Source organism: Vibrio sp. 10N.247.311.51, from assembly GCF_041467855.1.
GTDB classification, from domain to species: Bacteria; Pseudomonadota; Gammaproteobacteria; order Enterobacterales; family Vibrionaceae; genus Vibrio; species Vibrio coralliirubri.
In genome coordinates this window covers 57,672-115,342 of sequence record NZ_JBFSVK010000007.1, presented here as the reverse complement: position 1 = coordinate 115,342, position 57,671 = coordinate 57,672, and the positions used below count along the sequence as shown (strand labels likewise).

The 57,671-nt window shown below is 43.7% G+C and carries 48 protein-coding genes (1 of these 48 only partly in view); 22 read left to right on the top strand and 26 right to left on the bottom strand.

Annotated features, from left to right (window positions below; translation table 11 throughout):
* Positions 1-215, top strand: the 3' end of a protein-coding gene (locus AB6E85_RS08855) for a hypothetical protein (protein ID WP_372142311.1). It extends 505 nt beyond the left edge of the window; 215 of the gene's 720 nt are visible here — the last part of the coding sequence; its start codon lies beyond the left edge, outside the window; the stop codon is at positions 213-215.
* A complete protein-coding gene (locus AB6E85_RS08850; protein ID WP_372142310.1) occupies positions 202-1,578 on the top strand; it encodes a BatD family protein in 1,377 nt (458 codons plus the stop codon). The genes AB6E85_RS08855 and AB6E85_RS08850 overlap by 14 nt, the downstream gene beginning before the upstream one ends.
* Before the next feature lie 44 nt (positions 1,579-1,622).
* On the opposite strand, the gene AB6E85_RS08845 is transcribed toward AB6E85_RS08850, so the two are convergent.
* Entirely contained in the window at positions 1,623-2,573 is a 951-nt protein-coding gene (locus AB6E85_RS08845) for a LysR family transcriptional regulator (RefSeq protein ID WP_372142309.1), read from the bottom strand.
* Between the two features lie 148 nt (positions 2,574-2,721).
* Positions 2,722-3,609, bottom strand: a complete 888-nt coding sequence (locus AB6E85_RS08840) for a LysR family transcriptional regulator (RefSeq protein WP_372142307.1) — start codon at positions 3,607-3,609, stop codon at positions 2,722-2,724.
* Positions 3,610-3,762: 153 nt separating this feature from the next.
* On the opposite strand from AB6E85_RS08840, the gene AB6E85_RS08835 reads away from it, so the two are divergent.
* Entirely contained in the window at positions 3,763-4,368 is a 606-nt protein-coding gene (locus AB6E85_RS08835; RefSeq protein ID WP_048608466.1) for a short chain dehydrogenase, read from the top strand.
* A gap of 76 nt (positions 4,369-4,444) precedes the next feature.
* On the opposite strand, the gene AB6E85_RS08830 is transcribed toward AB6E85_RS08835, so the two are convergent.
* The 4 genes from AB6E85_RS08830 to AB6E85_RS08815 form a co-directional block, all read right to left on the bottom strand.
* Complete coding sequence (locus AB6E85_RS08830; RefSeq protein WP_372142305.1) at positions 4,445-5,071, bottom strand: LysE family translocator; 627 nt, start codon at positions 5,069-5,071, stop codon at positions 4,445-4,447.
* Between the two features lie 109 nt (positions 5,072-5,180).
* Entirely contained in the window at positions 5,181-5,822 is a 642-nt protein-coding gene (locus AB6E85_RS08825) for a trimeric intracellular cation channel family protein (RefSeq protein WP_372142303.1), read from the bottom strand.
* A 112-nt stretch (positions 5,823-5,934) separates the two neighbouring features.
* Positions 5,935-7,503 carry an amidohydrolase family protein gene (locus tag AB6E85_RS08820; RefSeq protein WP_372142301.1) on the bottom strand — a complete coding sequence of 523 codons (1,569 nt, stop codon included), beginning with the start codon at positions 7,501-7,503 and terminating at the stop codon, positions 5,935-5,937.
* A gap of 319 nt (positions 7,504-7,822) precedes the next feature.
* Positions 7,823-8,587 carry a hypothetical protein gene (locus AB6E85_RS08815; RefSeq protein ID WP_372142300.1) on the bottom strand — a complete coding sequence of 255 codons (765 nt, stop codon included), beginning with the start codon at positions 8,585-8,587 and terminating at the stop codon, positions 7,823-7,825.
* A 287-nt stretch (positions 8,588-8,874) separates the two neighbouring features.
* On the opposite strand from AB6E85_RS08815, the gene AB6E85_RS08810 reads away from it, so the two are divergent.
* Complete coding sequence (locus AB6E85_RS08810; RefSeq protein ID WP_248642470.1) at positions 8,875-9,360, top strand: DUF3299 domain-containing protein; 486 nt, start codon at positions 8,875-8,877, stop codon at positions 9,358-9,360.
* A gap of 147 nt (positions 9,361-9,507) precedes the next feature.
* On the top strand, positions 9,508-10,425 hold the full coding sequence (locus tag AB6E85_RS08805; RefSeq protein ID WP_048612554.1) for a LysR family transcriptional regulator: 918 nt from the start codon (positions 9,508-9,510) through the stop codon (positions 10,423-10,425).
* Positions 10,426-10,550: 125 nt separating this feature from the next.
* Here the strand turns inward: AB6E85_RS08805 and AB6E85_RS08800 are convergent, their stop codons facing one another.
* From AB6E85_RS08800 to AB6E85_RS08785, 4 genes are all read right to left on the bottom strand, one after another.
* On the bottom strand, positions 10,551-12,617 hold the full coding sequence (locus AB6E85_RS08800; RefSeq protein WP_372142297.1) for a carboxylesterase family protein: 2,067 nt from the start codon (positions 12,615-12,617) through the stop codon (positions 10,551-10,553).
* A 197-nt stretch (positions 12,618-12,814) separates the two neighbouring features.
* Entirely contained in the window at positions 12,815-14,449 is a 1,635-nt protein-coding gene (locus AB6E85_RS08795; RefSeq protein WP_372142295.1) for a hypothetical protein, read from the bottom strand.
* 294 nt (positions 14,450-14,743) lie between these two features.
* A complete protein-coding gene (locus AB6E85_RS08790) occupies positions 14,744-15,931 on the bottom strand; it encodes a BamA/TamA family outer membrane protein (protein ID WP_372142293.1) in 1,188 nt (395 codons plus the stop codon).
* Between the two features lie 203 nt (positions 15,932-16,134).
* Positions 16,135-17,316, bottom strand: coding sequence for a C45 family autoproteolytic acyltransferase/hydolase (locus tag AB6E85_RS08785; protein ID WP_372142292.1), 1,182 nt, complete (start codon positions 17,314-17,316; stop codon positions 16,135-16,137).
* A gap of 688 nt (positions 17,317-18,004) precedes the next feature.
* Between AB6E85_RS08785 and AB6E85_RS08780 the strand changes: the two genes are divergently transcribed.
* On the top strand, positions 18,005-18,295 hold the full coding sequence (locus AB6E85_RS08780) for a putative quinol monooxygenase (protein ID WP_372142291.1): 291 nt from the start codon (positions 18,005-18,007) through the stop codon (positions 18,293-18,295).
* Between the two features lie 230 nt (positions 18,296-18,525).
* Here AB6E85_RS08780 and manA read toward each other — a convergent pair whose 3' ends face one another.
* From manA to mngA, 4 genes are all read right to left on the bottom strand, one after another.
* Positions 18,526-19,713: a mannose-6-phosphate isomerase, class I gene (gene manA / locus AB6E85_RS08775; RefSeq protein WP_372142289.1), complete on the bottom strand. Its 1,188-nt coding sequence runs from the start codon at positions 19,711-19,713 to the stop codon at positions 18,526-18,528.
* 2 nt (positions 19,714-19,715) lie between these two features.
* Positions 19,716-20,882, bottom strand: coding sequence for a glycerate kinase (locus AB6E85_RS08770; protein WP_372142288.1), 1,167 nt, complete (start codon positions 20,880-20,882; stop codon positions 19,716-19,718).
* 45 nt (positions 20,883-20,927) lie between these two features.
* Positions 20,928-23,582, bottom strand: coding sequence for a mannosylglycerate hydrolase (mngB, locus tag AB6E85_RS08765; RefSeq protein WP_372142286.1), 2,655 nt, complete (start codon positions 23,580-23,582; stop codon positions 20,928-20,930).
* Positions 23,583-23,818: 236 nt separating this feature from the next.
* Complete coding sequence (gene mngA / locus AB6E85_RS08760; RefSeq protein ID WP_061030865.1) at positions 23,819-25,753, bottom strand: PTS 2-O-a-mannosyl-D-glycerate transporter subunit IIABC; 1,935 nt, start codon at positions 25,751-25,753, stop codon at positions 23,819-23,821.
* A 317-nt stretch (positions 25,754-26,070) separates the two neighbouring features.
* Here mngA and AB6E85_RS08755 point away from each other — a divergent pair, with 317 nt between their 5' ends.
* The 4 genes from AB6E85_RS08755 to AB6E85_RS08740 all read left to right on the top strand — a co-directional run bounded on the left by AB6E85_RS08755 (position 26,071) and on the right by AB6E85_RS08740 (position 30,007).
* Complete coding sequence (locus tag AB6E85_RS08755) at positions 26,071-26,787, top strand: GntR family transcriptional regulator (protein ID WP_050651687.1); 717 nt, start codon at positions 26,071-26,073, stop codon at positions 26,785-26,787.
* 232 nt (positions 26,788-27,019) lie between these two features.
* Positions 27,020-27,916, top strand: coding sequence for a hypothetical protein (locus tag AB6E85_RS08750; protein WP_372142284.1), 897 nt, complete (start codon positions 27,020-27,022; stop codon positions 27,914-27,916).
* Positions 27,917-28,107: 191 nt separating this feature from the next.
* The gene (locus tag AB6E85_RS08745; protein ID WP_333912743.1) at positions 28,108-28,860 is read left to right on the top strand and encodes a DUF481 domain-containing protein; all 753 of its coding nucleotides are present in this window, start codon (positions 28,108-28,110) and stop codon (positions 28,858-28,860) included.
* A gap of 235 nt (positions 28,861-29,095) precedes the next feature.
* Positions 29,096-30,007 (top strand): 2OG-Fe(II) oxygenase, encoded by a 912-nt coding sequence (locus AB6E85_RS08740; RefSeq protein WP_372142282.1) that lies wholly within the window; start codon positions 29,096-29,098, stop codon positions 30,005-30,007.
* A 96-nt stretch (positions 30,008-30,103) separates the two neighbouring features.
* Here AB6E85_RS08740 and AB6E85_RS08735 read toward each other — a convergent pair whose 3' ends face one another.
* The 4 genes from AB6E85_RS08735 to AB6E85_RS08720 form a co-directional block, all read right to left on the bottom strand.
* Complete coding sequence (locus AB6E85_RS08735; protein ID WP_372142280.1) at positions 30,104-33,181, bottom strand: efflux RND transporter permease subunit; 3,078 nt, start codon at positions 33,179-33,181, stop codon at positions 30,104-30,106.
* Positions 33,168-34,505: an efflux RND transporter periplasmic adaptor subunit gene (locus AB6E85_RS08730; protein ID WP_372142278.1), complete on the bottom strand. Its 1,338-nt coding sequence runs from the start codon at positions 34,503-34,505 to the stop codon at positions 33,168-33,170. Before AB6E85_RS08730 ends, AB6E85_RS08735 begins: the two co-directional genes overlap by 14 nt.
* Positions 34,506-34,699: 194 nt before the next feature.
* Positions 34,700-35,893: an outer membrane protein transport protein gene (locus AB6E85_RS08725; protein ID WP_372142277.1), complete on the bottom strand. Its 1,194-nt coding sequence runs from the start codon at positions 35,891-35,893 to the stop codon at positions 34,700-34,702.
* Positions 35,883-38,141 carry a lipase gene (locus AB6E85_RS08720; protein WP_372142275.1) on the bottom strand — a complete coding sequence of 753 codons (2,259 nt, stop codon included), beginning with the start codon at positions 38,139-38,141 and terminating at the stop codon, positions 35,883-35,885. Before AB6E85_RS08720 ends, AB6E85_RS08725 begins: the two co-directional genes overlap by 11 nt.
* Positions 38,142-38,499: 358 nt before the next feature.
* Here AB6E85_RS08720 and AB6E85_RS08715 point away from each other — a divergent pair, with 358 nt between their 5' ends.
* The 3 genes from AB6E85_RS08715 to dcuC all read left to right on the top strand — a co-directional run bounded on the left by AB6E85_RS08715 (position 38,500) and on the right by dcuC (position 41,533).
* Entirely contained in the window at positions 38,500-39,204 is a 705-nt protein-coding gene (locus AB6E85_RS08715; protein WP_372142273.1) for a transcriptional regulator, read from the top strand.
* A complete protein-coding gene (locus tag AB6E85_RS08710) occupies positions 39,197-39,703 on the top strand; it encodes a hypothetical protein (RefSeq protein WP_372142271.1) in 507 nt (168 codons plus the stop codon). The genes AB6E85_RS08715 and AB6E85_RS08710 overlap by 8 nt, the downstream gene beginning before the upstream one ends.
* Positions 39,704-40,165: 462 nt before the next feature.
* The gene (gene dcuC / locus AB6E85_RS08705; RefSeq protein WP_029405584.1) at positions 40,166-41,533 is read left to right on the top strand and encodes an anaerobic C4-dicarboxylate transporter DcuC; all 1,368 of its coding nucleotides are present in this window, start codon (positions 40,166-40,168) and stop codon (positions 41,531-41,533) included.
* A 193-nt stretch (positions 41,534-41,726) separates the two neighbouring features.
* Here the strand turns inward: dcuC and AB6E85_RS08700 are convergent, their stop codons facing one another.
* Both AB6E85_RS08700 and narQ read right to left on the bottom strand, forming a co-directional pair.
* Positions 41,727-42,359: a response regulator gene (locus AB6E85_RS08700; protein WP_008219279.1), complete on the bottom strand. Its 633-nt coding sequence runs from the start codon at positions 42,357-42,359 to the stop codon at positions 41,727-41,729.
* A complete protein-coding gene (gene narQ, locus AB6E85_RS08695; RefSeq protein ID WP_048613535.1) occupies positions 42,346-44,076 on the bottom strand; it encodes a nitrate/nitrite two-component system sensor histidine kinase NarQ in 1,731 nt (576 codons plus the stop codon). Before narQ ends, AB6E85_RS08700 begins: the two co-directional genes overlap by 14 nt.
* Positions 44,077-44,329: 253 nt before the next feature.
* Between narQ and napF the strand changes: the two genes are divergently transcribed.
* The 6 genes from napF to AB6E85_RS08665 all read left to right on the top strand — a co-directional run bounded on the left by napF (position 44,330) and on the right by AB6E85_RS08665 (position 48,971).
* Positions 44,330-44,809, top strand: a complete 480-nt coding sequence (gene napF, locus AB6E85_RS08690) for a ferredoxin-type protein NapF (protein ID WP_372142269.1) — start codon at positions 44,330-44,332, stop codon at positions 44,807-44,809.
* Positions 44,810-44,832: 23 nt separating this feature from the next.
* Positions 44,833-45,138 (top strand): chaperone NapD, encoded by a 306-nt coding sequence (locus tag AB6E85_RS08685; protein WP_019824440.1) that lies wholly within the window; start codon positions 44,833-44,835, stop codon positions 45,136-45,138.
* Positions 45,135-47,624 (top strand): periplasmic nitrate reductase subunit alpha, encoded by a 2,490-nt coding sequence (gene napA, locus AB6E85_RS08680; protein WP_172378946.1) that lies wholly within the window; start codon positions 45,135-45,137, stop codon positions 47,622-47,624. Before AB6E85_RS08685 ends, napA begins: the two co-directional genes overlap by 4 nt.
* 125 nt (positions 47,625-47,749) lie before the next feature.
* The gene (locus AB6E85_RS08675) at positions 47,750-48,211 is read left to right on the top strand and encodes a nitrate reductase cytochrome c-type subunit (protein ID WP_017062614.1); all 462 of its coding nucleotides are present in this window, start codon (positions 47,750-47,752) and stop codon (positions 48,209-48,211) included.
* A 29-nt stretch (positions 48,212-48,240) separates the two neighbouring features.
* Entirely contained in the window at positions 48,241-48,822 is a 582-nt protein-coding gene (locus tag AB6E85_RS08670; RefSeq protein ID WP_009845456.1) for a NapC/NirT family cytochrome c, read from the top strand.
* 11 nt (positions 48,823-48,833) lie between these two features.
* Entirely contained in the window at positions 48,834-48,971 is a 138-nt protein-coding gene (locus AB6E85_RS08665; protein WP_065675419.1) for a TIGR02808 family protein, read from the top strand.
* Between the two features lie 127 nt (positions 48,972-49,098).
* Here the strand turns inward: AB6E85_RS08665 and phaC are convergent, their stop codons facing one another.
* The 5 genes from phaC to AB6E85_RS08640 form a co-directional block, all read right to left on the bottom strand.
* Complete coding sequence (gene phaC, locus AB6E85_RS08660) at positions 49,099-50,925, bottom strand: class I poly(R)-hydroxyalkanoic acid synthase (protein WP_372142266.1); 1,827 nt, start codon at positions 50,923-50,925, stop codon at positions 49,099-49,101.
* A gap of 75 nt (positions 50,926-51,000) precedes the next feature.
* Positions 51,001-51,348, bottom strand: coding sequence for a phasin family protein (locus AB6E85_RS08655; RefSeq protein ID WP_017062616.1), 348 nt, complete (start codon positions 51,346-51,348; stop codon positions 51,001-51,003).
* 130 nt (positions 51,349-51,478) lie between these two features.
* Positions 51,479-52,690 (bottom strand): acetyl-CoA C-acetyltransferase, encoded by a 1,212-nt coding sequence (locus tag AB6E85_RS08650; RefSeq protein ID WP_048606361.1) that lies wholly within the window; start codon positions 52,688-52,690, stop codon positions 51,479-51,481.
* A gap of 26 nt (positions 52,691-52,716) precedes the next feature.
* Positions 52,717-53,457, bottom strand: a complete 741-nt coding sequence (locus tag AB6E85_RS08645; protein ID WP_048606360.1) for an SDR family oxidoreductase — start codon at positions 53,455-53,457, stop codon at positions 52,717-52,719.
* Between the two features lie 586 nt (positions 53,458-54,043).
* Positions 54,044-54,724: an SH3 domain-containing protein gene (locus AB6E85_RS08640; RefSeq protein WP_372142264.1), complete on the bottom strand. Its 681-nt coding sequence runs from the start codon at positions 54,722-54,724 to the stop codon at positions 54,044-54,046.
* Positions 54,725-54,820: 96 nt separating this feature from the next.
* Here AB6E85_RS08640 and AB6E85_RS08635 point away from each other — a divergent pair, with 96 nt between their 5' ends.
* On the top strand, positions 54,821-55,396 hold the full coding sequence (locus AB6E85_RS08635; protein WP_372142263.1) for a hypothetical protein: 576 nt from the start codon (positions 54,821-54,823) through the stop codon (positions 55,394-55,396).
* 269 nt (positions 55,397-55,665) lie between these two features.
* Positions 55,666-55,908, top strand: coding sequence for a hypothetical protein (locus AB6E85_RS08630; RefSeq protein ID WP_017062621.1), 243 nt, complete (start codon positions 55,666-55,668; stop codon positions 55,906-55,908).
* Between the two features lie 169 nt (positions 55,909-56,077).
* Here AB6E85_RS08630 and AB6E85_RS08625 read toward each other — a convergent pair whose 3' ends face one another.
* Entirely contained in the window at positions 56,078-56,536 is a 459-nt protein-coding gene (locus tag AB6E85_RS08625) for an Lrp/AsnC family transcriptional regulator (RefSeq protein WP_017062622.1), read from the bottom strand.
* A 149-nt stretch (positions 56,537-56,685) separates the two neighbouring features.
* On the opposite strand from AB6E85_RS08625, the gene AB6E85_RS08620 reads away from it, so the two are divergent.
* Positions 56,686-57,615 carry a DMT family transporter gene (locus AB6E85_RS08620; RefSeq protein ID WP_372142385.1) on the top strand — a complete coding sequence of 310 codons (930 nt, stop codon included), beginning with the start codon at positions 56,686-56,688 and terminating at the stop codon, positions 57,613-57,615.
* The last annotated feature ends 56 nt before the right edge of the window (positions 57,616-57,671 follow it).

Below are 57,671 nucleotides of genomic sequence, written 5' to 3'. Positions count from 1 at the left end.
AAGCTGCGATAGAGAAAATCAAGAACACACCACCGACAAAACAAGATTCAGAAAAAGTCATTGATGATAGGAAATTGGTCGACGACGAACCAAAAGAAGGGAGTCAGAAGGAGCTCGTGATCTCTGACCAAGTCTGGCTAAAACAGGTCAGACAGAATCCATCTAAGTTTCTAAGACAAAAATTTCAGCAGGAATACAGCAATGAACAAAACTAAATCGACAGTCCGAGCATTCGACCTTCTGAAATATTGGTTTGTTGTCTTATCAGTGATGATGCTTTTAATTTCAATGCCTGCCAGTGCTACTAACCTAGACCAGCTCGTCAGTGACGGTGAGTTGAAGCTGAATGTTGAAATTAAAGCTCAAGATGTCGCAGTGAAACAGCAAGTCGCACTCGACGTTGAAGTATTGAGTACCCGCCCCTTTAAAGAAGAGTTGGCATTACCTTACTTAGATATACCCAACACGGTAGTAAAGAAAGATGAGCAGAAAGTCGCGCGTTCAGCACGCACAATTGAAGGCACTAAGTGGTTTACCCAAAAAGCACGCTACTACTTATACCCAATGCAAGCTGGCGAGTTTACTGTTCCTGAATTGAGCATCCCTGTTAGTGTAGAGCTTGCCAGCGAAACAGTTGTTGAGGGCGTGATCCAATCGCAACCCATTAACTTTACATCCAAAATGCCCGTGAGCAACATTGATACAGACGCGTTGATTGTGAGCCCAAATGCTGAGCTTTCAATATCAACCGATCGTCCGTTAACCGACGAATTCGAAGTTGGCCACGCTGTCACTGCAACGTATACATTGAGCGTGGCAAACTCACACATGATGTTGCTGCCGGAGATCAACATACCAGACATATCTGGCGTTGAGTTGTATCGCAAACCAGCAGTCAAAGAAAACGTATTTAATCGCCTGAATAAAAGCAATACCGCGACACTCAAACAACAGGTAACGTTAATTCTTCAAGAACAAGGGAAAGTCGTCTTACCAAAACAGACCATGACATGGTGGAACACAAAGACCAATCAGCTGGAATCGTTAACTGTAGAGCAGCAAACGCTTCAAGTCGGTGACGCAAAGTTATTAGACTCACTAAGCAACACTTTAGGATCGAGCTACGGGGCTCAAACCTTATCGAATTGGCTAAACCAATATTGGTATTACTTGGTCATTGCGGGAATATTCCTTTCTGCGATTGCTCGCCTAGTCGGAAAGCATTTTATTGATTTAAAACGTTATTTTGTCGCACGCCAGCAATTGAATACCAAAAAGTTGAGTATTCAATTTTGTCGACACGTTGAAGAAAAGCAGTACAGCAAAGCGGTGCAAACTGTCTATGAGATTACGGGGCGAAAAACCTTGTCGAAAGGTACGCTTCACCTGCCTCTAGACTCTGAATCAAACGACATTTGGAAGAAGTTATTGAAGCTTGGCTACGCAAAAAATACTGAAGGGCCAGTTTCAGCTTCCCTCTCAGTTTCACTAGCAGAAGCCAAAACACTGTTAAAAGCCATCAATGAATCGCCCAAAACCCGAAGAACACCGTTTAGGTTTAATTGGAATCTGAACTAAGCGGTGAACTTAACTTAAGCTACGGTGTTAGCAAAGACGTTGGCTCAACTATCACAAACAACGTCTTCAATCACGGACACGACTAAGTTCTTGAACCATTGATGGGCTGGGCTGGTAACGGTTCTTTTATGCTCAATCAAAAACAGTTCGAACATTAACTCGGGTACATTATCTAGAGAGAATATCGGCACTATCTTGTCGCCTATTCCCTCTAGTTCCGTCAATTTGTGGGTCGCAACCAAAATTGTATTCGAACTCTGCATCACTTCCACCAGCGTAAGAAGCTGTCCGCTTTTAAATGCAATATCTCTCTGCATTCCATTCTTAACTAAGTAAGTGTCTACAGGGTGTTGCAGCCCGTAATTCGAGCGAATATCGAGCGTGAGGTCGACAAAACGAGATTCGAGACACTGCTCAAGCGTGACATTTTTAGTTTTCGCTAAAGGGTGATGTTCAGAAACGTATAATACCGGATAGATCTGCCCAAGACTCACATATGGGAATTCGATTGGATTGCTCGGAGCTTCGATGTGAATGGTAAAATCTACATCTCGTGATAACAGTTGGCTAGTAGGCGTTTTTGCAATCGGATATTCGATAAGACTGGCGTTTGGTGCATCGTGCATGAACCTTTCAGCTAGGGGCACAGAAAGCATCCGACTCATTAATGGCGGTACAGAAACAACAAAGGTTTGAACACATTCAGCAGGATCAAACGCAGATTTCGTTACTAGGCTTCGCATAGCCAATAGCAACTCTTCTAAAGGTGCTTGCAGCTCTAACGCTTTTTGCGTCGGCACTAAGCCATTAGACTCTCGATAGAACAGTGGATCATCAAACAACTCTCGCAAGCGACTTAAGGTACGACTCATCGCAGGCTGAGACAGATACAAGGTATTGGCAGCTCGCGTTACGTTCCTCTCTTTGATTAAAACACTTAACGACACCAATAAGTTTAGATCCAGCCGAGAAAGCTGTTGTTCGATAGTCATCATAAGACATGCATCCGAGTAATATCACTCGTTAAATAATTGCACCATTGTGACTAACAAACAAGTAGTGATGATAACTGGCTTAACGTTTCGTTTAATAATGCGAGCTATTCAGTCGATGCGCCCTACTTTACTGTCATTTCACTACCCACTATTCCTCAATCTTGAGCAAGGATGTGACCCATTTTTGTAGTGGGTCTTCGTTATATCTCGGATGCCAAGCAGCCACCACATCAAAGCTTTCTGGGGAGTGCTCCATTGGGATCGTCACCAAATTGAACCCTTCAATAGCTCTGGATGGCAAGAACGCAATAGAATCTGTGGTGTTTAAATACATGGGTACAATGGAGAAACACGGTGCGGAGACCACGACATTGCGCTTTAACCCAAACTGACTGAACCATTCATCAATCGATCCTTTGAAGTTTGGACGCGATGGTGATGCAATAATGGTGGGATAAGTCGCCACTTCCTCTAATGAAGGTGTGGTTTGTGCTATTGAAGAATGAGGTGATGCAACACACACATGATGCTCTTCAAACAACTTAATGACTTTGTAGCTATCAGGAATATAATCCGGAAACGCGATAGCTAAATTGACCTTCCCGCTTTCCATTAGCTCATGCAAATTATCAATTTCAAAATCACGCACAATCAGCTTTAAGTTCGGTACTTGTTCCCTTAACTGCGCGATTAAGCTCGGCAAAATGATCTGCTGTGCGTAGTCTGTTGCCGCAATAACGAATGTCCCTTTGGCTTTTTGTGGTACGAAGTTTGTTTTAGATAACAACAAATTGAAGTCGATCAGTAAACGATCGACACCGACAGATAACTCTTGTGCGAAGGTGGTCGGAACAAAGCCGTTGGTTTTTCTCACAAACAACCTATCATCAAACACTTCTCGCAGTTTCTTCAAATGCTCACTGACAGCTTGCTGAGTCATCCCCAATTGATTCGCAGCTTTGGACGCGTTCTCTTCACGGATTAAAGCTTGGAAAACTCTAAGCTGCTTAATGTCTAATCGGTCTAGTTTACTCACACGCACTCGCTTCGGTGTAGTTGGATTCCATGTCAGTGTAACACTCAACAAGAAAAACAAGTAACACTCACAATTAGACTTTGTTTCTACTTGTTTAGAGGTTTAGTTAAAGTTCTTCCATCGAAACGAAACATATACAGATCGGAGAACAACATGAAAACAATCATTCTAATTGGCGCACGTGGCAAGATGGGTCAAGCAGCATTAATGGGACTGGGCAATCACAACGTTATCACTGCGGGTCGCTCTGGCGATGTCGACCACATCGTTGATATCACTGACCCGCAATCAATTGAGGCACTTTACAAAAAAGTCGGACACTTTGATGCGGTTGTGAACACCGTTGGCCTCTGCGAATACAATACCTTTGCGGATATGACTGAAGATCAATGGATGACCACGGTAATGAGTAAAATGATGGGACAAATCAACCTTGTTCGCATCGGTCAAAAGTACATTGCTGATGGCGGTTCATTTACTCTAATTAGCGGTATCTTGAATGTTAAACCTATACCTTTTGCGATTGCTGATGCTACCACTAGCGGCGCAATTGATACCTTCGTTAAGACTGTCGCTTATGAAATGCCAAGAAACACACGTATCAATGTCATTAACCCGACCGTTCTTGCCGAAGCGTGGGATGTTTACGGTGAAATGATGCCAGGTTTTGAACCTGTACCAAGCAAACTTGTTGGTAAAGCGTTTGAGCGCTCGGTCGATGGCTTTCTTACTGGTGAAGTGATTTTCGTAGACGCGTAATGCACGAACATTAGCTACTATCCTGCAACTAAAAAGGCGAACCCATCGGTTCGCCTTTCTGTTTAAATAATCGTATTTATCGATTTATCGCCAAATATGAGCCAGCTGCAATCATTATTCCACCAGCACTTTGGTTTAACCTTTTATGTGCGCGTGGCGTTTTCAGCAAACTTGCCATTCTGCCCGCGCCTACCGCGATAAGCATTAAACCGGACATCAGAGCAACAGATGCTAGCGCAGAAACCAAGACAATATCTTGTGAGCGCAGAACAGTCAGATCAATGAAAGTCGGCAAGAACGAAATATAAAACAGAATCACTTTAGGGTTCGATGCTGAAATCAAAAAGCCTTGCGCGAAACTCGCGAGTTCGGATTTCTGACTCTGTTTGGCCGCAAGTTCCGCAGAGCCTTGCACTTCAGGCAGGCTCTTAAACATCTTGTAGCCCAAGTAAATCAAATAAGCTGCACCAACGTAGCGAATCACCTCAAACGCAAATGACCAATTCTCGGCAATCGTTGCTAGACCAAAGCAGGCAAGTGCAAGATAAATAAGATCACTGCATATCATACCTAACGAAAGCGTGACGCACTTTCGCCATCCTTGAACCATAGCACGAGCTAAAATGGCAAATACGCCAGGCCCCGGGGTAATACCAAATATAAACATGGCAATAAAGAATGTAATTGCACTTTCTAATGACATTGGCCTGTCCTTTTCTATAACCCAACATAATTGATCATGAACGTATCATGCTGTCTTGAGTCGAGTAAAGAAAACGATCAATGCCAGTGAAATAAAACGGAAACTGGTTTTAAACTGGATTCAATGTCGCCCATTTTGGAACAGCAAGTTGTTTACTAATCGACAGGTGGCGTATGTAAATCACAAGGGCAATAGAAAAAATCGCACTCACATCGGTATATTGTGGAAGCAACGCCAGTGTAGTCGCATGTAATGTGCACCCTAATGCAACAGGGATTGCGTAAAGCTCTTTTGATAACAGTAGCGTCGGACGTTGAATCAATACGTCCCTTATAACCCCTCCTCCCACGGCCGTAATAATACCCAACATGATTGGACCTAGCGGTAGCCCGAAACCTAAGCTCCATGCTTTTTCAGTACCTTGAATCGCAAACATGGCGATAGCAATCGCATCGACATAAAGGTTGATCGTATGAAACCAACGCTTCTTCAAAAACGAAACACAGATAAAGCCTATTAAGCTACTCACAACCGCAATCCAGACATAATACAGTTCCTCTGACCAAAACACGGTCACATCGAGCAATACATCACGTGTGCTGCCTCCCCCTACTGCTGTGATTACACCCAATACCACCACCGTGAAAATATCCGTCTTTTTTTCACTCGCTGCCAAAACCGCAGAGAACGCGAAAGCAGCAGTGCCAAGGACAGAGATAGTATTTATGAGTTCCGCGGTTGTTACGAACATTTGATTACCCTTTAGATGCTAATTTGGTGATAAAAAAACAGACGTGAAACCGAAGTTGTCGCGTCTGCTTTTGTTGTCGCGTCTGCTTTTATGAGCGTTTGTTTAAGACGGTTTATTTGGTAACGCTATTACGCACCGCTTTACCCGGGTAAACATTTGGCAGCACTTTAGAGTCTTCTACGACGACTGTTCCGTTAACCACAACATATGGGATACCTGTTGATGGCAAACCTGGTTCTTTAAGTGTCGAGTTGTCCGTTACCGTTTCTGGATCAAACATCGTGATGTCAGCATCAGCGCCCACTTGAATACGACCCTTTTGGCTCATTTGGTTAATACCATTGTCTTGCAAGAACTTAGCTGGCATGTAAGACATTTTAGAAACCGCAGACATCAATGGCATCAGGTTGTCCTCACGAACCATTTTCAATACTCGAGCTTGAGTACCAGCGGCTCTTGGGTGTCCTTGTAGACCTTCATAAGACGTATTCCAGCTGTAAGCCATCATTCCGTCCTCTTTCATCAGTGGGAAAGCATCACTACCGACAATGGTTGACTCATGAGCGAGCGCGTTTTTAAGGTCTTGATCCGTTGCACCGTAGAACATAACACTCGCTTGAGGGTTCTCTTTTAGTAATTGCTCGTATCGCTCTTTAGTTAGAGGTTTCATTGTTTCTGTTTCAATAATATCTGAGTAATCTCGTGCCATATTGCGCTGGTAGTTTTCTGGCTCTAGGTAGTCAGCCGCTGCAATGGTTGCGCCATAGTTATATGGGTAGATCTCTGCTGCAACGTTCATGCCTTTGGCTTTTGCATCGTCCAGCATCTTAAGTGCGACTGGTGTTTCATTGAGAGTTTGCTGGTGCATGTGCTGAACCAACAAACCACCACCATAAACACCCACTCCAGATAGCATCTCTTCAATACCAATTAAGCCCGATGTTGGTGGAAGTTGGCTTGAGAATCGACCGTGCAAAAACGTCGGAACACCGTATTCACCCGCAAGTCTCTGCCACTCTTTAGTTTCGATGGTCGTCGCCGCTTTAGACATGTAACCTACTGGAACACCGATACCTAAACCGCCATCTTTGAGCTCTTTATCGACCATTTCAGAAATCGTCTCTATCTGCTCTCTTGATGCAATCTTAGTCATTGAATCACCAGAAATCTTCGACGCTTTTGCCTCTTCGGTATCAAAAATATCGTTAATCATTGTACCCGTGCGTGTGTGGTAATCGTCGTTAAAGACTTTGGTACGAATACCCGCAGATGACACACTCGCACCAAAGTTCGTTTGTGAACGGCCTTCCAATCGTTGATACCAATCACTCACTGGATAAGCGCCAACTTCTAGAGCCAATGGCGTTGTAACACCACTACGTAGTTGTAGCTTTTGCATGACTGGAATCGCAACAACGTGTGAGTGAGTATCAATAAAGCCAGGTGCAACAACCAGCCCTTCAGCATCAATCATTTTATCGCCTTCGATAGCATCTCCAGTGATAGCGACGATCTTTCCATCTTCAACTGCGACATTGGCAACTTGGTCATAGCCTGTTTCAGGGTCCATAACTCGACCATTCATGATAACGAGATCGTAAGCGAAGACACTTGGTGACATTGCCACCAGCATTGCTAGGGCCGTACGTTTGATTTGAGTAGCTTTGATTTGCTTGTTCATAATGTTGACTCCAAAGGTAAATAAGTAAATTAAGTCAGCGTTGTCCGCCTCTTTGATTCGCATTATTGATGAACTTTGTCAGTCTGATAAATCACTTAGGACGGACTCAACACATCCAATTCTCATCAAGTAGAGTAAGTTATTGATATTGTTAAGAACCCACATCTAAACACGGCTTACTTTGATGATAGTATTTTTGAAATTATTTAATTTTCTTAAATTCGTGTGAAAGTTAGCGGGTTAAGCGACTCAATTAGTCACGCCACAAACGAAAAAAGGCAGCGCTATTAGCGCTGCCTTTCCGGTTATACATCAAAAGTTAGAAATAGAATTTGTAGTTAGCCCAAACAACCGTATCGTCGATATCAATAGAACGAGTTTGGGACTGCATATAACCTGTGGTGGTGTCGACTCTTAACTGCCCCCATCGAGTTTTATCGTTAGAGAAAGGCGTCGCAATCATTAATGTTGATTTAAGCATCGACGTTTCAATATCACCATTTAAATAATTGTACTCTGGCCATGCGCCGATGTAGGTACCATCTTCACCCAACTGATACATCATATAGAAAGCGGCTGATCCGCCGATCGCTTCTTTCTTGTCAGCATCAAACGACAACACTGACGCATCAGAATATTCACCTGCCAATACGCCTAAGCGCGGGAATAGCTGCAGTCCTTTCACCCCGGTATCAATCGCTGCAACTCCGCCCAATGACGCAGAAGTAAACATCGAGTTATCAATAACGTCGAGCGATAGCGCAGCTCTTGGAACAATTTTGTTCGCTGTTGAAAAAACATGGAAATACTGAACTCGACTGTCAGAATATTTCCCCTGTTGAGTCATCGTTCCTTCGACGGTAAGCATGCCTGTCTGCCCATTATCAAAATGAAAGTCTCCAGATATTGAGCCCTTTACATCGCCTTGGTTACTCATGCCAAAATACGCTGAAGTGCTCGTTTCCGTTAAGTCTGACGGGTTCGGCTCAGACTCTGCAGCGAATAGAGGCGCTGCTGCTAATAAAGGCGCTGTCGCTGCAATTGAAAGAATAGATAGTGAAAGTGTTTTGCGGTTAATCATCATATATACCTGTGTAAGTTAAGTTATCACCCTCCTATGAATGAGCGAACTGTTCGCCCTCGTTTCCGTACACCGATATTATTGAATGGAACTGATCTATCTAAAACTCCACTTAGACGGATGTAACACGTCCAAATGATAAATTCAGTTGCTCTGTTGATATTTCCTAATCCCCTCGATGAAAAACCACAATAAAGACGAGTTTGATCCATCATTGATGATTCGTTTGATGATCCATACCACTTTATTATCGCCTGCATCCCCAACAGCAAAGATATTAAAGAGGCAACATGAAAAAGCTAACAACACTTGGACTATCAGTCGCACTTTTTAGCGCGTTCTCCGTTCACGCAGACACCCAGGAAATAGAGTGGATTGATCTTGTGCCAGCGCAAGAACAAGCCATGATCAGAGAAGCGACACAGCCTTTCCTCGCCGAACATTCTTGGGATATGCCAGAACAAAATAAGTTAGGCTCAGTAAGAAAAGAGCTTGATGGGCAACGTGTTAAGATTCCGGGATTCATCATTCCTCTTGAAGGTGATGATGAGATCGCTACTGAGTTTTTGTTGGTTCCTTATTACGGTGCTTGCATACACGTACCGCCACCGCCGACCAATCAAATCATCTATGTAAACTCTCCTAAAGATGTGAGCGCACAAGGGTTATGGGATACGGTGTATTTGACGGGAACCCTGAGAACGAAAGATACCTCGACAGACGTTGCCGATACGGGTTATCAAATGATTGATATCGAAATCGCACCCTATCAATAACAAACTCCTGTACCGCTGCGCTCCCACCTCCCCCCAAATACCTATTCTGCCCAACTACGACGCACATCATAGTTGGGCATATGAATTACCTAATCCTACGAATATCTGATACGTTATACTTAATGGACTAACAATTGAGTACAACGTATGAATTTTAGTATTGAACAGTTACTCGCCTTTGTGACCGTTTACGAAGAGCGTTCATTCAGCAAGGCTGCTGCCCGATTAAACAAACACCGTACAACCACTGGCCAAGTCATCAATAACCTTGAAGACGTGCTAGCTGTTGAGCTATTTGAGCGCATAGGTCGCACAGTAGAACCGACCGAAGATGGTAAGCTTCTTTATCACTACGCTAAGTCTGCGATAGAGCAATCTCGTATCTTCGATAATATCGCGCTAAGCCTCTCTTACGGTGGACTGGAAAGCATCAATTTTGCCTATCCAAGCATGACTCCACATCGCCTACTCTCTTCCATACGAGCCCAACTCGACCAAGACTTTCCAAACATGAAGGTTAACTTTCTGGTGAGAACAAAGAGCCAGATTGAACAAGGCTTAGCAAGTGGTGATATTCACTTTGGCTTGGTGATGATCGACAAAGGCAAAGGTATGTACAGTAAGGACTCGACCTTTATTGGCCATATCGAGTTTTTGCCGTTTGTGAAAAAAGGAGGCAAACTCTCTCAGCTTTCGCCAACAGAAGCATTAACCGCTTTACGCAGCACACGTCAGTTCGTTTTGAGTGCGTTTAAAGATGAAGGTCTCAAAGAGAAGCTCTTAGTATCAGCGATACACGAAGAAGTTGATCAACTTGCCTTGGTTATAAAGTTGGTTCAAGACGAGCTCGGTTGGGCGTGGTTACCTAAGGTGTTGTCAGAGTCACCCTATGTAACTGAAAGCTTGGAAACACTGGAGTTAGACCAACTGAAGATGGGAATGAAATTCTCGTTTGCGCTTTGGAATCCACATTCAAAACAGATCATGGAAGTGAAAAAGTCGATCATGACAGCGACAGATGCCTACGTTGAACGCTTTATCGCACTGCAGAACCCGTTGAATTAGAAGCGCTAAAGTAAGCATGGCATTGATGCATACTAGCTTATGATACAAACAAAAAAGTGATCCTAATGGATCACTTTTTTGTTGGTTAGTTGGTTAGTTGGTTAGTTGGTTAGTTGGTTAGTTGGTTAAAGATAATTGGCGATGAGATTAAGGTCTTCTAGGCCATTTAATCGTCCATTTCGCAATACTGGATCGACACCTTGCTGGAAGTAATTATCCCAGTCTAATTCTAGGTGGATACTGCCTTCATTATCTATCGACATAACACTGTCGGTCGTTTCACTATATTGGTAATCACTAAACAGCGCATCACTGAACCAAATTCGTGACAACTTGTTCATCAGTGCTTTGTCTTTCTTCGACGGCGATGCTTCTTCACCATCCAATTTAAACGGCTTGTTGAACACAAATGGCAGCTCTGAACCATTGCACGCTCCACTAATACAAGAGACGGTTTTTAATGCATCTGAAATATCGACGCTTCGCTCTTCACCCTTGGTATTGTAAGCCCAAACATTGAAGCTCGGTTTGTAGTCAAACTGGTAAAACGTGACGGGTTGTTGCGACTGCTTTGCTTTAATACGTGATGGTCCACTAAAGAGCATGTCGTTCATCATCATTTTGAACTGCCCCATATTTCGCATTGCATTATCAAGCTCACTTTCGTCGTTTGGATAAAAATCGGTAAGCGACAGTAGCTCGCTTGTACTGTTTCGATTTTCAAGTCCAAAATACAATTGACTCACCGCTTCGTAAGCCGATTTAGGCAACACGGCAAGCAGATCTTCCAGTTCAAGCAGTATGGTGGCTTCGCCATCTGCCGATGCAAATAGCGAATCAATATCTGCTGATGCCTCATCACTTTGCACCCAATTTTGAATCGCATTAATCCAGTCTTGAGAGGTGGCGTTATCACTTTGCAGCTCTGGTGATTGTTCCAACACCAAATCGAGTATTTTAGGAATAAGAAACGTCAGAGTTGGCAACATACTCATCGTGTTCGAGTCTTTTGCGTTAACGCCGATTACCGTTGGAACGATAAAATCGGACTGGTACGGTTGTGCTGCATTTTGACTGCACGCCCCGAGTAGAGATGTCTTTTCACACGCCAAATAAGGCGAGAAAGGCATTAAAGTCCCCATGGGCGTATGGTCTGCCTTGCCTAATGATATTGGTGAATATTCATTCACTAATGGCAGAATACTTTTAAGTAGCCAATCTTTGATACGAGTTGTCGGTGACAATAACGACTCTTGAGTGAGCAATACTTCTTCCAAAGATGCGTCAACAAGATCTAGCTCGTCGTCTTGGCTCTTCGCAACATCGTAGCTTCGGTATTCAAAACCATACGGATTACTTTGCATGATACTACGTTGAAAATAGTCATTAGCCTGCCCTTCTTTCTCTGCTTGCTGCTGCAATATCGATACAGACATCGCGCCTGATCCTTGCCCCATCAACGTGACATTCTGAGCATCTCCACCAAATGCTTCTATATGTTGGTTTACCCACTCTAGTGCAGTTTGTTGGTCACCAATGCCGTAGTTACCACTGTTGTTTTCGCCCTTTACCCAGTGACTTCCCAATACGCCCAGTCGGTAATTGAATGTAATGAAAATGAACGGATTAGTCTCTGCCGATCCTTGAGCCACGATCGTGTCTCCATGAATAAGCTTGGCAGACCCCGAGCCGTGCTCAAAGTCTCCACCGTGTATAAACAGATAGACTGGTAAACCATCCCCGCTTTGTGTTCCCTCTGGGCGCCATAGGTTCAAGTTGAGACAATCTTCCGACTGCGATTGAGCTGTTGCCTTTAACTGTGGGCACGCGTCACCAAACTCGGTTGCATCAATCGTGTTCTCTAAATAGGCCATTTCACTATGGGCAAAACGATTTGCATGGCCAAACTCAATACCTTTAAAAGCTTCAATATCAACCAAGCTATCTTCGCCTTGAGTGTCTTGAATCAAAACAGATTCTTGTAATGCCTTTAGCGTCGCGTTGCCAACATTCGTGGTGATTGTTTTTGCCGGCAGCGGCATCAGTTGTGGTTGCTCTGGCGTGGTTCCTGAGTCTGAACTGTTGTCTGAACCACACCCGATAAGGAGTGAGGTAATGCCGAGAGTAAGTAACGTTTTATTATTAAAATGAGAACGCTGATTTCGCGTAACAGTTGGAAATTTAAAAGTCATGGTTGAGCCTGCATTTAGTTATGTTTATTGCTTCACAATGCGAACTCCCTGCGCGTTATACTTTCCATTGAATCATTGTTTAGTCGGTATTCAGTTATCAGTGTTGGGTTAATGAAACGAGTTTATGTCATAAAAACACATCCAGTTAATCCCCTATGACGGATGAAACCCTCTCCACAAACGCTCACATCTCATGCTTAAAATCGATAGCCAAAATTGACCGTCATCGAATCTCGCGTTTCACCTTTGTTATAAAGAAAGGTCAAATTGTAGTTCTTACCTAATTGTTTATTCACACCCACCAAATACGCCCACTGAGATAAGCTCACACCAATGTCATAATCAAATTCCAAGTCACCCGCAACCACATGCCCTGCCATTCTTGAGTCCAAGCCTTGGTACTCAGCACCAACAAATAGCTGAGTACGATAATCAACGAGTTGATAGCCAAGCATAGGCTGAACAGTCACAATGCCATCTCCCCAATTGTCTGTGTCTTTTAAACGCGTTTTTGTATAACTGCCCGATACAGAAGCAAAAAATTCTTTATAACCCACAGACAAGGTTGTCCCTAAGCCCACGATGTCATACTCCAAACTCAACGGAATTTTCACACGACCCGTTTGGCAAAGTGCCGACAACTCACTACAAAATGCATCCCCAAGGTGTGGTAGTTTGTTGTTTAATTTATCTCGGAGAAACTCACCCGCCTCACCGGTGTATTCCGCATCAACTTGAGCATCGACGTTGATTTTTCCAACCAAACCGTAAACATTCCAAAACGGTAATATGTTGAGGTCGGCTCTAAGCGTTAAACTTTCAGCATTAACAGCTCCGATGCTAGCGTAAGGGTCGAAAAGATCATTCAAGCCCACTCCTTGAATCACGAAATCAGTGAATGGGATGTCCATGTTCTGGTTCCTGTACGCGACAGACACACCAAAAGGCAATGGCAAATCGATTCCTTGGCGGCGAACCATATCGCCCATCAAAGGAAACACTCGGTCTAGCACAACACTCTCTTCTCTCATTCGCGGATCCGATACTTGCTCAAGCATTTTGTGGTCTAGGACTGTCACCTCATTTTGCTCATCATAAATAGCAATTGGACGAATCATCGTGTTCATACGCACTGGCTTATCGCGCTTCTTACCTTCAACTTCGATGTGCTTACTGTCGATAATAAGCTTTCCTGACTCGAGTCTTTTAAAATCAAGTCGTTGTAAGTAACTCTCTATTTGGTATCCATTGAATTTAAACGGCTGATCGTTATAGATACTCATCGTCTGTGGCTGCCCATTAACGAGTTCAACTTTCACGCTTAAATGACGGAAGTACGAAATATCCTGCGGTAATGCATACTTTGAGTACTCAAAGAAGATATCGACACGACCATTACCATGATCCTTAGCTTTAACTGAATACGGGTCGTAGCTCTCAGCGTAATGCCTCAGTCGATATTCGGTTCTGACAAATGCTTCAATTTCATCGATGACTTGCTCTTGTTCATCAAGGTCATCGGGATTGTATTTAATTCGCAGATCAATGTTGCCTTTGGTATCGGTGTTCTTCACTAAGAAGACTTTTGATTCACGAACGTTGTCTCCAATTACAATTTTGCGAGTCGCATATTCAACCAAGTGCTCACCTTGCATGAGAGAACTCATGGCCAACTTAGGAATGTCTTCACTGAGCGAATAACGTTTGAAAATCTCTTTACCAGGATGGTCAGCTTTCGACTCAGCTGATAGCGCTGAAAACGAAGCCCACCAAAAAAGCGGGGTTGCGAACAAAACGAGGGTTCTAAAGCTGAACAGATTAAATATTTTCATTATTTGAGTGCCAAATACTTCCACCAAATACCTAAAGCCATAGATAAGGCAGATTAAATTTAATGAGTGAACCCTCCTGTTCACCAAATCATAACGACCATCAAACCTTCGATATCAGAATGAAGCTTCTTTGGTATGGCTACATTTTACGGTCTATTTTCTCATCCCTTGAATCATGTATGATGGATCAAACCCATCACTAAAAATGGAAGCTACCGTTAATAGCTGTTAATAACCGTTATTAGCTGTTATTAGCTGTTAGTAAAAAGAGTCTTAGACTGGTATTTTGAATATTTAAAAACCACTCCCTAAGCTAATATAGAAAGCGTTTTCGTCGTCGCTTCGAGCCAAGTCCATACCAATTCGCAACCCATATCGGCGAGCTATCTGATATCGAAACCCGACACCATAAGCTCCTACTGTTTGGTCTTGGCTAAGTTCTGCTTCTTCTTTCGCCTGACCGTATCCATAAAACCCAGACACATTCCAACGATCATCAATGTCGAAAACAACTTGAGATTGTAGAGTGGTAATCTCATCCCCTTGATATCGATAGGAAGACACGCCTCTCAATTGGATATACGGTTGAGTGGTTGGCGAAAGAAACAATTCATCTGATTGAAAGTTTTGATAATTGGCCGCAAAAGCCAGCGTCCATTGTGTTGCCAATGGGACATAGACTTCCCCTTCTAAATCTAACTTTCTGTATGCTTGATCACTGCCTAACTTTTCATCGTAAACCATGTAATCAGCTGAAAATTGATAGCCACTGGTTGGGTAAAATAAGTTATTGCGCGTATCGTAATCCGCAGCCAATCCTAAACCCGAAGTCACGATGGTTTGACCTAAGGTGTACTCCATCAACTTATCAACGATCTGACTGTCAGAAGTTATCTCGGTATAAGAAACGAACTGTTTAACGCCCAACATAAGAGGCGTATCTGCCACTCGAAATTGGACTCCTTGCTGCAAAACAACACCACGAGTCTCAGTTGAAAACTCTAAAGGTTGGATGTCCGTAGACTTGTTATTTGGGAGCTCTAATGACAAATCTTTATAGATACTAAGATTCATTTGCCCAGCCCCAACACCACCCGTGTAACGAATGGTATCGTTCAACCATGTGTGACGATGCCCGACGAAGGCAAACCACGACCCGTTTTCTGTACCCGCTGCACCCAATACTGTTATCGCACCAGGAACAAGCTGTGCGCCTCCATCGATAGCATTGAGTGCCGCTTGTTTTCTTTGCTGTTTCTGCTCGTCCGTTTCATGCATGAATACGCCGACAAGCCCCACGCCATAACCAACGGCAGGTTCGGTAATCAAAGCCGGTACAGGCAAGAAACCCACGGCGTTTTCTGCTATGTGGTGACCCATATCGAATTGGTCGTCCATAGCATCGAAAAATGAGCCATAAGAAACGGAAGAAAAAAGAGCGCCGATTAGCGAGACAGAATGAAACAAGTTAGATTTAATCATTTTTGCACTTTGGTTTAATGGCAGAGTTTACGTCTGCCGGTTAAGCTTCCATGCAATGATCGGATTCGTCTATTAAAGTCCGACGAGGAGTTTGATAAGCGATTGATGACGTTTTCTTGAGGCTGGTTAAGAGGTGAGCCTACAAAAAGAGGAAGGCTATGTGCTTATACAAACACATTAGCCCTACTCACTGAGTAATAACGTTACTTGTTGTTAAACAAAGACTTCACATCAATATGAGCCCAGTTGGTGTCGCTGCCAAGCGCCGGAAGTTTCACCCACATTTGCAGTTCATTTAAGTCAGCGACGACTTGGTAGTTAGTTAGATCCACATCTTGATTAGTTGGCTTAGTCACACCACCATTTTCTTTGAAGCTGCCATCTTCGTTATACAGTGGTAAGTCAAAGATGTTACGCATTGCCTCAGCATCAATGTGACCGCACAGGTCATCATGGCGTGCATTTAAGTTATCAAAACGTTTTAGTGAAAAGCTTTGAGTTTCACGGATACCCAAACCCCAATCTGGGTTTAAGAACGTATTAACCGTCGCAAACGAGCTAGCGTCTTTATCGCTGACACGTTTTCTGTTTTCTTGGATTGTGTTCTCGTAAGCACAAGCCTGACCGCTTTTATCCGCTAACATCCAGATTGAAGCAATATCAGTACGTGACGCTTGGAAGCGTGAGCTAAGAGCTTCGATCGAATCAGATTCCGCCATGTAATCGACCACTGAGTTTAAGAAAGATGGCTTCTCGACCGATACAATATTACCGCCCATCGATGTACCGTCATGCAGATCGGTATACACACCCTTGTCGTTAAAGCCAGTAACCATCCATTGCCAACCCGGCCAGCTCACATTCACTAATGCATTTGAACCATCTGTTGGGTTATAAACCGTTGTATAGATTGGGAAGTCTAGGAACAGATCACTCCAGTCCATATTACGGCCAACAACCGAATGACCATCGACAGTGCTTTCGCCCCAAGTCGCTAATGAAGAACAACCAGAGAATGAGTGAAGCTTTCCAAGGTAAATCGCCATTGGACCGCTTTGGTCTAGCACGATGACTTTTTCCAGTGGCCAGCCTAGACCATCTGCTACACCTTGGAAGTATTGCTTACGACGTAAAGAAAGTGCTGCGAAAACGCGAGTGCCAAACAATTCATATGCTTCTTTTTGGCTGATTAGCCCTTTATCAAATTCAGGCTGAACAATAACGTCGTACATCGCTTGCATGTGCTCTTTTGACAAGTTTCCGTACTGCTTGCCCATTTCATACCAGCTGCCGTTAAGCTGAAGGACGTAAAGCATTTCCTCGCCAGTTCCAAACATTGTGCCGTTTTCGAATTGTGCTTTAGTAGTAAGTGTTGAAGTGTTCATAATGACCTCTATTTATCTAAGTAAGTTGGTTTGTTTCTTTAAGATGGGCTCATTATATGGACGATTTTTAAATACCAACAATCCGATATGACGGACGAAACTCTTCCAAATATAAATAAGTACGAGCGCATGAGATCAGAAAACACGCTTATAGCAAGCACGGATTGGAACCAAAGAAGCAAGTAAGAAAAAGAGAGAAGAAAGAGGCACTAGAATAAACAAAGTTGAAGGTACGATTTAAATTGTTTAGAGATAAACCTTAGCTTTTGAGTATTATTGATAGAATATTCACACCTAAATGTCGTTCTGTCGACATCAAAACAATGAGTGCGAGTTCTATATCTAGTCAAAGAATATCTTAGTGCCAAGCCTTTATGGTCATGTGAAACTGAGTAGCGGTAAAGATCATATACACGTCGGCGAAAACCAATTAGGACTACGAGTGCAACACAAAATATACCAACTTCATTTTTCTTTAGTGAACATGCTCCGGTTAAGTGTTTTCATAACTATGATCGTTACAAACTATGTGTTGTGAATTTTATTAGCTTGACTCACTCACCAACAACTTAATGTTTGTATTTTGGACGCCAAGAACCACAGTTATTGGATTTCAGAACTCTTTCTTCAATCTAAATTTATAATTACATTACTTGAACTTATCGAGTTTAAAGCGAAGGAATTGAAAATGAGCAAACTGACTATTATTGCAACGATCGTCTCTAAAGAAGACAAAACTGAGCTTGTAAAAGCTGAGATGATTAAATTGATCGATAAAACCCGTGTTGAAGACGGCTGTATTAACTACGATCTGCACCAAGATAACAGTAACCCTGCTCACTTCGTTTTTCATGAGAACTGGGAGTCTGAAGCTCATCTAGAGAAACACTTAGCGAGCCAGCATATCGCTGACTACATGGCTGCGACTGAAAACTGTATTGAAACCTTTGTACTTAATAAAATGACGCACATTGCTTAACCAGTCACTCAGTACTGATTCAATAAAAACCCAGCTCTGATCGCAGGGTTTGTCTTTTCAACAGGCTTATATTTGCTCATTCTAACAATGAAAAAACCCGCCAGAGTAGCGGGTATGGTCAATAATCATGACTGTCAAAGACAGATAGGTAACAACCATCAATCCAATATTGAGTACCACTTTACAGTGGCACTCTGACATTTCTTTTGCTGAACGCTAGCACGGGGGCACTAGTTAAAAGCACGAGCCAAAATGCCATTCCCTTGATATTGGTAAACACTTGAATTACTACTTACAAAGACCGATTCTCCGGGCTTAAGAGAAACTGTACGACCTTCTGAGGTGACGGTCGCCTCTCCTTCCACACAGAACAATATCTCCGCACTACGTAAATACTGTGACTTGCTCTCATCAGTCGCAGACAAGATATCAAAGCCAAAGTCATCCACCGGAATCGGATAGCTCATCTTGCCCTCTTTCAATACAGGCTTAAGACGAATATCTTCTGGCTTAATCGGTTCAAAGATCGTGTTATCGATAAGCTCAGGGACATCGATATATTTGGGTGTGAGACCGGCACGCAGCACATTGTCTGAGTTTGCCATGATCTCCAAGCCTGTGCCTTGAACATAAGCATGTGGGGTTTCTGCGAATAGGAACATCGCTTCACCGGGCGCCAGCTCTACTGTGTTAAGCATCAACGGGGCGAACAAACCAATATCACCCGGATAATGCTGTTTGAACTCAATGCTGTATTGAAGAGCTTCACGCCCCATAACCGTTTTTGCTGGTCGCGCATGTGCAGCATAAAGCTCATTAAGCGCAGACGCTTTGCGGCCACCTTCAAGAGACATAATGGCGCTAAAGAACGACTTCAGAGAATCACTGTCGGCATTGGCTTTTAGTACATTAAGTTCAATCGCTAACGAAGGAATATCCGCTTCTTCGAACAAAGCAATAATATCTACGATTGGACGAAAGCCATTCATCGCTTTGTAAAAGGTCAACGCATAAACCAACTCAGGTTTATGATTTGGATCTTTGTAGTTACGATTAGACGCATTCAAAGGGATGCCAAGTGCATTCTCTCGCTCAAAACCTAATTCTGATTTTCGCTTGTTCGGGTGAACCTGAATTGATAATGGTGTTTCAGCGGCCAACACCTTAAACAGGAAAGGTAATTCACCAAAACGTGCCGCCGTGTACCCGCCTAAGACATCGATTTTGTTTTCATCAATCATGTGAGAAAGCGACTCACCGGTATCACCTACTTTTGAGCAACCATTAGGATGAGCACCCATCCAAATTTCTGCTTGCGGTTCTTGGTTTGGGTTCACAATACCAAACAGTTGGTTGATGGAGTCTTTGCTTCCCCATGCGTAGTTTTGAATAACGTTGTCGAGTTTAAATAGAGACATAATTACTTCTCATTAAAAATCTGGCTGCCAAGCTTGAGCGTGGCGGCGATATTACGGGCAGTGCGAGTCAGGTTTTGATTCGCTTCTGATAAAACTTGATCTAAAGACTGAGGTGAACGTACGGTTCCAAATAAGCTAGACATTGAACCGTAAAGCTTTTCAACGTCTTGCCCCAAAGAGCCCGCAATTCCAATGGTTGGAATACTCAACTTTTGAGCTCGCTGAGCGATGCCGAAAGGTGTTTTACCTTGCAGGGTTTGGTTATCCATCTGTCCCTCTCCGGTCACGACCAGTGAAGCACCTTCAAGAACCTTATCTGCATCCAAAGCATCTAATACCATCTCAATACCCGCTTTAATTTGGATATTGAATGCAAGACTTAACCCCAGAGGTGTGCCACCAGCAGCACCAAAACCAGCTGTGTCGCGATGATTGGTACCCGTATGTGTTTGAGCGATATCGGCAAAGTGACCGATCGCAGTATCAAGTTGTTCAACTTGAACTTTTGATGATCCCTTCTGCGGACCAAACACGGCACTGGCTCCGCTTTCACCACATAGAGGATTATTCACATCACATGCGACAACGAACGTCACTTCGTTGCATCTCGGGTGCAGTCCATCAAGATCGATACTTGCTAATTGACTTAGTGCAGCACCGCCACCAGATAGCTCGTTGCCTTGCTTGTCTAATAGCTTGCCTCCCAACGCCTGTAAGATGCCAGCACCCGCGTCATTGGTCGCACTACCGCCCAAGCCGATAATGATTTGTTCCACGCCTTTATCTAGCGCATCTCTCATCAGCAACCCTGTTCCGTAAGATGATGCTGTAAGAGGTGATCTTTCTTCTACGGTTAATCGGTCTAAACCCGACGCTTGGGCAAACTCTACCAAGGCAGTGTTTACGCTTTTGCCATCAACCTGTTGTACAAGTAAAGCCCAATAAGCCGTACATTCGCGACCGATTGGATCCGTCGTTTGCAGCCCTTGCTTCTTACCATTGAGCGCTTCTAGCAACACGTCTACTGTGCCTTCACCGCCATCGGCGAGTGGCATTTTCACAAACTCTGCGTGAGGAAAAACGTCAGCAAATCCACGCTCAATACAAGACGCAACTTGGTGAGCGTCGAGTGATTCTTTAAATGAATCGGGGGCAATTACAATTTTCATTGTCGTTCACCATTCCCGCCCACCAAGGTGAGCGGGTGATTGAAATTAGAATTTGATTTGGAATGTTTTTGCTTGGCAAGAAGCTAGTTCACCAAAAGACAAGTCACCAAAGGTTTCAGTTGCTACATCACCTTCACGAACGCGTTCGTCCATGCTTGTTTCTTTCCAGCTTGAAACAGTTTGAGTGAAAGAGATTGAATCCGATACTGAACCTGTTTCTGCCGGGTTGTAGACACGCATGATCAACGCATCTTCATCTTCCGCTTTCTTTAGCACACTCAGCACAGCGCCTGATTGTTGCTTCGATAGCAAGCTGAAGCTCATTGGTAGGTTTTTCTCGCCCACGTTTAGCTTCATCGCGTTGTAAGGGATCTTGTTGTAACATTCGATTTGAGTGACATTGTCACGTGCTTGCGCCATGATGTTCGCGTCAATGTGGTTACCAGAGAATCCACACAGCGTGAATTCACACACTAACTTGCCGCGCACTTGTGAATCTGGTGTCGGGATCTTGATACCTGAAGGACGACCCGGACGAAGCAATAGCTCTTCTTTACCTAACACGCCGATACCGCGGAATAGTGTCAGTGCGAAGGTATCTCGGTTTTCGTCACCTTGAGATGCAATCACTTCAAATTCACGTAGACCATTCGACATGATTGCGATGCCCGCGTTACCGTTTTCTAACGCAGCGAAGTTCATCAGTTGGTAAACCGGAACCGGTGCTTCTTTCCACTTCTCTTCTTCCCAAACCGCCATTGCTGGGTCATTGGTTGGTCGAGTAATACAACCGAACTGGTTATCTGCAACCACAGTTTCAGAAACGAATGGCGTTGGTACTAGCACACGTACACGATGGTCGTCGGCTTGGTTGTCTAGTTCCATGCGTACTTCGATGCGGCGAGAACCTTGTTTCAATACCACTTGGCATTGCGCTTCAACAAAACCGTTTTGACCCGTGCGTTCTTCACGCTCTGTAAGGTTTGCTGGCACCTTCATGCGGAAAGCGATGTTCGCTACCGATTGGAACCCTTGGTGGTCAATTGACGTTTCTACCGGGAATTCGTCTGAGTACAGTAACCATTCTTGACGAGATGGAGAGTAATCGTACTCATCGCCGTCATCAGAACCATCTTCCAAACGAAGTACTTGGTCGAACACTTGCGCTGTCTCTTTATCGAAAATAGTCAGAGTACCGTTGTCGTTTACATTGATTCGGTAGTACTCGTTCTCTAGTAAGTAGTCTTTTTGTTCTGCAACTTTTGCTGCGCCCTTCTCGTTACCTTGGATATGTAACGTGGTGAAGCCCATCGCTGGCACAGTGCGTTTGATTTGAATATCAAACTCCATGAACGGGTCGTAGTTACCGTAGTGAACGATTTGACGGTCTACTTTGCCTGGGTCAATTTGGCGCTTGTCTTGGATGAAGTACGCAACTGGGTTTTCGTTTTCATCAAAGATAGAGAACTCTTGAGCACGGATAGTGATCGTCGTGTTAACCACTTCTTCACGCTCGTATGGTGAAAGGTTAAACATCGCTAGTTTGTCGCAACCTCCGTGATCCGGCATATGGTCAACAATCTTACGCTTGTAGAAATGAATCAGGTTGGTCGCCATATCGTCCGCAAGGATGTAGCGGTTTAGGATCTCAGCATGAACCTTGTCTGAACAGCAGCAGCCAATCGAGTCGTGAGCGTGGTTCTTCATGCTCTCTTTCCACATTTTCTCGATCAAACCGTGGTGGTATTCAAAGCCTAATGTCCAAGCGATAGACGCTAGCGGTTCTAAGATATTTACAATCTTGTTTTCGATTTCTGCGTGGATCAGTTTGATATCCATACGCGTAGAAGAGATCGTACGGTGAACACGCATGTATTTACCGTCGTTGAACTCGCCTTTGATTGTGTCGAGTTGGTCGCGCGCCGCTTCTACTTTCTCGAACACTTCTTCGTAACGGCTCATTGAGAATTCACGATCTGGGTAGATTTCGCGAAGCTTGTCCATTACTTCAAAGATGTCTTTTTGAATCGGCATTTGGTCGTGGCCGTTCGGTAGCAAGATATCTTTAGTCACCGATGGCTTTTCTAGTACTGGGAAGTACTTATCTAAACGAGCACGCAAGCCTTCTTCGTCTTGTGGAAGGTATTTACCAATTGCGTAACCCAGCGGAAGCACTTGTGCCGTCACTTCACTGCCGTCGTTTGATTGCCATAAGAATTCTGTTTTGTTGGTGCCATGACGCTCTGAACAACCACGCCAGAACATTGCACGCGTGATGTCGAAGCCGTTGTAGATCATTGGTAGCTGTGAGCTCATGCTGAATGAATCTGGTAGATAACCAATCTTCATTGCATCACCAAACTTCATGCAGTCACGAATACCATACATCATGTTACGTACAATTGACTCACCAGAAACTTGCATTGTGTCGGTTTGAGAATACCAAGGGCCAATAATAAGCTTGCCCGCTTCAACCAATGCTTTTACGCGCTCTGTGTTTTCTGGTTTGATTGCGAAGTAATCTTCTAGAACGGCGGTTTGACCATCTAGAACGTAGTATTTGTATTCTGGATCGCTCTCCAGACGGTTCATGATTTCTTCCATGTTGTTCACAAGAAGAATGCGAGACTCTTCAGTTGTGAAATACCATTCACGATCCCAGTGCATGTGAGGAGTAATATGTACGCGTGATGTAGTCATAATCATTTACCTTAATGTGTCGCTTCGAGTAAAACTAAAGTTCGAACCCAAATACGACTAAATTAAATTTTTTCAAGGGGTTAAAATTGGCTGCCACTAAATTTAGGGTGCAGAAAACCACGCCCAGAATCTGTGTGAATAAAACCGTTAGGAGCACAGGTATTTAGGACAGCCAGTTGTTTGTTATTTTTTATATATTGATTTCGCAGTGAGTTAGGAGCTAACTCAAAATTCAGTTAGTTCTGTGTTGCAGCACTTGCTTCAAACTTACCCTTTTTTACAGCGTGACCACGCCACATCAGAAGAGTAATGGTTGAAATCACTGTGCCGACAATCGCAGCACCGAACCAGATTGCCGCAGCAGAGAATGCGCCCAAACCAGAATCGTGTAACAAGAAGATAGAGAAGATACCTGCGCCCGGAGTCGATAGACCAATACCTGCCGCACCAACCATCGCGCCTGTCACTACAGAGCCTAGTAGGAACGAACCGATTACACGGATTGGATCTTCAATCGCCATTGGGATTGCACCTTCGGTAATACCCGCTAAGCCAAGTAGCCAAGTTGATTTACCCGTTTCAATCTCAAAGTCTTTGAACAAGCGCGGAGCGATCATGGTTGAAGCCGTTACGGTGAACGCTGATACCATTTTCACTGAACCGAAGATTGCGTATGGGCCATAAACACCGTTCGCCATTGCACCTAAACAGAATGCGTAAGCGGCTTTGTTTACCGGACCACCCAAGTCGAATGATACAAACAGACCAAGAATCGCACCCAATAACAGCGCATTGGTGCCTGACATACCGTTCAACCAATCCGTCAGACCTTGGTTTAGGAACGCAACAGGTTTACCGATAACAAACAGCATCAAGCTACCCGCTACCAAAGTACCAATCACAGGGTAAAGGTAGAAAGTAAGGAAACCGTTAAACGCAGGACCTAAGCGAACATGCTCTTTTACCCAACGCATTACGTAACCCGCGATCAAACCACCAACAACACCGCCTAGGAAACCAGAACCAATGATGTTTGCTGCAATACCCGCGGCAAAACCAGGACCGAGTGCCGGTTTGTCGGCTAATGAGTAAGCTGTGTAAGCTGCCAGTACAGGCACCATCAATGTACCCAGTAGGCCGCCACCTAGTTTGCGATACATCCATAGCCAAGAATCTTTTGTTGCGTAGAGCTCTTGCAGGTCAAAAATTTGCGCGATAAGAACAGCAACCGCAAGCACAGTACCACCAGCAACGATAAGAGGAACCGCATAAGAAATACCAGAAAGCAGTGCTTGTTTGAGCTCTGTTTTCAGTGGCACTTTCTTAGGTTTGTCATCAGTAGCAACTTTACGCTCTGCACCGTTACCTTTTTTCGACTCTTCAATTGCTTCGTTTAGAATGCGTTCACCGTGTTTAATCGGTTCTGCAACTGGCGTTTCTACACGAGGAATGCCGTTAAAGCGCTCAGATTCTTTAATCGCAACTTCAGCAGCAAATACACAAGCCACTGCATTGTTTAATTGCTCAGCCGTTAAGCGATCTTCAATACCGTTTGCGCCCTGTTTTTCAACATGCACGTTATAGCCAAGCTTTTTGCCCGCCTTTTCAAGATATTCTGCCGCCATATAAGTATGAGCAATGCCTGCAGGGCAAGCCGTCACACATACAATTGTCGGTGCATTTGTATCTAAGTTGTCTTGTTTTTCATCTTGTTGATTGTCGCCATCAAGAAGCGCAAAGATTTCTTCAGCCGTTGTCGCTTTTAATACCGCTTCGCGAACATCGTCATCAACCAATGTAGTTGTCAGTGCAGTGAGCAGATGCATGTGGGTAGAACCCGCTTCTGCATTTGGAATCGCAATTAGGAAGATTAGATTTACATCTTCGTCTTCATCCAAGCCTTTCCATTTCATGTCTTCTTTCAATGTTGCTACAGCGAAACCAGCTTCTTTCACCGCGTCAGTCTTGCCATGCGGTACTGCTAGCCCTTCGCCAAGCGCTGTCGGGCCTTGCTCTTCACGAGCAAATACTGCATCAAGGTACTCTTGCTTGTTATGCAGTTTGCCTTGCTGATCCAGTTGGTCAGCAAGTGCGTAAATCGCTTCTTCTCGACTGCTAAACGTAGTTTGCAGATTTATGAGCGACTTATTCGTTAGAGTAGTAAGTTTCATAACCTTTGTCCCATAGTCACGGATTAGTACGACAGTCGTCCCTGTCGACGAGAAGAATAATACAACTTCAAGACATTTAATCCGTGATCACGATCTCACCAATACATATTTGTATTTAATTTGTATTTAAATCGTATTGGCAAATCCTTTAAGAAAGCTTGTTATGTATCGTTTAATTTGTATTATATGTACTACAAAACGCCGATACGACGCTCACACTAACCTTTAAAGCAAGGCTTATATAGAGCAAATTTACGTATTTAAGGTACAGGTTGTTAATCAAAGTCTAGTTGTCCTAGCGCACAAATGAGGCAAAAATGGCAAGACTCCCTATGTATCGCCAAATCGCCGATGCAATAAGAGAAAAGATCAGTTCTGGAGAATATAAAGTTGGAGAAGCACTCCCAACAGAAGCGCAATTGCGTGAAGTATTCTCGGTAAGCCGTGTAACGGTTAGACAGGCGCTGAAACTACTGATCGAAAACGATGAGCTTGAAAGCGTTCAAGGCAGCGGCACTTACGTCAAAGAGAACAAGATCAATTACGACATCTACAAACAGTCGAGCTTTCAAGAAAAGTGGGCGCATTTGGATGTGGTTACACACAGTGAAGTTCTGGCCTTCGAAATGAAGCCGTGTTCTTTGGCGATGTCTGAACATTTAGATATCAAAGAAGGCGAATTGGTTTTCTACGTAAAACGTGTTCGTTTCATAGACAACAATCCAATCACGGTTGAAGAAACTTGGTTACCTGTTGCCCTATTCCCAGATCTCACCTATCAAGTGATGCAGACATCAAAATACGACTTTATTGAGAACACCAAAGGCATGGTGATTGATCGAAGTGAGCAGGAATTGGTACCGATTCTTCCGCCTGTAGACGTTGCTAAACAGTTAGGCATTGACCCAGCTCAGCCTATCATTGAAAAACGTACTCGCGGTTACCTCGCCAATAACACGGTATTTGAATACAGCCGAAACTACTTCACGTCTAACGATTACCGATTTACTTTGGTCGCAAGACGCCAGAGGTAATACTCTTCAACGAGTTTCTATAATAGCAAAATGACCAACACAGAGAGCGCCTTGCTCTCTGTGTTTCTATGCTGTTATCTCAATCGTAAACCCAACTTTCCTCCCCAAATATTCCTAAACCAATATCAAGTAACCTCACGAAAGATCATTCACATTCATTTAAATACTGTTCTGGCGCTTTGACCATAAACTAAGCGCCAAATTACAAGAACAACAGTCGACAGGAATGTAGATGAATACCAAACAACTTGAGGACGCTGTAAGTGAAGTGAGCTTATTCAATCAGCACCTCCACTTAATCCAATCCGTGCATACCATTCCGACCCCAAAAATGAATTGGGAGTCGATTGCGATGGAACCTGCACCGGCAATGCCAACGGTTCGATTCGATCATAAAGTCAAAGCCATGGAAGCTCTCGATGAGTACAAACCTAACTGGCTAGATATTCTGCTAGGCAACAAGTCGAAGTTGTACACCCTCACCAATAATATCGAGCGTGCCGCCGAACAAGACATCGAGCAATATAAGACAGAGTTTGTACATTGGGTTCAAAGCTACAGCTACTGGGCCAAGGGCAATCAATTATCGAAAGGTATATTAAACAACGATAGTGAAGCAAAACTATCAGCCCTTTCCGAAGCTCAACAGAACTCGATTAACGCCGCGGTAGTCGACACTAAGCTGATTAACCATAACTTCAATACCTATAAGAATGGTCACCTGCTAGAAATCAACATTCAGGTTAATAAGCACAACGTGATCCCTAAAGAAAAAAAGGTATTGTGCCAAGGAGAAGTGAAGCTTGAAACGATGTCTCTTTCTGAAAGCAATGCCTTATATCGAGAGTATGTCTGCAGCTGTATTCTTAAGTGCGCGCAAGATGCTTTCAATGTGTTACCCGAGACGAGCGTTGTGATCAATGTTGAACAGATTTCAGCTGATCAATCGAGCGAAACCATCGTTTCATGCCATGTCGAACAAGGGCTACTCGAGTTCTTGTTAATCGAAGACGATAAACCCTCTGAGATACTTGAATTCTTTGTCCACATTGAAGATTTCAATCCTCATCGAGGTAACGGTTTCTCAGCGATAAAAACGATTTTTTCGCCTTTGCCTATGGCGTCATAACTCACACGCATTTTCGATTCAATCATTGACGACTCTTCACGACTAGCCTTGCGTTCGTCGTGTTCAATCACCTTATATACCAAACCATTATGTCGACACACGCTATCTCACAAACAACGCGCCCATTAACCAACACAGTTTCATACACACGCTCCCTAGCAAAGCTACCTTTAGTTCTCATCGCTTTCTCTATGCCTGTATTTGGAGAAGAGGTTGAAGAAGTGGTACTCGAGGACGACATCGTATTAAGCGAACGTTCTGAGGTACAAGAAGAAGCTGAAGAATCCCCTTTTACGACCCTGACCAAGCTCGGGTTTATATACTCGCAAAACACCAGCTCATCCTTGTCGATCAACTCTGGAATCTCTGTTGGTTACAAAAAAGAGAACTGGGGCCAACGAGTTCAGTTTGATACCTACTATACCGATGCTGAAAACGATGAAGACGGTACCAATCGCTATACCACCAACTATGGCATCAGCTATGACTTGAACGAAGTCACCTATTTGGTCGCGACAACCCGTTTTGAACACGACCACTTTGGTACTTATCGTAAGCAATTTATAACGGCTACAGGATTGGGTCGCCACTTTTATGATACTGAAAGAATCAAACTTCAAGGCTCCGCTGGCCCGGGTTACCGAATCAGTAAACGCCAATCCTCCGATGAAGAGTTCCCGAACAAAGAGAACTATGAGCTGATCGTCAATGCCAGTGTTGATGGCTCTCTGACGCTCACAGAAACGTTTTCTATGGGGGCAACGGCTAACATGGCTTACGGTGAAGAGAACACCAATTACAACCTCAAAGGCTATCTAAAGAACATCTTAATGGGTAATTTGGCGCTGACTTTTGATACCGAATACATCTACAACACCACTGTTGCATCAGACCAAAGTAACGCCGAAATCTACAGCTCAATGAATCTAAACTACGATTTCTAAATAACGCTTCCCCCATCGAACATGCAAAAGGATTTGCATGATCGTCTAAGCTTCTCCATCACTCCGTAATTTGTTCGTCACTAACTATTCCTGACGCTTATTTACTTAAGCAGAACCGCTAAGCCGCTATTTGATTATATAGAAAACGTTAATTCTGTTTTGCCCAGCGCCCCGTTTATCTACAAACCTTGGTGTAATAGATTGGTCGCAAGCAAACAAAAGGAGCGAACACATTATGTTATCTAATCAACTAGAGCGCGCACGCGCCATCGATTTACCGACACGAGAAGCGATGCTTCAACGAGCTCCTTCTGTACAACAGTTTTGGGACAACAATAAGGGCTTGTTCAGCGAGGCTTGGAAAGAATGGGAAGCAAGTGCGGAAGGCAGCCAATTGGATTTCGATGATTCGCTGTTAGATGCTCGCCTTCGTGAGACTGTTAGAGAAGCTTGGCAAGATCCAACGAAAGAAATCGCGGTAAAAGACTTACTCGAAGAGATCTCTCCTGGGGTGTTTAAGTTTCAGTTCTTTGATGCTGAACGTCTTGCTGAATTGCGTGATTACTTGGAAGCGGTCTCTAACGCTCAAATTCCGCTGCGCCCACCATACGGCATAGTGCTTAACCGCGGTGGAGCAATGTTAGACAGCCGATCTGAAGGTTATTTAGCCGCGCCAAGTTTCCAAGCGTTTTACCGAGATTTACTCGACAGTTACATGCGCCCTATCGCTCGCTTATTGTTCCCTGAAATCATGGGTTACGATACGCAAACTTTTGGGTTCTCGATTCAGTATCAAGCGAACAAAGATACGTCTTTACGCTTGCATACTGATGCGTCTTCGGTCACGCTCAACATTAACGTAAATATGCCAGATGAAGGGTTTTCAGGCTCAGAACTTAACTTTTATGACCCAGCTACGGGTAAGATGAACGAAACGACATTCACGCCCGGTGTCGCTATGATTCATCGAGGAAACGTTGCCCATGCGGCGCTGCCGATAACAAGTGGTGAACGTTCGAACTTGGTATTGTGGTTGTATGGCGACCGTGGACAAATACCACACCACAACTCGGTACTAGAGCCTATCGATGCGCATCAACGCTGGACAGTACCAACAGTGGTACATGACAATTTTGCTCCGTTCTAGGCAATTGAGATAATAAATACAAAACGCGCCTACCATGGTTCATGGTTGGCGCATTTTAGTTTTCACTTCAATTGACTGGTCAATCTACATGGCGAGTTATGCGGGTTTCGTTCTCAATCGAGTCAATATATCCATCTGTTTTAGATTCGCCATGCCAACGTAAGCCACTGGCACTAAGAACAGTGAGAAGAAGGTTCCGGCTGTCAAACCGCCGACTAACACCAAACCAATATTGATTCGACCTAAGGAACCCGGGCCATCCGCCAATGCCAATGGCAATGAACCGAGGATCATCGTCAGTGAGGTCATCAAGATTGGACGCAGCCTTGAACGTGCACTGCTGATCGCCGCTTCTTTTGCACTCATGCCAGATTTACGTTTCTCGTTGGCAAACTCCACCAGCAAAATACCGTGTTTGGTCACTAGGCCAACCAATGTCAGTAGCCCGATCTTCGAATAAATATTGAGACTTTGACCAAATACCGACAGCGTCAAAATCGCACCCACGATACACAATGGAACCGTCAGCAAGATAATCATTGGGTCGACAAAGCTTTCAAACTGCGCGGCCAATATCAAGAAGATGAAAATCAACGCTAATACGAACAACACTTGTGCGCCCGCTTTTGAATCAACTAAGTCTTTTACAATACCATTGAACTCGTAGCTCTGAGCAGGTTTCAACAGGCTTGGTACCGTGTCATCAATGTATGCCTTCACGTTGCTCGCCGTATATCCGGGCATCAAGTCCGCGGTGATTTCAGCGCTGTCTTTACCCATGAACGTCTTGAAGTTAGATTCCGATGTCACTTGTTTGATTGATACAAACTGAGACAAAGGAAGCCTTTGACCCGACTGTGAATCCACATACAGCTTATCGAGCACCTTGAAATCACCAAGGTCACTTCGGTTCACTTGAACTTGAATTGGGTATGTATATCCGTCGTCCGCTTGCAAATCTGCGGCTTTAACAGAACCAAGGAACGTCGATAACGCATTGGTTACGTTACCGTAATCAACACCAGACAATACAATCGCATTGCGGTCAATCGATAAGTCATAACGTAACTGGTCACGCAACATCGAGTTCTTAATGTTGGTCACACCCTCGTAATCCTCAAGCGCCTTAACGACTTCGTTCGCGGTTTCAGACAGCACAGTGGTATCACGGTTAACCGTCGTCAGTTCAAGGATCATGTTGGTAGCGATGTTCAAGTTATCTGCTGAGCGAACCTTGAAAGACATGCCGTAGGCAGAGACTGAATTTTGTGCCTTAGCGATAAATTCGTTTACCAATTCATCCGCTGACTGGTCACGTTCACCCCAAGGTTTCAAAAGAACGTGATTGGTCGGTGTACCTTCAATGTAAGATAGGTTCGCTTCTACTGAACTATCACCTTTGAACACACTGTTAAGTTGCTCGTTGTTATCCAGATGATACTGACGGCCAACACCTGTTGGTGGTGTAGACGTCACCTCAACAAAACCGGTATCTTCGGTTGGAAGCAACACTTGAGGCATTTTCCAAACCGCTAAGGCCGACAAACCGATCAGCACTAAAGCAATACCACTCATCAGAGCCTTGCGATCAAACCATTTGCCTAACTCTTTGGTGTATAAATCCGATAACACATTCAGTTTCGCATCAACCTTTTGATACCACTTGGCCGGGGTTGATACTGGCTTCATCAAGTAAGCACTCATCATTGGTGAGAGTGTTAACGCCACAAATCCAGAGATGATCACAGCTGCTGCAAGTGTGAACGCGAACTGCCTGAATAGATCTGCGGTTAAGCCAGCCATCAAGCCAATTGGTAAGTAAACAACCGCCAAAGTCAGCGTCATCGCAATCACTGGGAAGACGATCTCTCGACACCCTTTAATTGCAGCATTGAACGGGGTTTCACCCTCTTCGATATGACGGTAACAGTTTTCAGCCACAACAATCGCGTCATCAACCACCAAACCAATGGCGAGAATGATAGCGAGAATCGTCAGTACGTTGATGCTAAACCCAAGTAAATGCATGACGGCAAATACGCCTATCACACACACCGGGATGGTGATGATCGGAATTGAAGCAACTCGAAAAGAGCCAAGGAACAGAACCACAACCGCTGAAACCAAAACTATCGCTTCAACTAAAGTCATGAAGCCTTCATCAATTGCGGTTTTAATGAAATCAGCTTGGTTGTAGACCATCTTCATCTCAATGCCTTCTGGCAACTGAGGCTGAATCACATCAATTTGCTTCTTAACTTTATTCGCAACTGTGACTGGGTTTTCACTTTTCAGTGGCAACACCTGAATCGACATTGCTAGGTTGTCATCAACACGAAGAATACTCGGCGTAAGGCTCTCCTCACCCATTTTGACTTCAGCAATATCACCTATACGAATGATCTTGCCGTTATCAACACGAACCACCAAGTCTCGCACATCATCAACGCTGGTTACTTGGTTTACTGGGTTGATGGAGAAATCTCGCACCTGCCCCTTGATGGTACCTGCGGTAAACGTTGCGTTGTATGAGCTTAATGTTCCAACTACATCGGATGCACTCATATTGAGCGCCATCATGCGATCCGGTTGCAACCAAACACGCACCGCCTTCTCGCTGCCACCATACGGCCCCCAAATGCCACCCACACCTTGGATGTGCTTAAATTGAGGCACGACTTGTTGGCTAATGTAGTCGTACATGTCTTGCTTAGACATCTTGCCAGTATTCACAAACGTGATGATGTTACTCGGCATACTGGTGTCAGAAGAGTCATCCGTTACCGTTGGCTTATCCGTCATACTCGGCGGGAAATCACCAATCGCTTCGACGCTGCTACGCAGGTTGTTCATCAAACTGGTGTATTCGACGTCATTAATGTCATCTTCAAAGATGATTTTTAGATTACACGTGCCTTCCTGACAGTCCGTCGTCATGGTTTTCACGCTGTCGAGGCCTGTTGCAGCGGTAATAAGCTTATCTGCCACATTGCGCGACATGAACTCAGCACTAGCGCCATTGATCGCAGCCGTTACCGTTGCTGACGGTGTTTTATGTTCTGGAAAGTATTGGATTGATAGCTTTTGAAACGACAAAAGCCCAAGTAAAACAATGGTGATGCTCAAAACAGACGCAAACACAGGGTGCTTGATACAAATCTCAGGAAGCTTCATTCAGGTTCTCCTTCGTTACAGCTTCCTTGTTTAATGTTTCCTTACTGTGAGCTTCCTTGCTTTGAGCTTCGTTCGATGAATCCTCAACAGTCGCGCTAGTCTCTGCTTGCTCGCTGTATTCATTGATCGCTTCATCTACACCTTTCGATGCTTCCGTCCAATCAACCGAAGGTTCAATCGGATGTGGTTCATCCACCTGTGTTACGGTCTTTTCTACTTTTGGCTCAGCGGTCTGTTGCGCGTTCTCTTTGCTTGTCGATTCCGTGATTAGCTCAACGGTTTTCTGTTCAGCATTTGGGTTCATGACCTTAACTAACGACGCTTTCTTAAGGTTCTGTTGTCCCGTCACAACGACGTTATCGCCAAGCTTCAAGCCTTTCTCTACAACAACGTAACCATCGTTAGTATTCACGCCTAATTCGACAATGCGTTGCTCGATTTTTTCACCATTCACGACCCAAACAAAACGCTCTGTATCTTTGGCTTGAACGGAGTTTTGAGAAACCACCATCTGCGTTGAATCTTCGCTCGTCATCTGACTTACTTTGGCAAACATACCCGGAACTAAGCGATGCTCTGGGTTAGTCACGTGCGCGTGTACTTCGACGCGGCCTGAGCTTTCGTCCACCGCTGGCGCAATGTAATCCACCACACCAGAAAATGCTTCATCGACAAATGCATCAACTTGGATGGAAACATTCTGCCCAAGCTTTGCATTTCCTAAATCCGACTGGCCAATAGAATACTGAACTTCGACAGGATCGAGCTTGATCAAACTGACCAACGCGGTAGCGCTATCAATCTTGCTGCCCACTGAGTGGGTAAAGTTAGTTAGCTGCCCATCAAATGGCGCGACCAATAAATAGTCATTCATCAGCGCTTCTTTCTGACGGAAATCAGCTGCGGCTAGATTCGCCTGTTCGCCCAGTTCTTCCACATCTTGTTGAGACATAGAGTCAGGTTGTTTCTTTAGTAATTCTTGTACACGCTTTAATTTCGACTTTGCTAACGCTAGGGAGCTTCTTGCTTTGTCTAAATCGGCTTTTGCTTTGGTATTGTCCAGTTGAGCGATCAGTTCGCCTTTTTTAACTGAATCTCCATCTTTGAAATGGATGTTGAGAATTTTGTCGGAGGCACTAAATGTCAATGCAGCAGAGTCCGTTGCCCTGATTTTGCCAACCTCGTTGATTGAAGAAGTGAATGCTTGTTTGTGAGCTTTTTCGATAGTCACAGGAATCAAGTTTGAGTCTTGGGCAAACGATGGAGAGATATGCAAGGCAAACAGTGCCAAACAGATTGTTTTACTAAGCTTTGTAAATTTCATTTTTAATAACCATAACCGTTGAATTCGTCTGAATTAAAACGTTTTTCTAAGCAGCTATTTCTTACTTAATGAGCTTCCAGCTATTTAAATAATGCTAAAACAGCTAATAATGAGAAAAGGGCTCAACTCACTGTCGAGCCCTGCAATTTTTATATGATTCCTAAATTTTTACGTTCTGAACTCCAAAGTAAAAGTTAAAAACGATGCTGATACTGAACACCGAGCAAGAGAGCATCGGCAGTCACATCAGCAGTTATATTGGAACTCGTTCCTGGGATCGTCGTCAGGCTTTCGTCAATATCTTGTGATTCTCCGATGATAAATCCGACACCAATATCCACAGAACTGGCAGCCGTGAAGTTATATGTTCCTCCGACCGTGAGCCAATGACGGTTAACATCAGGAATTGATAACGATGTGAGTTCGTCAGTTGGGGAAATGTCGTACATGTAACCCGCTCGTAGAACGATGTCTTTCGACATGGTGTACGTACCACCGACAGAAATATGCCCTGCGTCTTTCCATTGATACTCTTTAATTGAGTCGTCATAAGAGTCAGAAGTTAGCGAATCAAATTCAGACCAGTTCACCCACTGCAGGCTGTAGTGAAAAGCCCACTGTTCGTTGAGCTGGTGCCAACCAGAAAACTCTAGAGTGTCTGGTAGAGGTACATTCATCTTGTCGGCAGAGACACCGCCTTTCGTAATATCCCCTTCAACTTCTATATCCGGACTATATCGATAAGTAATACCAAACCTGTTGTTTTCATTAACTTGGTAAGTAGCACCTACATTGGCACCCAATCCAAAACCATCAGCATCAACATCTAGAAGGTTTTTCCTGTAAATTTCGCCTTCCCCGTAGATGACATCGAGCCCAGCACCTAAATTGATTTTCTCAGACAGCTCATAGGCAACCGCAAAACCTACATTAATACTCGATAACGCTGTTTTCCCACCAAACTCATCCGCTTCGAACGAATCATCAAACTCCACATCGGTACCGAAGTTAGAATGCACGGTGGCACCTAAGGTAAATTTAGAGCCTTGAATAGGATGAACATAGTGAAGGTTCGGAACTAATGTTCCGGCATCTAGTGATTGATCATCGAATGTTTCTGTATCCCCTTTCATCGGCGTGTAGCTCACATTAGAGACATCGATACCACTATCGATATAGATAGCGCCGACAGAGAGTGTTGGTTGCTCGATGTAAGCCATCGCAGCACTGTTCTTAGCAACAATCGCAGCGCTATCTGCCATCACTGCATCACCGGCAAATGCACGACCTAACCCCGTAGCTGACTGCGCGTTAAGTTGAAATCCAGCCGCATTAGTTAGGCAAGGAACAAGAGCAGCGGCAGTGCCCAATAAAAGTTTATTCTTCATCTTGAGGCACCTCTGTTTCGATATGATCTTCGTTATTAATGACGACTACTGCGCCGTCACTCATTACCATAGAAGCAACGGCAATTTGTTGAGTTCCCACAGCTTCACGAACGTCTGACATGTTTTCACCTGGTGTGCCCGGCAAGCCATTTTCATCAACGGGACCTTCATAGGGGAACAAATACGTACCATGTCCGCCGGTAGTTGTTCTCACGGCTCCGCGCTTTTCATCAATATTTTCTGATGTACCTGTAATTGGGTCTAAGCCAAGCGCAGTAATAAGTGGTTCAGTACCAGTACGAATGTTATCTGGCGCGGTATTCGGAATTACGCTATCTGGGACGTAATCAACACCAACGTCACAAGTCTCCCCGCAATCTCCAACGGCAGCTAACAAAAGAGTTGGTTGCTCAGCAGCAACTTGTCTCGAGATAAAGCTCGCAGGGTCAGCACTATCAACTGTTGCTTGGACCCCTTGTTTAAGGTCGGTAACAACTAAATCAAAGATGTCATTCTCTAACTGACTAACAAGCAGAGCGTTATCTGTTGAAAGTGCGACAAACTCTCTAAGTGCTTCAATGCACTGCTGATTTGTTGCCTCTACGGTACAGATATCAGGTATCACCGTTTCAGCAATGCCACGCTGAACATCAGGAGACTTCTTAACACCTTCAGACATTTCAGGGCCTAAGGTTTGAGAAGACAAAACCAAGTTGGTTAGCCCCTGCCCCGGAACAACAAAGTTCACAGTATTGAAAACAAAGTCTGAGTTAGCCGTAAGTTCTCGAGACGCTTGACTGAATTCACTGACCATCACCGACATGATTCCACCCAACGATTGTCCAATTAAGTGGACATCATCTTTTTTCACCCAAGCTTCTTGGCTTAGCGCATAACGAAGACCTAAAAAGTCAGACACTGATTGCTGAAGGTTAGAGCGCAGAGCTAAAGGGGAATCAATATTGATGAAGAACGCCTTGTCTGCTCTAGCACTAATCTCTACCCCTTTCTCTGGTCCCACACCGTCTGGATCGGTATTGTCATAGCGCATTCTTTCCCCGTGATATGGCATATCGATAGCAACAACGGCATAGCCTTTTTTTGTGTACTCGGCCGCCATCAAAGAAGCAGTGCCGCGCTCTGCAGTAACACCGTGGATAAATATCGCAGTCGGGAACCCAATAGAGGTATCTTTCGGCCTAGGCGTATCAGCATAATTAGGTAGATAGATGTCAGCTGTTATATCGAGAAATTCTATTACCTTTGGTTCTGGCATTGCTGCGGTCGGGAAACCACCTTCTTGATTAGTAATCCATTCATATAAAGGAGGACAATTTTCTTTCGGATCAAACTCATCAACAAGGCACTCGGATTCTCGAGCCTGAGTAAAAGGTAGATAAGATGGTATTCTTAACTTCTTAGAATACTGATTGTAATCCCCATTAAACTCGCGAACCGTGTCATAACCATCTAAGAATCTAGTATTAAACTTGACGTGGTTATTCCTCATTGCGTCTAGTGACGAATAAGAACTCTGAGTTTTAAATTGCGCGGCATATACAGGAATACCTTTATCTGGATATAACGCATAATATGAATCAATAGCGCTCAATACTTGCTCTTGAAGAACTTCTTCTTTTTCGTTATTTAATGGAACGTCTGAATAAATCAACTCGTCAAAGCTGGCATCTGCTTTTAAAGGCTCATTAAATTCAGTTTTTACCCCATCCGTTACTACAATCGAATAAGTACGACTCTCAGCTAAGCCTGATTCACATTGAATTTTAATATTGGAACCATCAGCGGATATTTGAGTGATAACTTCTTCGCCTGTTAGGTCATCAATTAATACAACATTCCCGGCTAAGGTTTCGTTATTGAGTGGATAACGTTTGTCAGAATTCACACTTTGAAGCGGAATTAAAATCGGTTCTGCACAAAGTCCCCAGCCGTCTAGGGCTGCGTATGAATTGTTGTAGTCCTGATAATAAGCATCATTGGTCGATGACATTGCGGCAGCGTCTTCACCGACACCGGATATTGTTCCATCGTCGTCATACCCATACCCATCGTTTGGTTTTGGTAGTTCATTAATGTTGTAGGGAACCAATACCGAAACGGCATCTTGAGTCGAGTCTTCAGACTGACAGCCGAGTAAGGCAAGCGTAATCAGTCCACATATATATGGCTTATTGAAATCTTTCAAAACAGCTCCTTCGTAGCTTTCGCATTTAACTGGTGTGGTCATGCGATTTATCGTTATTTGAGTTGCCGATTGAGTCGGAGGTAAGCTCGACTTTTTATTCGTAGAGAGCAAGGCAACACAGAGTTGGAATGACACGTTGATAAAACTACGTAAGAAATTTGAGCAATTAACCCACACCCACTAAATCAGCGTCACCCGTTAATGATCCAATAGCTACTAACGGCAAGCACCTGAAACCGCATTAAACAACCTCAAAAAGGTATATAAGGAAATCTAATTCGGCTAATAATCAAAATAAATTCAGTCACTTAAACATCAAAGACGATAAAATCAGTAAGTTTATGTTTGTTGTAAGATTTGTTATATTTAGGTTAGAACGCTTATAACAATGAGAACCCAGATGTCTGCTGAATTTATTATCAATGATGATATACAGGTCAATTTAGAAGAGAGTGAAATCCATCACTTTAAGACGGGCCGTACCTACCCAATAGGTTCTAATGAATCAGAGCTACTTAAGTTTTTTATCTCGAGACCTAATGAGGTGATCACTCGCCAAGTTCTTATTGAACAGGTGTGGGTGTCTAAAGGTATATACGTTGAAGATGGCAGCCTAATGCAAACCATCTCGATTTGCCGAAAAGCGTTAGAAGATAAGAGTGGGATGATCATCGTCACTGAGCGCGGTAAAGGTTACCGATTTGCAGGACAAGTGACACAAGACAAAGAACGCGCACTGCGTAAAATTCAATCGCAACCAAAGCAAGAAACGACACAACCTGAAACCAACACTGCGCCTGAAAGCTCAACAACCGAGACAACGGCCGCTACGAAAAAAACAAACAGTCTATTAGCACTGGTTGCATTATTTGTAGTGGCTGCAGGTTTATCCCATTATTTGTTTTCTTATTTAGATAGAAATAGCCTAGGCGAAGATCTCGTGGGTCAGCATTTTATCTCATGTAAAATCGAATCCGATGAATTCACATTTAATGAGTTATTCAACGTAACGCTTTATGAATATAAGGGACGAAAAATCATCATCGATAATTCAGGAAAATCTCTGAGCTTCCCTGCCGGATTTAAAGGAGTGACTTGTGAATAATAAAACTAATACAGCAATTTTTGTGGTACTGCTTGGCGTATTAGTCGGCTGGCTTTCTACCTTTATTCCCAAGTCACATCTAGAAGGGCATTATTTAGCCAATACAGCGTCGATTATTAACCCGTCCAATAATATGATTCATAACCAGTCTGCTATTAACATCGAATTTAAGAAGAATGACAGTTATGACTTATTGTATGTATCGACTAAACAAGTCGGTTTTACGTCGTCGGGCTCTTACTCTGTCACTCAACACGACATCTCACTGGATGAGAACCAACACCAACAAATCATCCCGAATCGCGAGTTGTCGTTTTACGAAAAGGTGATGATAAGTGAAGGGTCTACCCTATCTTCTGACGCCATGCCTTACATTCCATTGAATAGAGAAGAGTTTTTACTCATTACTCGCTATGGGATGATTCATTTTTGTAAGAAGGTTATCTGTTCTGAGTTGCCAACGTATTCAAATGCCACTCCTGACGTTGATATAAACTAAACTCGCTCGCTATTTTTAAACCTAATTATATTTTAGTACCAGCTTGTGTTTTAGCGCTTACTTATGGGAAGTAAGTAGGCGTTAAACATAAGTAATCTTTAAATGTAAGTAAGCTTAAAAGCTAAGATTCCCACCTCTTTACTCCGATAAATACCCACTTCGTTACACTTCTCCTTCCAAAGTACAAAAAACACTCACGATTTATAAAACAACACCTCCATATGCAACTAGAACAATCAAAGGTGATCCAAGTTATATTCTAACGAGCCACAAAATTTGTTTATTAACATCTAAACAACAGTAGTTAATCACGATTTACAACCACAATTAACATCGAAAAAAATGTTTGTCTTAGATCATATCAACCTCAACTATGCCTCGTGCCACAGTGCAGTTTTCTGTACATTCATTGTCATATTCTGAAACACTTTCTTATATTTTTTAAACTTTGTGGAGATTTCTATGTTAGAGCTCTTGATCGGATTAGTGATTACTATTGCTGTTGGTTACTTTATTGTAAAAGGCTATAAAGCGGCGGGTGTATTACTAACTGCTGGCCTTGCCCTACTTCTTATCACCGGCCTTATTGGTCACACAGTCTTACCAGCTAAAATCGCTTCAACAGGTAACATGGTTACCGACTCACTAGAATTTGTTAAGTACATGCTTCAATACCGCGGGGGCGGCCTAGGCATGCAAATCATGCTTCTTTGTGGTTTTGCTTCTTACATGACGCACATTGGCGCTAACAACGTGGTAGTGAAGCAGTTCTCTAAACCACTTGCTGCGATCAAATCTCCCTATGTACTTCTTGTTGCGGCTTACATCGTAGCGTGTCTGATGTCTCTAGCAGTAAGTTCTGCAACGGGTCTTGGTGTGCTATTGATGGCAACCCTATTCCCAATGATGACGGCAATGGGTATTTCTCGCCCAGCGGCAGTTGCAGTTTGTGCATCACCTGCAGCCATCATTCTTTCACCAACCTCTGGTGATGTGGTTATCGCGGCAGAAAAGTCAGGCATGTCCCTTGATGTGTTTGCTGTTCAAACGGTACTACCTGTTTCTATCTGTGCAATCATCGTAATGGCGGGTGCGGCTTTCTTCTGGAACAAATACCTAGATAAGAAAGAAAACACACCAATGGAGAAAGTAGACGTTTCTGAAATTGAAACGACCGCACCGGCTTTCTACGCTGCACTTCCATTCTTACCTATCATCGGCGTTTTTCTATTCAACGGACGCACTATCCCTGGGCTTTCACTTGATATCTATACCATTGTGGTAGGTTCTATCTTCGTGGGTGCAGTTATTGATTACGTTGTTAAGAAGTTTGACGGCGAGAAAACACTAGAAGACCTAGATTCTTGCTACCAAGGTATGGCTGACGCGTTTAAAGGCGTGGTAATGCTGTTGGTTGCGGCAGGCGTATTTGCTCAAGGTCTAATGTCTATTGGTGCGATTGATAACTTAATTGGTCTTGCTGAATCGGCAGGCGCAGGCGGTATCGCATTGATGCTTATCCTGACGGGTCTAACGGTTGCTGCAGCTATCGCAACAGGTTCTGGTAACGCGCCTTTCTATGCATTCGTAGAACTGGCTCCATCATTAGCGGCGAAAATGGGCTTGAACCCAGCATTCTTAATCATCCCAATGCTTCAAGCATCTAACTTAGGCCGTACTATTTCACCAGTATCTGGTGTAATTGTAGCGACATCTGGTATGGGTAAAATCAGCCCATTTGAAGTCGTAAAACGTACTTCTGTACCGGTAATCTGTGGTCTTATTACCGTTATCTTCGGCACGCTTGTATTGGTTCCAATGGCAGCGTAAGCCTTAAGTTTCTAATCTCAAAGAACGAAGAACAAACGAACACCAATACTGATATAAAATGCGTAAACAAAAAGGCGCTGAACCTAATAAGTTCAGCGCCTTTTTTTAATATCATTTTCTCAACATCGTTAAAACTATCGAGACATGTATAAACAGTAAGGCTTGAAATAGTGTTATCTCAAAGGACCAAGCCCTACTTCATTTCACCATAGCGTTCTAGATACAGAACCGTGGCAGCGGTACGGGAAGGCACTTGTAGCTTTTTCAGTAGACTCTTCATATGTACCTTAACTGTCGATTCAGAAATAAACAGGTGATCAGCGATCTGCTTATTACGGTAACCTTTCGCGACTTCTTGAAGGATCTGCATTTCGCGTTCAGTCAGTTGGTCGAAGATATCATTGCGGCTACCAGCATCATTTAGGTAACGAGCAACCACACTGCTGTAAGCCTTGTCACCGCTGTGTGCTTGCTTAAGAAGTTCAATTAACTCATCGGGTTCTGTGTCTTTCAACAAGTAGCCATCAGCGCCCGCTTTTACAATCGCTTCAATGTCTGCAGGACTATCAGAAACCGTTAGAATAACGATATTAGCGCTTGAGCCATCAGTACGAAGTGCTTTCAGCGTATCAAGTCCAGACATGCCTTTCATATTAAGATCCAATAGGATCAAATCAGGTTCTTCTTCATGGGCAAGAGCGACTGCTTCAGTACCGTTACTTGCTTCTGCAATCACTTCGAATTCATCTTCAAAGCTCAGTAATTGGCTTATACCTCTGCGCATCAATGGATGATCATCAACCAGCATTACTTTACAAATCGTCAACTTTAACTTCCTTCAAACTTTTATATTTCAATATGACTGTACAGCCTTCACCTTGAGCCGCTTCAATCGTTAAGTCGCCATTCAGTCTTGCCGCACGCTCCTGCATAATGCTCATCCCGTAGTGGTTCGTCTTGGAACTACTTGAGTCAAAGCCATCTCCATTATCTTTAATCACGACTAATACTTCACCTTCCTCATCGATACAGCATACATCTATCAAGTCGGCATTGGCGTGTTTTATTGCGTTTATTGTTGCTTCACGAATCAATTGAAGCAAGTGAACTTGACTGTGTGCATCAAGCTCTATGGATGAAAGATTATTGGTGAGGTTAATCTTTGCATCTGTTCTTTCACTGAGCTCTTCAAGCATGGTGCTTAAAGCATCTCCGAAGTTGCCCTCTTTTATGGTCAACCTAAAGGTTGTGAGCAACTCTCGTAGTTGAGTATAGGCATCCGCTAAACCGTTGCCGATTTCCGACGCTATTTGTTCCGACTGCTCTCGGTGTTGTTGCTCTGGCAATTTGCCAATCACGCGCTTCAACAACGTTACTTGGATTTTCAAATATGACAGTGATTGAGCCAATGAATCGTGAAGTTCACGCGCAATCGTTGCACGTTCTTCCATTATAATAAGCTGTTCTGCTTTCTTCTGCGCGCGATTATAATAGATCGCTCGTGATAACAGTTGGATAAAGCTCTCAATCAGCGTCTTGGTTGAATGACCATGATGATATGAACAATATAAATAGCCCAAGATAAGTTCGTTATCATCCAACTTCATTTCAAACTTTTCATAATCCAAGTTCGAATCATACCCTTCGTCCATAATCAACGAACGACCCGAACTATCGGCAATCTCAAGCCTTAACGATTCTATCCCTTCGAGACTGACGAGGTGCTGCAGAATAGCTCGGAAGTTTTCAGGGGCGATACGTGTAACCGTAAGTTCTTGTGAAGAGTGATAAAGCGCCTGCAAAGATTGGTTGGCGTTTTGCAACTCGACCGTCTTAGCGTCGACAACAGACTCAAGGTTTCGATAGAGCACCCCCAAATCTTTGGCCATCGAGTTAAACGTCTTAGTCAGAATGCCGAGTTCATTGTTATTAGTGACTTTTAACTCTACCTCAAAGTCGCTGTTTTTGATCCGCTGACTGGCACCAACGAGCGCATGGAGTGGCTTAACAACTTGTTTACGTACAAAGTGAACAACAAAAAGAGATATGACCAGAATTCCACCAAGGCCGATACCACCAGCCCACGCTAACTTTATTAACTTGTCTTCAGAGAACTCTTGCAGCTTATAAACGAAGCCATCGATTTCAGCCACGAAGTTTTCAACCAACACGAGATAGTGATCGCGCTCTTCGCTATTCAAGACCTGTTTCAGCTCATGCCAACGGCCGATAATTAAATAGTAATCTTCTGTGATGTCTGTCGGAACATTCCAACTGACTAAATTGGTCATCGATGGCGAGTAAAGAGAACTTTCGAATTCACGAATATGGGATTCGTAATCGACGGATTCTATTTGAATATCATGGGCTAAACGGTAGCTTTGCATTCGCATTGAACCGGCCACGTTAACCGCTTCCGCATCATTCAAACTTGAAGCCAAAGTAAAGATGGCAAAGCCAGTCGTAGCAACCGACAACAGCAGTATAGAGAGCAAAGATTTTGCTATCGTACTTGTTACAGATGAAACCGGTTTTATAAGCAAAAGTGCCTTCCTATTGATAAATGACTTGCCAGCGATATCGTATTGTCACACATCAAAAATCATAGCTCCATTCAATATGTGATCACTCGCTCCGTAATTTATTGATCTAAGACAATATATGCCCCCAATTAGCCCTTAGGGGGTATTTATACAATTGTTTCTAAAACTACACTACTTATGAGGACTCATTACAAGATATTAATAGAATAATGACCTACAATTACAACATCTTAGCAACATCTATAGGTATCTAGTGGTAGATCTATCAAAACGCAGTCTTTTTTCGAGACGAAAAGTTGACTCAAGCCAGATTCGTTTGCCTTGGATTAACAGCCTAGAAAGCTTTACAGATGACTGTACTCGCTGCGGTAAATGCATCGAAAGTTGTGAGACTAAGATAATCATTGTAGGCGATGGTGGTTTTCCCACTGTCGATTTCTCTATTGATGAGTGTACGTTCTGCTATCAATGTGCAGATGTTTGTCCTGAACCCATTTTTAAGCCAAAGCAAGGAGAGCCTTGGCAAGCAAAAGCACATATCTCTGATAAGTGTTTAGCGCAACAAAATGTTGAATGCCGAAGCTGTGGTGACATGTGTGAACCTATGGCCATTCAATTTCAACTTAGAGCAGGCAGTGTTGCTCTACCAAAAATCAAGTTAGATGAGTGTAGCGGTTGTGGAGCCTGCGTAGCAGTTTGCCCTACTTCAGCTATTCTTGTGAGTAATGCATAAAACAAAAATAACGAGAGCAATTTATGGCACTAAATGAAGTGCATATATCAAGTTTAGTCGTGCATGTGAGCCCAGAGCATCTAGACGAGATCAAAGCACAAATCGAACAGTTCGATAATGCAGAGATTTACGGCAGTAGCCCTGAAGGCAAAATCATAGTGGTCCTAGAAACCGAAAACCAAGGTTTTGTAACGGATACCATCGAAGAAATTAATAATATTACGAACGTTTTAGGGACAGCTTTGGTTTATCACCAAATCGAAACTGGACTGGACGAAACGGATTTAGAAACTGGAAGCAACAATTCTCAACTTGAGGGTGAAGTATGAAAATGACAAGACGTGCGTTTGTGAAAGCAAACGCAGCTGCATCAGCGGCAGCCGTTGCAGGTGTAACTCTACCAGCAACAGCAACCAACCTGATTGCTAGCTCTGATCAAACAAAAATCACGTGGGATAAAGCGCCTTGTCGTTTTTGTGGTACGGGCTGTTCAGTACTGGTAGGTACTCAAAACGGTAAAGTGGTTGCGACTCAAGGCGACCCAGAAGCACCGGTAAACAAAGGCCTTAACTGTATCAAAGGCTACTTCCTTTCAAAAATTATGTACGGTAAAGACCGTCTTGAGACTCCTCTACTTCGTATGAAAGACGGTGAGTTCCATAAAGATGGTGATTTCGCACCGGTATCTTGGGACAAAGCGTTCGACGTAATGGCTGAGAAATGGAAAGCTTCACTGAAGAAGAACGGTCCAACAGGTGTTGGTATGTTCGGTTCAGGCCAGTGGACAGTAATGGAAGGCTACGCAGCCGTTAAGATGATGAAAGCGGGTTTCCGTTCTAACAACATCGATCCAAACGCTCGTCACTGTATGGCTTCAGCGGTAGGCGCATTCATGCGAACTTTCGGTATCGATGAGCCAATGGGTTGTTACGATGACTTTGAACACGCAGACGCATTCGTACTGTGGGGTTCAAACATGGCAGAAATGCACCCAGTACTATGGACTCGTATTACAGACCGTCGTCTAAGCCACCCACACGTTAAAGTAAACGTACTGTCTACTTACTACCACCGTTCTTTCGAGCTTGCAGACACGGGTTACATCTTCGAACCTCAATCAGATCTAGCAATTGCTAACTTCATTGCTAACTACATCATTCAAAACGATGCAGTTAACTGGGACTTCGTGAACAAACACACGAACTTCAAGCAAGCAACGACAGACATCGGTTACGGCCTTCGTGACGACGACCCTCTACAGAAAGCAGCAGCAAACCCTAACTCAGGTGAAATGACTGCTATCTCTTTCGAAGACTACAAAGCGTCTGTTGCTGAGTACACAGTTGAGAAAGCGTCTGAAATGTCAGGTGTATCTCAAGATGACCTTATCAAGTTGGCTAAGCAATATGCCGATCCAAACATCAAAGTAATGTCACTTTGGACTATGGGTATGAACCAACATACTCGTGGCGTATGGATGAACAGCCTTGTGTACAACATCCACCTTCTAACAGGTAAGATTTCTACTCCAGGTAACAGCCCATTCTCACTAACTGGCCAACCATCTGCGTGTGGTACAGCTCGTGAAGTTGGTACGTTCTCTCACCGTCTACCTGCCGATATGGTTGTTGCTAACCCTAAACACCGTAAGATTGCAGAAGACATCTGGAAACTTCCAGAAGGCACTATCCCTGCTAAACCAGGTGCTCACGCTGTTGTTCAAGACCGTATGCTTAAAGACGGTAAGATCAACGCTTACTGGGTAATGTGTAACAACAACATGCAAGCTGGTCCAAACATCAACACTGAACGTCTGCCAGGTTACCGTAACCCAGATAACTTCATTGTATGTTCTGACCCGTACCCAACGGCAACAGCTCAAGCGGCTGACCTTATCCTTCCAACAGCAATGTGGATCGAAAAAGAAGGTGCTTACGGTAACGCAGAGCGTCGTACACAAGCATGGTACCAACAAGTGAAAACCGTAGGTGAAGCTAAGTCTGACCTATGGCAAATCATGGAATTCTCTAAGCGCTTCACTATTGAAGAAGTTTGGGGTGAAGAACTGGTTGCGAAAATGCCTGAGTACCGCGGCAAAACCATGTACGACGTGCTTTACAAAAACGGTAACGTTGATGCATTCCCACTATCTGAAGCTCAAGAGCTTAACGACGATGCACAAGCTCAAGGTTTCTACGTTCAAAAAGGTCTATTCGAAGAATACGCAGCCTTTGGTCGCGGCCACGGTCATGATTTAGCACCATACGATCGCTACCACCAAGTTCGTGGTCTACGTTGGCCTGTTGTTGACGGTAAAGAGACACTATGGCGCTTTAAAGAAGGTTCAGATCCATACGCTAAGAAAGGTTCTGATTGGGACTTCTACGGCAAACCAGATGGTAAAGCACTGATCATCAATGCACCATACGAAGCGCCACCTGAAGTACCAAACGATGAATACGATATGTGGCTATGTACAGGTCGTGTTCTTGAGCACTGGCACACAGGTACTATGACTCGTCGTGTACCAGAACTTTACAAAGCAGTACCGGATGCACTTTGTTACATCCACCCTGCTGATGCTAAAGCTCGTGGTCTTCGCCGTGGTGATGAAGTTCTTATCGAAAACAAACGTGGTGAAGTACGCGTTCGTGTTGAAACTCGTGGTCGTAACCGTCCACCACAAGGCTTGGTATTCGTACCATTCTTTGATGCAAGAATTCTGATCAACAAGTTGATCTTGGATGCAACGGATCCTCTGTCTAAACAGACGGATTACAAGAAGTGTCCAGTTAAGATCACTAAGGTTTCTTAAGAGCCAAGCGCTTTTCGAACCTAGATACAAGATCTAACGTATTTAATATTGCGACTACTTTTTTCGTTACTTTTTGAAAGAAGTAGTCCACTCAAAGAATTAGCCTTTAGGCGGAGAAATTAACCATGAAAAAACTGATTACTGCCCTACTATCAGCTGGTCTTTTGCTAGCTGGTGCAGTTCAAGCTGAAGCTGAACTGGATAACCCAGGCGGCATTGGTGGCGTAGAATCTCTACGTGGTGCAAGTGAACTTGAAGCAACTCGCGCAGCAGATGACTTCAAAAAGTTCCCTCGTGACCAAGTACTTGAGAGTGACTACGTATACCAACCACCTCTAGTGCCTCATACTATTCGTAGCTATGAAGTTTCTCTTAACGCTAACAAGTGTCTTTCTTGCCACAGCTGGAAAAACGCAAAAGAAATGGGTGCTACTAAAGTGAGTGTAACTCACTACATGAACCGTGAAGATGCGGTACTTGCAGACGTATCACCTCGTCGTTACTTCTGTCTACAGTGTCACGTACCTCAAGCTAATGCTAAGCCACTAGTTGAGAACGAGTTCAAACCTGTAGATTCACTGCGTTAATCGTAGCCGGACTGTAAGAGAGGCTATATATGATAAAATTACTTAAAGCGTTTTGGAAAAGACTCGCGACACCAAGTAAAGCAGCCGTAGGCGTTGTTTTGTTCTTGGGTTTCTCGGGTGGTCTTTTGTTCTGGGGTGCATTCAACACGGGTATGGAGGCAACCAACACAGAAGAATTCTGTTCTGGCTGTCACGCACCTATCGTTGCTGAAATCCAAGAGACAATTCACTACTCTAACCGTTCTGGTGTTCGTGCTATCTGTTCAGACTGTCACGTACCTCATGAATGGACTGATAAAATTGTTCGTAAGGTTCAAGCATCTAAAGAGCTATACGCACACTTTATTGCGAAAACCATCAATACTGAAGAAAAGTTCAAAGCACGTCGTGCTCACCTAGCGGAACGCGAATGGGCTCGATTGAAAAAGAACGATTCACTTGAGTGTCGTAACTGTCACCAGTTCGATTACATGGACTTCTCAGAGCAGAGCCCTCGTAGTGCGAAACAACACTCGACTGCGCTAGCTTCTGGTGAAAAAACGTGTGTAGACTGTCACAAAGGTATTGCACACAAACTACCAGACATGCACGGCGTTGAAGGCTGGCAATAAGGAGCGATTGAATGAGTACTTTAGAAAGCGTAATTTGGCACATCCTAGGTTACAGCGCTATGCCAGTTATCATTCTTGGTGGCTTTGCAGGTGTTGCAGCCGTATCTCTTTGGCTTTTATCTATGACTAAAGACAAAGAAGTCGATTAGAAATCGAAATTGCTTCAACTTAGGCCAATTATCTTTGGGATGAGTTGATACTAAAAAGCCACTGAATTCAGTGGCTTTTTTATTATCTGACGTTGTGTATCTTTATTTTTGAATGTGACTTAACGCCCTAAGCTTCGTTTTCTGGCGCTTCTTTCTCTACGGTCTCTTTATCAACCTGCTCTTGATCGACAATCGGCAGCACCTGTTTTACATAGTTGCCTGGCGCTTTGCCTATCACTGGGTTAAGCTCTGAGCCTTGATTGAAAGGTTCGATTTTTTCGTCAGTTTCAAAACCTTGGAGCCACTGATTCCAGTGTGTCCACCAAGACCCCTCATTATGAGTCGCATTAGTTAGCCACTCATCCGCCGAGTCGTCTAGGTTGTCATTCAGCCAGAACCCGTACTTCTTCTTGTCTGGATGGTTAACAATACCCGCGATATGACCAGACTCGCCCAGTACGAACGTCTTGTTGCCACCGGTATTCAAAGCACCACGGTACGTCCCCTGCCACAAGGCAATATGGTCTTCTTTAGCTGAAATGAAGTAGCTTGGTATTTTGATCTTATTCAGATCAATCCAAACACCGCCCACTTTCACGCCTTTGTCTTGAACCAGTTTGTTCTCAAGGTAAAGCGAACGCAGCAAGAAGTTATGGCACTTAGCAGCTACGTTTGTGCTGTCACTGTTCCAGTACAGAAGATCAAACTCCATCGGGCTGCTGCCTTTGAGGTAGTTATCAATGTAGTAGTTCCAGTACAGGCTGTTTTCACGAAGCAAACTGAACGTCACACTCAACGAGCGACCATCCATATAGCCTTTGCCATCGTTCTGCTTCTCAATCGCGTTGATGATTGTCTCATTGATATACGCGCCCACCTCACCCGGCTGCGAGAAATCCAACAAGGTGGTAAAGAACGTCGCGGTTTTAATGCGTTTCTTCATACGCTTCGCAGCATAGTAAGCCACCGTAGAGGCCAGTACCGTACCACCGATACAGTAACCCGCGGCGTTGATCTGCTCTTTACCAGTAATGTCTTCAATCGAAGCAACCGCTTTAACCACGCCTTCCGTGACATAGTCACCGAATTCTTGATCTTTCTGCGCCTCGCCCGGATTACGCCAAGACATCATGAACACGCTGTGCCCTTGCTCAAGCAACCAGCGTACCATCGAGTTCTTCTCACGAAGGTCGAGAATGTAGTACTTGTTGATAAACGGCGGAACAATCAGCAAAGGCGTCGCATTGACCTGCGGTGTCTTTGGATAGTATTGAATGAGTTCAAACAGCTCGTTTTGAAAGACAACATCACCCTCGGTATTCGCAACATCCACACCCAATCGGAAGGCGTTATTGTTGGTCATGCGGATCTTGAGGATATCAGCACTCGCTTCAACGTCTGCTTGTAACTGCTCTAACCCATCGAGAAGGTTTTCACCATTTCGCTCAAGCGTCAGTTTCATCAACTCTGGATTCGTTGCAATAAAGTTACTTGGAGAAAGTGCATTGATTGCCTGACGAGAAAAGAACGCCACTCGCTCTTTGGTTTTTTCGTCAATACCTTCGATCGAGTTGATGGTGTCGATATAGCTTTTACTGAACAACAAATAGGATTGTTTGATAAAGCTGTAGAACGGGTCGTTTTTCCACGCTTCATCAATAAAGCGCTTGTCGCTGCGGTCTTCTGAGATAACACTCTCGGTGTTGCCCATCAGCGCGGCATTCTGCCAGATCTTAAGTTGCTGTTCCCACCATTGAGATTGTAACTGAAGCAGAACGGCGGGTTGGTTGGCGGCTTGCTCGAAGATTTTTGATGCATCATCAAAGTTCAATTCTTGCATCGCTTGGTTTAGGGGAGATTGCGCGGCTTCCTTGTTTTGTTCAAAGCTTTCCCACCATTGCTGGTTCGTTTGTTGAAGTTTAACAAGGTAGTCCGAAAAGAAGTGTTGAAACATAACATGACTCCAATAATCGGAAAATCGCCACCGAGCCTCACAGTAAACACTGCGCTAACTCGATGGCGATTAAATTTATGCAGGTGTAACTGTTTTCAAGTTTTCAGTTGTTAGTGTTTCAACATCTTCTTTAAACTCTTTTGCAGCAGCTTGCATTTTTGAGCTATCACTCATCATCTGTTGAGACAGTTGAGTTAGCGCTGCTAGTTGCTGGCTGTTGAACGCCGTTAGGCTAGTCACGTCTTTGATTTCAGTCACTGCTTTCATTTGTGCAAGACCCATGTTCGTGTAAGTCTGCATTGCATTCATTTGCAGTTCAGTCATCGTTTGAACGTTCTTTGCAACCAACTTGTTGAACTTTAAGTACGGTTCAAATTGCTTTTCAGTTTGGTCAGTAATTGTTTTGAAAATATCCGTGTACATAAGTAACTCCTGATGAATACATAGTTTAATAAATTTGTGTCACTATCGTTTCAGCCAACGCTCATCGATTAACTCACGATGCTTTGAAAAGCTGATCCGATATTTAAGCTTGCTACCGATATATCAGGCTCTAACCTTCAATACCTTTTAGCAAAACAGCGGTTCCCATTCCTCCACCCACACAGAGTGAAGCAACGCCATAAGTCGTTTTCTGTTCAAGCATTTCATGGATGAGTGAAACAATAATTCGATTGCCTGACGCACCTAAAGGATGGCCAAGTGCGATTGCACCACCATTCACATTGACCTTTGGCTTGAACTCATCAAGCGGTAAGTCATGCTGCTCTGACAATTGATACATTACGCCAAGAGCTTGTGCTGCAAACGCTTCATTCAATTCAAACAAATCTACTTCTTCTAGAGTGAGATTCGCCTTATCAAGCGTTTTAGAAACGGCTTCTACTGGGCCTAAACCCATAATCTTTGGATCTAATCCAGACTGTGCGTAGCTCGTTAGCTCTACCAGTGGTGTCAGTCCGTATTTCGCTACTGCACTCTCTGAGGCTAAGATAATTGCACTCGCACCATCATTGATGCCCGAAGCATTACCCGCCGTGACAGACCCTTCACGGTCAAAAGCTGGACGAAGCTTTTGCAGACCTTCGAATGTCGCGTCTGACTTCGGATACTCATCGGTATCAAAAGTGACGGTTTGTCTGCGCTGCTTAACTTCTACAGGCACGATTTGCTCGTTAAATTTACCCGCCTCAATCGCAGCAACGGCTTTTTGTTGGCTCTCTAAGGCATAGTTATCTTGAGCTAGGCGCGAAATATTCAACGTGTTCGCAATATTTTCAGCGGTCATGCCCATGTGGTAGTGATTAAACGCATCGGTTAAGCCATCACCAACCAGTAAGTCTTTCATCGAGATGTCACCCATTTTGTGACCATTACGAACGCTCGCTGGTACCACAAAAGGAATTTGTGACATCACTTCAACGCCAGCAGCAATAACCACTTCAGCATCTTGTGCTTTGATGTGCGCCGCTGCGTCCATCACTGATTTCATGCCGCTTCCGCAAATCATGTTCACACCGTATGCTGGTGTTTCTTCAGGAAGCCCTGCATAGATGGAAGCCTGACGAGCAACCCCCATGCCTTGACCTGCCGAAATCACGTTGCCGACGATCACTTCATCAATCGCATCTAACGAAAGAGCGACAGACTCAAGTGCACCTTTGATCGCAACACCAGCCAGTTCGCCCGCAGATACGTTTTTTAGCGACCCGGTAAATGCACCAATAGGAGTGCGCTTAGCCGCAACAATAAATACTTTTTCCATCATTCCAATCCCTTCAGTTTCGCCAATTAGTGCATGTACAAGCCGCCATTCACAGACAGAGTCTCGCCTGTAATGTAAGCACCTGAATCACTCGCTAAAAAGCCCACTGCATCTGCAATCTCAACAGGTGTAGCCAAGCGTTTCATTGGGATTTGATTCTTGATTGAATCCAGTACTTCAGGCTTCATTTGCTCAACCATAGGTGTTGCAGTGTAGCCAGGGGCAATCACGTTCACTGTTACGCCGCTACGAGCGCCTTCTGCAGCCAAGGCTTTAGAGAAACCAATCATTCCCGCTTTAGCCGCGGAGTAGTTGGTTTGTCCGAATTGACCTTTAAGACCATTTACTGAAGATATATTGATGACTCGACAGTTACCCTTTTCACACATAGGAGCGAACAGAGGTTGAGTCACGTTGAACAAACTGTTTAAATTCGTTTCGATAACCTCTTTCCACGCTTCGGCATCCATCTTTTTAAAGACGCTATCACGTGTAATACCTGCGTTATTGACCAACACATCCACCGTGCCTTCTTCTTCTAACAACTTGCTTAAGCTCAGCGCACATTCCGCAGTATTGGTAACATCTAATTCAAACAATCTCACTTGATCTTCGGTGAATTGTTTTTCGTTAAACCAATCCAATGCACATTGGTAGTTTCCAGTAAAATAAGTCGCGATAACACGATAGCCGTCTGCAACTAATTTAGAGGAAATTGCTGATCCGATACCGCCTTTTGACCCTGTAATTAAAGCAAGTTTTTTCATTAATGGTTCCATCCCTTACAAGCAATTAAATAACAATGGTGTTAATAAGATAATGTCTTATTTGATAATTAAACTTTACGTTTTGCTTTAATTAAACCCTACATCTCAAAATCAAAAAGTATTATTACAAATACAAAATATTTTGATGTTATGACTCAAAACTTGACTTACATCTCAAAACCCATGAAATGTTATGAGCATGTAAACAGGGGTAAGCCACTGATATTAATCGGCTTTATTTAATTTCAATTATATCATCAAGCCGATAAGCCATTGTTTACCATAAATAAAATGATGTTCGCTAACTTATTTCAAGAATAATGCAACATTGGAAAATTAAATAATTGATGGTGCAAATAATAATCAGACCATTATTTCTTATTAATAAATCTATCGAAGTTAACCTATATCGATTTCAATATAATTTAGTGCTTAAATTCATAGTAACTAACCGTTTGATTAGGGTAAAAAAAACAAATGGGCAATAAAAAAGCCCACTCTCACAGAGAGTAGGCTTTCGGTCTAAATCAATAAATAGAAAGGTTAATCGCTATTAATACATCTAATATTAATAACGGAGTGGATCTTACTTAGTAAATATTTCATTTGTATTTACATCCAAATAAATTTTATTTTCAAGAGATAAACCACCGCAATAGATAAAATAGACATCTCGGTCACTGTACTTCACCGATTTCACCCAACCGCCTAATTCTTCGAAATCACTTGGCGCACATTCGCCATCAGAGATCAGCTTCGCGACCGTATTACGAAACTTCTCTTGATGGATCTTAAGGTCATCGGATTTAACCAAGTAAGAGTCCAGTATTTCTTTATTTTCTTTCTCAGAAATGATCACTTCGTCATTCGACAAGCCAGACATCGAAACCCATTCAGCAGTCTGTGGACCACCTTCTTTTAAGACGATGTAATCTGAGATACGAGCCCATTCGCCTTGTTTCTCTAATACTTCGACTTTTTCACCTTTGTAGAGATAATCTGTTATCAGCCCATCAATTTCAGGTTGCTCTACCACTTCAAGCTTTCTATCCAAAACGTAAAATTCCGTCTGTTCTGGTTCAGGCTGAAGATCCATAATGGATACAAGGTCAGATTCTGACTGCTGAGTAACTTCTACAGCTGGCTCTTCCATTTTCTCTGGTGGAATTGGGTCTTTATTCATGACCAAGAAGTAATACGCAGCTCCTCCTCCGCCCAATATTAACAACACAAGTAAAGCGATCAGCGCTTTTTTCATCAAATCCACCAGCTCTTCCGTTTTAGGTATCTTTCAAGTGTACATCAACTCATGCTGCTGCTCATCTATACTCTCTACAGAGAACGCGGTAAGTAGAGGAAAGTCATGAGTTTTTGGGTGAAGGTTATCATTGTGTGTGTACCTTTGAGTGCTAATGTCGTGCTAGCAAACCAATGTAGCAGTGAAAACTGGCAATTACTGCTGGATCGCCAGCTCTCATTTGAAGGACGTTACAACCAATACACCAAAGAATTCAACCAAGTTCTCTCAACCTACAAATCACAAACGCTGTTATCCAAACATTTCACCAAAAAGCAGATCATTGAGCTTTGGGCAAAGTACGAACAAAGATTTAATGTACAGCTCAATAGTCATATGGATACCGCTTACGATGTCTCTGAGGTTCTATTAAAACAGGCATACGTTGTGTCTACCGAGTTAGATGGAGCTGAGTCTCTCACACATTCTTGGCAAGCCGTCGCTAAACATTGTGCTAGAGCAAAACTACCGAGACAAACAGAAAGTGCGCAAGTGCACGTACAAAGCTCACAATCACTCTCCCGAGATCTCCATACACTGAGTGAAAAATTCCGTCAGCTGTCTTCAAAATACCGCAGAGAAGCGACGATGATTGATGAAGCGCGCCACATAAACCAACCGGTAAACGATGCATCAAACTGAAATCACCATTAGATTCTCTCACTCGTTCGACTGGACTTTTCCGATAAATATGCTTAATCCCATTCATAATATTCTAAGAACTCGTTAATCAAAGCTTTATCAATAGGTTGTAAAAGTAATGTGCTATCTATCAACAATGAAGTTCAATTTCCAACCAATGCAAGCGAGTATGTGAGATATTCATCACAAAATAGATTTACAAACGCCAGAAAATTGTTATCATGAATATTCATATAACTTAATAACAAGAAACATTTTGGCTAGGTAATATGCAAAAAACTATGGCTTTCAACTGCTTGAGTAACACGGAATGGACTGCAGAGATAAGAGGTAAACTTTTATCTGTAGCTAAACACATGGAAGAGTTCGGTTCAGTAAGTGAGCTAGAGCTATGTAAGATATTTGGAGAGACAATTTGGAATGACGGTGTGGATTATCATTCACATGCTTTTTCATTCAGAATTAATGCACAAACTGGGGATTGTTCAATCTCTAACTTTAAGTATCACTAAGTTTTGCACCTATCATATACGGAGTACCTTTCACGAGGTGCTCCGTTTTTTATTGCCTGAAGCCTGACACTTAATGGATGATTTTTGATATTGACCAAGCTTCTACTTTAAGGTCAAACCATTTCGTTTTCAGCTCATTCTGCCTTCGTATTGCTGCTCAGAGTTTGGCTTAATCGGTATAAATTGGCAGTGGTGCATTGCCTTTTACTTGTCTTATCGCAAGGTGGGTATGAATATCTTTCACGTTAGAGAGCCTTTGAAGTTTTCTTGTAAATGCTTCATAGGCCATCAGGTTCGGGCTAACCACTTCTAGCAGATAATCATAAGCCCCAGATACGACGTGGCAACTGATCACCTCCTCCATTTCTACAACAGCCGCCTCAAACTTATCAATCGACACTTCTTGGTGGTTGTTTAGGCTCACCTCAACAAACACACTCATTGCGATGCCGACTTGTTCTCGTGACAAGCTCACGCGATAACCGTCGATAATGCCCTTTTCTTCTAGCCTTTTGACTCGTCTTGCACAAGGCGAAGGTGATAAGCCCACTTCATCAGCAAGTTCAGCCGTGGTTAACCTGCCATCTTTTTGTAGCAGTTCGAGAAGATGTCTATCAATTCTATCCATAGCAAATGCCAAACATTAGTTAAATCCGTTAATTATTTGGTCAATGTTAGCAGAAATCATCAATGATAGTTCAAGTTAGGCCAAAACTTGCCAACCTGTGGCACACCAACTGCTCCATAATGAGTCATCACCCACTCTCCTTCTATATTATGAATCTTGGCTACTTATCTATTACTGTCACCCTACTCATTTGGGCGAGCTTTTTCCTGTCTCTTAAAGGCGGTGCAAATTCAGATTTAACACCTGCCGATATCGCTCTCACAAGATTTCTCATACCTGCTTTGGTGTTATTGCCTTTGATGTGGAAAGCACGCAGCGCAATTGCCGTCGTCCCTAAACGGTATCTAACGGGTATGTTTGTAGGTAGCGGATTGCCTTATCTGCTTGTTGCCGGAACGGCCATGCAGTTTGTTCCGGTATCTCATGGCAGTGCTCTTGTTCCGGGCACGCTTCCTCTGTTCGTTACAGGAATTGCGGTACTCTTTTTTAAGCAGCCACTCAGCCGGCATCGTGTTGTTGGTTTAGGTTTGGTTTTGCTCGGCATACTGTTGTTTTTAGGGAGTAGCTTAAGCAGCTTCAACTTCGAATACACCAAAGGTCATTTGTTGTTTTTATGCGGAAGCTTAATGTGGGCGATGTTCACCATCTCAGCCCGTGTCGCTAATCTTAATGCGTTAGTCAGTGCCGGTTTTATTTCTCTCTGTTCTACTTTGCTTTTACTCGTCCTAATCCTGACTGGAACCCTCCCAAGCCACCTAATGGACACACCAATCGCTAATTGGCCCTTCACAGAGCTTGCCATTCATTCAGCAGTACAAGGCGTTGGGGCGGGTTTAATCGCGGCGTTCACTTACCTTTATGCGGTTAATACCTTAGGGGCTGAACGCTCTGCCGCTTTTGGCAGTGCAACACCCGCAGTGGCGACCTTGTTGGCGATCCCACTATTCAACGAGATTCCGGATACGATGACTTGGCTCGCCCTTGGTTCTATTTGCATCGGCAGTTTGGTCGCGAGCAACATATTCATGAGAAACGACCAGTCGATGCAGTACCAACCGCCAAGCCATAGCAAAGCCTGATACTGGGTTCAAACCTAAATACAGTTCCCCTAAGCGTCGATTTTAGGGCTTGTAGT

Excerpts from the sequence above, each read along its gene's own strand:
- AB6E85_RS08850 (WP_372142310.1), top strand. The coding sequence starts at position 202 with ATGAACAAAACTAAATCGACAGTCCGAGCATTCGACCTTCTGAAATAT.
- AB6E85_RS08845 (WP_372142309.1), bottom strand. The coding sequence starts at position 2,573 with ATGATGACTATCGAACAACAGCTTTCTCGGCTGGATCTAAACTTATTG.
- AB6E85_RS08835 (WP_048608466.1), top strand. The coding sequence starts at position 3,763 with ATGAAAACAATCATTCTAATTGGCGCACGTGGCAAGATGGGTCAAGCA.
- AB6E85_RS08830 (WP_372142305.1), bottom strand. The coding sequence starts at position 5,071 with ATGTCATTAGAAAGTGCAATTACATTCTTTATTGCCATGTTTATATTT.
- AB6E85_RS08825 (WP_372142303.1), bottom strand. The coding sequence starts at position 5,822 with ATGTTCGTAACAACCGCGGAACTCATAAATACTATCTCTGTCCTTGGC.
- AB6E85_RS08820 (WP_372142301.1), bottom strand. The coding sequence starts at position 7,503 with ATGAACAAGCAAATCAAAGCTACTCAAATCAAACGTACGGCCCTAGCA.
- AB6E85_RS08815 (WP_372142300.1), bottom strand. The coding sequence starts at position 8,587 with ATGATGATTAACCGCAAAACACTTTCACTATCTATTCTTTCAATTGCA.
- AB6E85_RS08810 (WP_248642470.1), top strand. The coding sequence starts at position 8,875 with ATGAAAAAGCTAACAACACTTGGACTATCAGTCGCACTTTTTAGCGCG.
- AB6E85_RS08805 (WP_048612554.1), top strand. The coding sequence starts at position 9,508 with ATGAATTTTAGTATTGAACAGTTACTCGCCTTTGTGACCGTTTACGAA.
- AB6E85_RS08800 (WP_372142297.1), bottom strand. The coding sequence starts at position 12,617 with ATGACTTTTAAATTTCCAACTGTTACGCGAAATCAGCGTTCTCATTTT.
- AB6E85_RS08795 (WP_372142295.1), bottom strand. The coding sequence starts at position 14,449 with ATGAAAATATTTAATCTGTTCAGCTTTAGAACCCTCGTTTTGTTCGCA.
- AB6E85_RS08790 (WP_372142293.1), bottom strand. The coding sequence starts at position 15,931 with ATGATTAAATCTAACTTGTTTCATTCTGTCTCGCTAATCGGCGCTCTT.
- AB6E85_RS08785 (WP_372142292.1), bottom strand. The coding sequence starts at position 17,316 with ATGAACACTTCAACACTTACTACTAAAGCACAATTCGAAAACGGCACA.
- AB6E85_RS08780 (WP_372142291.1), top strand. The coding sequence starts at position 18,005 with ATGAGCAAACTGACTATTATTGCAACGATCGTCTCTAAAGAAGACAAA.
- manA (WP_372142289.1), bottom strand. The coding sequence starts at position 19,713 with ATGTCTCTATTTAAACTCGACAACGTTATTCAAAACTACGCATGGGGA.
- AB6E85_RS08770 (WP_372142288.1), bottom strand. The coding sequence starts at position 20,882 with ATGAAAATTGTAATTGCCCCCGATTCATTTAAAGAATCACTCGACGCT.
- mngB (WP_372142286.1), bottom strand. The coding sequence starts at position 23,582 with ATGACTACATCACGCGTACATATTACTCCTCACATGCACTGGGATCGT.
- mngA (WP_061030865.1), bottom strand. The coding sequence starts at position 25,753 with ATGAAACTTACTACTCTAACGAATAAGTCGCTCATAAATCTGCAAACT.
- AB6E85_RS08755 (WP_050651687.1), top strand. The coding sequence starts at position 26,071 with ATGGCAAGACTCCCTATGTATCGCCAAATCGCCGATGCAATAAGAGAA.
- AB6E85_RS08750 (WP_372142284.1), top strand. The coding sequence starts at position 27,020 with ATGAATACCAAACAACTTGAGGACGCTGTAAGTGAAGTGAGCTTATTC.
- AB6E85_RS08745 (WP_333912743.1), top strand. The coding sequence starts at position 28,108 with ATGCCTGTATTTGGAGAAGAGGTTGAAGAAGTGGTACTCGAGGACGAC.
- AB6E85_RS08740 (WP_372142282.1), top strand. The coding sequence starts at position 29,096 with ATGTTATCTAATCAACTAGAGCGCGCACGCGCCATCGATTTACCGACA.
- AB6E85_RS08735 (WP_372142280.1), bottom strand. The coding sequence starts at position 33,181 with ATGAAGCTTCCTGAGATTTGTATCAAGCACCCTGTGTTTGCGTCTGTT.
- AB6E85_RS08730 (WP_372142278.1), bottom strand. The coding sequence starts at position 34,505 with ATGAAATTTACAAAGCTTAGTAAAACAATCTGTTTGGCACTGTTTGCC.
- AB6E85_RS08725 (WP_372142277.1), bottom strand. The coding sequence starts at position 35,893 with ATGAAGAATAAACTTTTATTGGGCACTGCCGCTGCTCTTGTTCCTTGC.
- AB6E85_RS08720 (WP_372142275.1), bottom strand. The coding sequence starts at position 38,141 with ATGACCACACCAGTTAAATGCGAAAGCTACGAAGGAGCTGTTTTGAAA.
- AB6E85_RS08715 (WP_372142273.1), top strand. The coding sequence starts at position 38,500 with ATGTCTGCTGAATTTATTATCAATGATGATATACAGGTCAATTTAGAA.
- dcuC (WP_029405584.1), top strand. The coding sequence starts at position 40,166 with ATGTTAGAGCTCTTGATCGGATTAGTGATTACTATTGCTGTTGGTTAC.
- AB6E85_RS08685 (WP_019824440.1), top strand. The coding sequence starts at position 44,833 with ATGGCACTAAATGAAGTGCATATATCAAGTTTAGTCGTGCATGTGAGC.
- napA (WP_172378946.1), top strand. The coding sequence starts at position 45,135 with ATGAAAATGACAAGACGTGCGTTTGTGAAAGCAAACGCAGCTGCATCA.
- AB6E85_RS08675 (WP_017062614.1), top strand. The coding sequence starts at position 47,750 with ATGAAAAAACTGATTACTGCCCTACTATCAGCTGGTCTTTTGCTAGCT.
- AB6E85_RS08670 (WP_009845456.1), top strand. The coding sequence starts at position 48,241 with ATGATAAAATTACTTAAAGCGTTTTGGAAAAGACTCGCGACACCAAGT.
- AB6E85_RS08665 (WP_065675419.1), top strand. The coding sequence starts at position 48,834 with ATGAGTACTTTAGAAAGCGTAATTTGGCACATCCTAGGTTACAGCGCT.
- phaC (WP_372142266.1), bottom strand. The coding sequence starts at position 50,925 with ATGTTTCAACACTTCTTTTCGGACTACCTTGTTAAACTTCAACAAACG.
- AB6E85_RS08655 (WP_017062616.1), bottom strand. The coding sequence starts at position 51,348 with ATGTACACGGATATTTTCAAAACAATTACTGACCAAACTGAAAAGCAA.
- AB6E85_RS08650 (WP_048606361.1), bottom strand. The coding sequence starts at position 52,690 with ATGGAAAAAGTATTTATTGTTGCGGCTAAGCGCACTCCTATTGGTGCA.
- AB6E85_RS08645 (WP_048606360.1), bottom strand. The coding sequence starts at position 53,457 with ATGAAAAAACTTGCTTTAATTACAGGGTCAAAAGGCGGTATCGGATCA.
- AB6E85_RS08635 (WP_372142263.1), top strand. The coding sequence starts at position 54,821 with ATGAGTTTTTGGGTGAAGGTTATCATTGTGTGTGTACCTTTGAGTGCT.
- AB6E85_RS08630 (WP_017062621.1), top strand. The coding sequence starts at position 55,666 with ATGCAAAAAACTATGGCTTTCAACTGCTTGAGTAACACGGAATGGACT.
- AB6E85_RS08625 (WP_017062622.1), bottom strand. The coding sequence starts at position 56,536 with ATGGATAGAATTGATAGACATCTTCTCGAACTGCTACAAAAAGATGGC.
- AB6E85_RS08620 (WP_372142385.1), top strand. The coding sequence starts at position 56,686 with ATGAATCTTGGCTACTTATCTATTACTGTCACCCTACTCATTTGGGCG.